We start from the raw sequence: 57671 nt of genomic DNA on the forward strand, positions 1-57671 counted from the left end.
GTACTGCAGGGGGGACCCTGTGGGAGAGTAGGACGCCGCCGAACAATTCTTCTGAAGAAGCCCCGCCCGGGTTCCGGGCGGGGCTTCTTTGCGTTCACGGGCAGTCGGCGGTCAGTGGAGCAGGGACCGGATGACGGCGATGCGCTCCAGCTGGTCGTACTGCTGCTTGAGTGTCAGGCCGCCGAGGCGGAGGACGAGGTGGCGGGCGCCGACGTCGAGGTACCGACGGAGTCCGGCGGCGACTTCAGGGGCCGGGCCGGTGAGGACGGCCTGGATCTGCCGGAGTTCGTCGAGCGGGAGGCCGTAGGTGGCGCGGGTGTAGGCGTCCATGCGGGCGCGGGCCTCCGCGGGGTCGTCGTCGACGAGGACCGATACGAAGAGTGCGGGTGTGATGGCCTCCGGGCCCCGGCCGGCCTCACCGGCCGCGGCGTGTGCTGCGGTGAGTCCGGTGCGGTAGTCGGCGGGGTCCGGCGGGTAGGGCAGCCAGCCGTCGTACAGGCGGCCGGTGCGGGCGAGGGCCGCGGGGGTGGCGCCGCCCAGCCAGACGGGTGGGCCGCCGGGGGTGTGCGGACGGATCGAGGGCGGTACGTCATCGAGGTGGAGCAGGTCGCCCCGGAAGGAGAAGGGCTCGTCGGCGGTCCACAGGCGGCGCCACAGGGCGACCGTCTCGTCCAGGCGCCGGAAGCGGTCGGCCCAGGGCAGCTCGGAGAGCTCGTAGAGGGGCCGCCCGAACCGGCCGGGGAAGCCGGCGCCGACGGCGACCAGCAGGCGGCCGCCGGAGAGCAGGTCGAGCGAGGCCAGCGCGTGGCCGGCCTGGACCGGGCGGCGGAGGAAGGGCAGCAGGGCCCCGGTGCCGAGGGCTGTCCGCCGGGTGACGGCCGCCAGCGCCGAGAGCATCGTGAGGGTCTCGATCCGCGGCGTGAGCAGCGAGTCGTTGGCGAAGAGCGAGTCGTAGCCCAGCTCTTCGGCGCGGAGCGCGAAGGGGATCAGCTCGCGGGGGTCGGTGCCCTCGCCCCACTGGGCCTGTCCGGTCGGGAGGAGCACGCCGAGCCTGATGTCGTTCTGCATGCGCCCAGGTTCGCCCGCGGCGCGGAATCGCCTCAATTCCCTGCGGGGAATGGCGCGGTCGGGGTGGGACTGCGGAGACTCGGTGCATGGACTTCCCGCAGGCACTGCGCGAGCGTCGGGCACACCGGCATCTGAGCCAGCTCGACCTGGCTCTTCGGGCGGGTACCACCCAACGGCATGTCAGCTTCATGGAGAGCGGGCGTTCGGCGCCGGGCCGCGGCATGGTGCTGCGGCTCGCCGAGTCCCTGGAGCTGACGCTGCGCGAGAGCAATGCGCTGCTGCTGACGGCGGGTTATGCGCCGGAGTTCGGGGAGAGTGCCTTGGCGGCGCCCGATCTGGCGCCGGTGCGGGAGGCGCTCGACCATGTGTTGGCCGGTCATCTCCCGTATCCCGCCGTCGTGGTGGACCGGCACGGGAGCCTGGTGGCGGTGAACGCGGCCTTCCCGGTGCTGACCGAGGGCGCGGCGCCGGAGCTGTGCGCGCCCGGTGCCAATGTGTACCGGCTGGCGCTGCACCCGCGGGGGATGGCGCCGCGGATCGTCAATCTCTCCGAGTGGTCGCGGCACGTCCTGCTGCGGTTGGAGCGGCGGGCCGAGCAGAGTGGGGACGGGACGCTGGCCGCGTTGCGGCGGGAGCTCGGCGGGTACGTCCCGGCCGGTGTGCAGGGGGCGGAGCCGCTGGGGTTCGCGGTGCCGCTGCGGATCCGCTCCGGGGACGCCGAGCTGCGGTTGATCACCACGGTGACGACCTTCGCGACCGCCGTCGACGTGACGCTCGCCGAGCTGATGCTGGAGGCCTTCCTGCCGGCCGACGAGGAGACCGCCCGTCGGCTGCGGGAGGCCGTCAGAGCCGGCCGGCGGCCTTGAGGGCGAGGTAGGTGTCGGCGAGGGCCGGGGGCAGCGCTGCGGGCGGCGCGTCCAGCACGGTGACACCGTGCCTCGTGAGGCGTTCGGCGGTGCGGCGGCGGTCGGCGCGGGTCTGCTCGGCGGCGGCCGCGCCGTAGACGGCGTCCACGGTGCCGCGGCCCGCGGCCAGCTCGTCCAGCCGCGGGTCGGCGACGGAGGCCAGCACGACCTCGTGGCGCTTGGTGAGCAGCGGCAGCTGGGGGAGCAGCCCGTCCTCGGCGGCGCCCGCGTCCAGGCCGGTGAGCAGCACGATCAGGGAGCGGTGCGGGGCCGTCCGCAGGGCGGAGGCGGTGAGCGCGCGCAGGTCGGTCTCGACGAGTGCGGGCGCCAGGGTGGTCATGGCCTCGGTGAAGGCCGGCAGGACGTCGGCGGCGGAGCGGCCGACGACGGCGGCCCGGCGGACCCGGTCGTGGGCGAGCAGGTCGACCCGGTCGCCGGCCTTGGTGGCGAGTGCGGTGAGCAGCAGGGCGGCGTCGAGGGCGGCGTCCAGGCGGGGGGCGTCGCCGACGCGTCCGGCGGAGCCGCGGCCGGTGTCGAGGACGATCAGGATGTGCCGGTCGCGCTCGGGACGCCAGGTGCGGACGGCGACGGTGTTGCGGCGGGCGCTGGCCCGCCAGTCGATGGAGCGGACGTCGTCGCCGGGCAGGTACTCGCGCAGCGAGTCGAACTCGGTGCCCTGGCCGCGGGTCAGCACCGAGGTGCGGCCGTCGAGTTCGCGCAGTCGGGCGAGCCGGGAGGGCAGGTGCTTGCGGCTGGCGAACGGCGGCAGGGCGCGGACCGTCCACGGCACGTGGTGCCCGCCCTGTCGGCCCGCGAGGCCGAGCGGGCCGAGTGAACGGACCGTCACCCGGAGGGCGTGGTGGTCGCCCCGCCGGGTGGGGCCGAGGACGGTGGTGAGTCGGCGGCGCTCGCCGGCCGGGACGGTGACGGAGTGTCGGGAGTTCTCGAAGGAACTGCCGGGATGCCAGGCGGACGGCGCCCAGGCGTCCCTGACGAGGGCCCGCAGCGGCCTGCCGGAAGGGTTGGTGACGGTCAGTTCGACCTCGGCGGTGTCGCCGAGCCGGACCCTGGTGTCGCCGCCGCGCTCCAGCCGCAGGGTGCGGACGGGCGCGGCGAGGACCAGGTCGGCGGCGACGGCCAGCAGGAGCAGCAGGGTGACGGTGCCGATCCCCGCCCAGGAGGGGGCGACCAGGCCGACGGCGAGCGCGCCGAGCGCGGCAAGCAGGGCGGTGCGGCCGGTCAGGGCCATGGGCGGGGCTCCTCGGGGTGTGCGGGGGTGCGGTCCGGCGCGGGCCGGGCGCGGGCGGCGGTCAGCGCGGGGCGGGCGTCTGGGACAGCACGGCCTGGATGACCGAGTCGGCGGTGGTGCCCTCCATCTCGGCCTCGGCGCGGAGCTGGATGCGGTGCCGCAGGGTGGGCAGGGCGAGCGCCTTGACGTCGTCGGGGGTGACGTAGTCGCGGCCGGCCAACCAGGCCCAGGCACGGGAGGTGCCCAGCAGCGCGGTGGCGCCGCGCGGGGAGACGCCGATCGACAGCGACGGCGACTGCCGGGTGGCCCGGCACAGGTCGACGATGTACGCGAGCACCTCGGGCGCGACGGTGACCTTGGCGATCTCCGCGCGGGCGGCGGCCAGGTGGGCCGGTCCGGCGACCGGGCGGACCCCGGCGGCGGCCAGGTCGCGCGGGTCGAAGCCGGCCGCGTGCCGGGCGAGCACCTGGTACTCGTGGTCGCGGCTCGGCAGCGGCAGGACCAGCTTGAGCAGGAACCGGTCGAGCTGGGCCTCGGGCAGGGGGTAGGTGCCCTCGTACTCGACCGGGTTCTGGGTGGCGGCGACCAGGAAGGGCTCGGGCAGCGGGCGGGGCTCGCCGTCGACGGTGACCTGGCGCTCCTCCATGGCCTCCAGCAGCGAGGCCTGGGTCTTCGGCGGGGTGCGGTTGATCTCGTCCGCGAGCAGCAGGTTGGTGAAGACCGGGCCGGGCTGGAAGGAGAACTCGGCGGTGCGGGCGTCGTAGACCAGGGAGCCGGTGACGTCGCCCGGCATCAGGTCGGGGGTGAACTGGATGCGCTTGGTCTCCAGGCTGAGCGCCATGGACAGGGTGCGGACCAGCAGGGTCTTGGCGACACCCGGGACGCCCTCCAGCAGGACGTGCCCGCCGCAGAGCAGGGCGACGACCAGACCGGTGACGGCGGCGTCCTGGCCGACGACGGCCTTGCCGATCTCGTCGCGCAGCGCGGTGAGCGCGGTGCGGGTGTCGACCGGGCCGGGGGTCGGTGCGGCGTCGGCGGCCCCGCCGGTCTTGGTGAGGGTCGTGCTGGCAGCGGGCTGCTCGGTCACGGCTGTCGTACCTGCCTTTCCAGGGCGTCGAGGTCGTCGGAGAGCCGCAGCAGCGCGGCGTCGTCGGTGGGCGGCCCGCCGTACAGCAGCGCGTCCAGGTCTGCGGACGGGCGGCCGAGGCGGCCCGCGGCGGCCGCGCAGAGGGCGGCCCGGTCGGGCTCGCCGGCTAGGGCCGGGACACCGAGCACGGGGGCGAGCCGGTGCCGGGCGGCACGGCGCAGGGCGTCCGCGGCGTGCCCGCGGGCGTTCGCCCTGCGGTAGAGGCGGGCGCGGCCCTCGGTGGTCTCGGCGGCGCGGACCACCACCGGCAGGTCCTCGGAGACCACCGGGCCGAGCCGGCGGGCCCGCCAGACGGCGGCGAGGGCGGCGGCGACCGCCAGCTGCAGGGTGGCCCAGCGCCAGCCGTCCGGGACGTGGTCGAGCAGGCTGCGGCGGTCGGCGGCGGCCGGGGCGCCGTCGCCCGTGTAGTCCGGCAGGTACCAGACCAGGTGCGGGCGGGAGCCGAGCAGACCGAGGGCGAGCGAGGCGTTGCCGTCCTTGGCGAGGCGCTCGTTGGTGAGCGGCCGGTCGGTGCCGAGGACGGTGGTCTGCCGGCCGGCGGCATCGGTGTGCAGGACCACGGTGGGCCGACCGTGCCGCGGGTAGCAGCCGGTGTCGCCGGGGGCCGGGAGGTAGAGCAGGCCGCCGAGTTCGGCGCTGCCCGCCCTGGTCGCCTCGGGCAGGTCGCAGGCGGACGCGGTGGACTGGTCGGCGGCGTAGTCGGGTAGGCCGTCGGCGGCGGTCGCGGTGTGCAGGCCCGCGGCGAGGGCGTCGAGCTGGGCGTCGTCCGGGGCGAGCAGAACGAGCCGGCTGTCGTCGCCGCGGCGGGCGGCCGCCAGCCGGTCCAGGGCGTCCGGGTCGAGCAGGTACGGGTCGGGCAGCACCACGGTGGTGTCGGAGGCGCCGAGCGCGGCCGCGAGTTCGGCTTCGCCGGCGGCGGTGCGCACGGTGACGCCCTGCCGCTCCAGCAGGCGGACGAGGGCGCGGGCGCCGTTCGGATCGGGCGAGCGCGGGTCGAGTGGCGGCCAGGTGCTGCTGCCGCCCAGGCCGCCGACGAGCAGGCCGACCAGCACGAGGACGGCGGCGGCCAGCAGATACCAGCGGGCGCGGCGCCAGCGGCGGCGCAGCGGCACGGCGAGGCTGGTCTTTGGGACGTCCACGGGCTCGGCCGCGGCCTGCGGCACGGTGACGGGGGCGGGCGCGGGTGGTGCGGTGGTCATGCGGCGGCTCCGCCGGTCGGGGCGGGCACGGGGCGGGTCGCGCCCGGGGTGCGGTCGAGGGCGAGCAGGCCCTCGTGGGCGACCCCGTCCCGTACAGGGGCGGCGGTGAGCCGGAATCGGCGGGCCGGTCGGCCGGAGCCGGGTGCGGGCGGTGGGGTCGTCATGCGGCGGCTCCGCCGGTCGGGACGAGCACGGGCCGGGTCGCGCCCAGGGTGCGGTCGAGGGCGAGCAGGCCCTCGTAGGCGGCCCGGTCGGCGGTGCGGTCGCCGTACGCGACGTCGTCGAAGGTGCGGGCGGCGGCGGTGAGGGCGGCGGCGTGGTCGGGCAGGGCGCGGCCGGCCTCCGCGGCGGCCTCGTCGGCGGTGCGGCCGGGGCGGACGTCGAGCACCGTCCGCTCCTCCAGGGCGCGGACCAGGGCGCGCATCTGCTCGCGGACGGCCTGCGGCCAGTCCCCGGCAGCGGCGCGGGCGGCGGCCTCGGCCCGGTGCTGCTCGGCGGTGCGCGGGCCGCGGTGCGCGAACAGCGCCGCGGTGGTGCGGGCCTCGCGGCGGGGCGCGCCGAGCCGCCACCAGACGGCGGCGACCACTACGACGGCCAGCAGCACGGCCAGTACCGCGCCGGTGCTGCCGCCCGCCATCGACTCGCCGACCTTGCCGAACAGCCGGCCGATCTGCTCGTCCAGCCAGCTCATGGCGCGCTGCACCAGGCTGGGGTCGTGCCGGTGGTAGGCCGGATTGAGCAGTTCGTCGCGGGCGGCGTCCCGGGCCGGCCCGCGCGGGACGGTGACCGGTGCGCCGTCCGCCAGGACGCGCGGCAGCGCGCCCCTCGCCCCCCAGTGCGGCATCGGCTCAGACCCCGGGGTGAGTCGGCTGCCCGGACCAGCCGGCGGAGCCGTACTCGGGCAGGCCCGCGGCGCGGGCGAGTTCGATGTCGAGGGCCTCGCGGCGGATCCGCTGGTCGATGTAGAGCAGCACGTTGACGGCCGCGCCGAGCGGGATGGTGAACGTGGCGACGATGGTGCCGCCGATCGCGACGATCAGCAGGCCGAGCGGCGGCAGGGTCGCCGCCACCGGGCTGTCGGCGCTGCCCGTGAAGTCGCCGGACACCGCCAGCGCGGCCAGCGTGAACGGCATCAGGACCATGCTGGAGGCGATGCCCATCAGGACCCGGGTCAGCAGGTTGATGCCGAACAGCCGCCACCACGAGCCGCGCACCAGCCGCCGGGAGCGGGCCATCGCGGCGAACACGCCCTGCCGCTCCAGGACGAGGGCGGGTGCGGCGAGGCTGAGCCCGATCGCCAGCCAGAGCGCCAGCGGCAGCGCCGCGAGTGCCAGGATCGCGCCGAGGCCGAGCATCGTCTCGTTCAGATCGTCGACCACTCCGGCCACCAGCAGCGCGATCCCGGGGACGAACGGCGCGGCGATGATCAGGCCGGTCAGCAGTGTCAGGCCGGTCAGCGCGGCGAGCCGCGGCCGGGCCGTCCGCCAGGCCTCCGACAGGGCCACCGGCTGTCCCAGGACGGCCTTGCTCACCACCATGGTCAGCATGCCGATCGCGACGACGCCGAGCAGGACCTCGAGCGGGAACGGCGCGAGCATCGCCACGATCTCCGTGACGTCGCCGGACCGCTCGTAGGCCCACCACTGGCCGAGGGCCTGCAGCAGCTGCTCCAGGGCGGCCAGGCCGAGCGACAGGCCGAGCGCGGTGCGCCAGTGCCTGCGCACGGTGGTGACCGCGCCGTCGAGGATCTCTCCGACGCCGAGCGGGCGCAGCGGGATGATGCCGGGCTTGGGGCTCATCGGCGCACCCCAACCGCCGTAGGAGCCGGGACCGGCACCGTACTGGCCGGTACCGCCGCCACTCTGGCCCTGGTGGGGAATGCTGCCGTACGCTCCGCCGTACGGACCGGGACCGCCCGCGGCGTCGCCGACGGCGCCGGACGGTGGTCCGGCCGGCGGCCGGACGTCGTCACGGGGCGGTTCGGGCGAACCGGGCGAGGCCCAGCCCGGGGTGTCGGTCATCAAGGCTCCTTGTCCTGTGCTCCGCGGGCTTCGTGGCCCCGGGCCCGGACGTCCGGGTCGGCCGGACCGGGTACGGCGTACGGCCGGAAGTCGCTGTTGCGCCGCCCATCGTGCCATGGTGGCGCCGACGGCCCCAGGGGTATCCCGTTGCTGATCGACAACGGACGGCGCGGGCGGCCCAGGTCGGCCGTCCTGCGGTGTTCCGCGCGGTCGCGCGGCATGCAGGCCGGCGCCCCGGGCCGGACTGTGGGGCAGGTCACAATCGGGTAATGAGAAGATGGAGTCATGAAGGGACGCGTTCTCGTCGTCGATGACGACACCGCACTGGCCGAGATGCTCGGCATCGTGCTGCGTGGTGAGGGTTTTGAACCGTTTTTCGTCGCCGACGGGGACAAGGCACTAGCCGCGTTCCGGGAGACCAAGCCCGACCTCGTGCTGCTCGATCTGATGCTGCCGGGCAGGGACGGCATCGACGTCTGCCGCCAGATCCGCGCCGAGTCCGGCATCCCGATCGTGATGCTGACCGCGAAGACGGACACGGTGGACATCGTGGTCGGCCTGGAGTCCGGGGCCGACGACTACGTCACCAAGCCGTTCAAGCCCAAGGAACTGGTGGCCCGGGTGCGCGCGCGGCTGCGCCGCGCCGAGGAGCCCACCCCCGAGCAGCTGACCATCGGCGATCTGGTGATCGACGTGGCCGGCCACTCGGTGAAGCGGGACGGCCGGGGCATCCCGCTGACCCCGCTGGAGTTCGACCTGCTGGTCGCGCTCGCCCGCAAGCCCTGGCAGGTCTTCACCCGCGAGGTCCTGCTGGAGCAGGTCTGGGGCTACCGGCACGCCGCCGACACCCGTCTGGTGAACGTGCACGTCCAGCGACTGCGCTCCAAGATCGAGAAGGACCCGGAGCGTCCGGAGATCGTGGTGACCGTGCGCGGCGTCGGCTACAAGGCGGGGCCCAGCTGACGTGGGGCGGTACGAGGCTGACGACTCCCCGTCGGGCACCGCTGCCGGCGGGGAGGCTGCTGTGCGCGGAGACGTGCTGAGTTCGACGACGGAGGGCCGGCGGCGCCGCCGCGGCCCGGCCGCCTTCTGCGCCCAGGTGATCCGTCAGCTCCGGCGGCCGGTGCGACGGCTGGTCGCGCTGTACCGCCGCTCCATCCAGCTGCGCGTGGTCGCCGCCACGCTGATGCTCTCCGTCGTCGTCGTGCTGGTGCTCGGCGTGGTCGTGGTCGCCCAGGTGCGCACCGGCCTGCTCGACACCAAGAAGCACGCGGCGCAGGGCCAGGCGCTGGGCGGCTTCCAGATCGAGCAGGACAAGATCAACGAGGCCATCAACCTGCAGGCCAAGGCCGGCAGCACCGGCAGCGACCCCTCACGGGACGAGGTCGGCACCTGGCTGATCAAGCAGGTCTCCGACCTCGCCAGCGGCGGCACCGGCGTCTACTCGGTGATCGCCCTGGTGCCCTCCACCGGCCAGCAGGAGAGCGCCCCCAGCGCCGCCCTGCGCGGCGCCTGGTACTCCGGCAACATCGTCCCGGACTCGATCAGCCAGGACCTCCGCGACGAGGTCGCCGCCGAGCCCGGCACCCCGCACCAGCAGACCACCGAGATCCAGCGCTCCACCGACGACGGCAGCCCCTCGTACAACGAGCCCGGCCTGGTCATCGGCAAGCAGTTCACCGGGCCGGACGGCACGCCGTACCAGCTCTACTACGTCTTCTCCTTCGGCCAGGAGACCAAGACCCTCGGCCTGGTCACCGGCACCCTGGCGACCGCGGGCGTCTTCGTGGTCATCCTGCTCGGCGGCATCGCCTGGCTGGTCGTCCGCCAGGTCGTGACGCCGGTGCGGATGGCCGCCGGGATCTCCGCGCGGCTCGCCGCCGGCCACCTCGAGGAGCGGATGAAGGTCACCGGCACCGACGACATCGCCCGCCTCGGAGAGTCGTTCAACCGGATGGCCAACGCCCTGCAGACGCAGATCCGGCAGCTCGAGGAGCTCTCCAGGGTCCAGCGCCGCTTCGTCTCCGACGTCTCGCACGAGCTGCGCACCCCGCTCACCACCGTGCGGATGGCCGCCGACCTCATCTACGACAGCCGCGACGACCTCGACCCGATGGCCGCGCGCTCCGCCGAACTGCTGCAGGACCAGCTGGACCGCTTCGAGTCGCTGCTCGCCGACCTGCTGGAGATCAGCCGGTTCGACGCCGGCGCCGCGATCCTCGACGCCGAGCCCGTCGACCTGCGCGACATCGTGACCAGGGTGGTCGAGGCCGCCGACCCGCTGGCCCGGGCCAAGGGCAGCGCGGTGATCGTCCGCGGTGCGGAGAAGCCGGTCGTCGCCGAGGTCGACTCCCGCCGGATCGAGCGCATCCTGCGCAACCTCGTGGTCAACGCGCTGGAGCACGGCGAGGGCCGCGACGTCGTCGTCCGGCTCGGCACCGGCGAGGGCGCGGTCGCGGTCGGCGTCCGCGACTACGGCATCGGCCTCAAGCCGGGCGAGGCCTCCCGGGTCTTCCACCGGTTCTGGCGCGCCGACCCGTCCCGGGTGCGCACCACCGGCGGTACCGGCCTCGGCCTGTCCATCGCCGTCGAGGACGCCCACCTGCACGGCGGCTGGCTCCAGGCCTGGGGCGAGCCCGGCGGCGGCTCGCACTTCCGGCTCACCCTGCCGCGCACCCGCGGCGGCGAGATCGCCCGGGCCCCGTTCCGGCTGGAGCCGGAGGACTCCCGGCACAACCGCGGCCTGGCCTCGCCCGGCGCCCCCTACCGGCGGGCCGTCCGCCCCGGCGGCGCGACCGCGCTGGCCGCGGCCGACCCCGCCGTGGAACAGGACAGCCCGGAGACGCCCGAGCCCACCCAGGCCGGCTTCGGCAGCGGCCTCGGCGGCGTCCTCTCGCTCGGCCCCGGTCTGGGCCGCCCGCAGGCCGCCCCGGTCGCCGACCCCTCGGACGTCCGAACCGTGGCCGCGGGGTACGGTGCCACCGGGGCCCAGGTCGTCGTCGACTGCGGGTCCGGACGGCCGACCCTCCCGCCGCAGGACAGCCCGGACAACGCCGACACCCGGAGGCCGCAGCGTGCGAAGGACGACCAGCGTGAGGGCTGACCTGCGCTCCGCCCGGGCGGTCTGCGCAGGCCTCGCCGTCCTGCTCGCCGCGGGCTGCGCCGCGATGCCCGCGGACGGCCCGCCCGAGCGGGTCGAGATCCCGCAGGGCTCCGGCGCGGAGAACCTGCAGGTCCGGGTCTTCCCGGTGCCCCCGCACAAGGGCGAGCAGCCGCAGGACCTGCTGGCCGGCTTCCTGGCCGCGTCCAACGCGGACGAGGCCAAGGACTACGAGACCGCGCTCAAGTACCTGACCGCCGCGGCCGGCAAACGCTGGAACCCGCAGGCCGGCGTCGCCGTGCTCACCGCCACCCCGCACCGCGACCAGACGGTGGCCTCCGCCGAGACCACCACGATCACGGTGAGCGGCAGCAAGGTCGCCGAGCTCGACGACGACCACTCGTACCGGGTCGTCTCCGACGACGGGTACCGGCAGCAGTTCACCTTCGTGAAGGAGGCCGAGGGCCCGGACAAGGGCGAGTGGCGGATCGACCGCCTCCCGGACGGCCTGATCGTCGACCAGACGAACTTCCGCAACTCCTACCGGGCCGTCCACCGCTACTTCTACGTCTCCTCCGACCCCTCGGCGGATGGCGCCTCGCCGCCGGTGATGGTGCCGGACCCGATCTTCCTGCGCCGCCGCACCGACCCGCTGACCGCCGCCGCCAAGGCGCTCGCCTCCGGCCCCTCGCCGTGGCTCGCCCCGGCCGTCTACTCGGCCTTCGCCGGCGTGCACATCCAGGGCGCGGTGACGGTCAACGACAGCCGGGCCGCCGAGGTGCGGGTCGACGTCGCCGACTTCGGCGGCCGGCAGAGCACCTGCAAGCAGATGGCCACCCAGCTCTTCCACACCCTGGCCGACCAGCAGGGCAAGGCCCAGCTGGACCGGGTCGACCTGTCCGGCGCCAAGGGCGGCTGCTCGGTGTCGGCCGCCGAGGCCGCCGACTCCGCGCCCGGCCGCCTGGCCGGATCCGCCGGGGCCGCGCAGTACTACCAGCTCGACACCGGCCAGCTGCTGCTCCTCCAGGGCGACGGGCCGGGCAAGCCGGTGGCCGGGCCGCTCGGCCAGGCCGCCCAGCCGAAGATCGGCGAGGTCGCCGTCCGCCGGGACGGCTCCGGTGCCGCCGCGATCGGCGCCGACGGGCACTCCCTCTACGTGACGGGCTTCGGCGAGGGCGACAAGCTCGGCGACCCGGTGGTCACCAGCCGCGCCCCGCAGTCCGGCCAGGGCCTCGCCTCGCCCAGCTGGGACGGCCGGCAGAACCTCTGGGTGGTCGACCGCGACCCGGCCGCGTCGCAGGTCTACATGGTGCGCGACCGCAAGGCCGTCGCCGCCCAGGTCGACGGCCTCGCCGACCGCACCGTCCAGGACGCGCGGATCTCCTCCGACGGCACCCGGATCGCCCTGGTGCTCAAGGACGGCTCGGGCCGGCGCTCGCTGCAGATCGGCCTGGTGGTGCACGACGGCACCGCCGACGCGCCGCGGGTCCGGGTCTCCGGGCTGCGGCCGGTCGCCCCGCTGCTGACCGACGTCGCCTCGGTCTCCTGGGCGGACACCGACCAGCTGCTGGTGCTCGGCAAGGAGCAGGGCAAGCTCCAGCTGCTGAACTACGTGGGCACCGACGGCTCGCAGTCCGTCGACTCCCCGCTGCAGGGCGGCGAGTCGATGACCACGGTGTCCTCCTCGGAGAGCCGGGCCGGGGAGAGCGTGCCACCCGTCCTCGCCTACTCCAGCGACCACCGGATCTTCCGGCTGCAGGGCAACCAGTGGCGGGAGATCGCGCTGCAGGGGCACCCGGCCGCCTCGTTCGGCTACCCGGGCTGACCGGCCCGCCGGGGCACCGCCGCCACCGTGGCCGCGGCGCACGGCGGGCAGCCGGCGGCCCGCAGGGCCCGCGCGGCCTCGGCGAGGCTCGCCCCGGTCGTCACCAGGTCGTCGACCAGCACCACCGCCCGGCCGCGCAGCGGCGCGGCCCGGCGCGGCGGCACCGCCAGCGCGCCGTGCAGATTGCGCCGCCGGTCGGCCGCCGACAGGCCCGCCTGGTCGGCCACCGGCCGGGCGTGCCGCAGGACCGGGGCGACCCGGGCCGCCCGCCCCGACCGGCGCAGCTCACGGGCCGCCGCCCGGGCCAGGCGCAGCATCGGATCGTGGCCGCGGGCCCGGACCGCCCGGCGCGCGGAGGGCACCGGCACCAGCAGGAGTGCGCCCGGTACGCCGGGGGCGCCCTGCGCGGAGGCGGAGCGCACGGCGGCGGCGAGCGCCCACCCGAGCGGCCGCGCGAGCCGCAGGGCGCCGCGCTCCTTGTGGGCGATCAGCAGACTCCGGACCCGCCCGCCGTAGGGCGCGGCCGCGTACAGCGACGGCAGGCCCTCCGCCGGTCGGCGCCCGCAGGGAGCGGCGGCGACCCGGGCCAACTCGGCCCGGCAGCCCGGGCACAGCTGGCCGCCGGCGCCGCCGCAGCCCGCGCAGCGGGTCGGCAGCAGGAGGTCGAGCAGGCCGGTGTCGAGGAGGCCTGCGGTGAACGGCGCGGTCACGGGCGCCTCCCGGGGCGCGCGGGGCACGAACGACGTGCACGAATGGGACATCCGGCCCGTAAGGGAGTGCCGTGCGGACTCTTGCCGGGCCGCGGACTGGGCCATACGGTGGGCGACCCGGCGCGTGTTGTCCAGCTGTTGGCCGATGTTTCACTCCATGGAAGGTAAACAGAGGGTGACAGCTGTACGGCCAGTCCGGTGTCGCCGCGATGTTCGACTGGGGAGGCGGAATCCCCGAGCGAGGTGTTCCATAAGGCACACAGGGGGTTTCAAGCGCTCCTGGTGGGGAGGAAGTGAGGTGAGGGCCAGTCGAGTTCGCCGCTCCCGGCGAAGGTGGGGTGCTGGTGGCGGATTGGCTGGTCCGGCTGGGTCTCAGTCCGGTCCGGGTGCGTTCCGGATCGGCAACAGCACAAGGGATCGGAGTTCTGCGTGGACATCGTCGTCAAGGGCCGCAAGACCGAGGTGCCCAAGAGGTTCCGCGAGCACGTGGCCGAGAAGCTGGAGAAGGTCCAGAAGTTCGACGGCAAGGTGATCAGCCTCGACGTCGAGGTGTCCAAGGAGCACAACCCGCGGCAGGCCGACCGGTCCGAGCGGGTGGAGATCACTCTCCGTACCCGCGGCCCGGTGATCCGGGCCGAGGCCGCCGCGAGCGACCCGTACGCGGCGCTCGACCTGGCCTCGGCGAAGCTCGACGCGCAGCTGCGCAAGTCCGCGGACCGGCGCCGGGTGCACAAGGGCGGCAACGGCCGCACCCCCGTGAGCGTCGCCGCCGCGACGGCCGCACTGGCCGCGCTGCCCCCGACGGAGCCGACGGAGGGGCCGGTCAACGGGACGGCCCGGAAGACCATGATGGGGTCGCTGGAGGTGGAGGGCGACGGACCGCTCGTCGTCCGGGAGAAGACGCACCCCGCGGCACCGATGTCGCTGGACCAGGCGCTGTACGAGATGGAACTCGTCGGCCACGACTTCTACCTCTTCGTGGAGAAGGACAGCGGCCTGCCGAGCGTGGTGTACCGCCGGCACGGCTACCACTACGGCGTCATCCACCTGAAGGAGGACGCGACGGCGGTCGGCGGCGGCGCCGGCGGCGCGATCAACGCGCCCGACGAGGACTGATCCCGTCCCGTCGGCCGTAACGACAGATCGATCGACCGGGTGACCCCGGCGGCACGGCCGCCGGGGTCACCCAGCTGGGCGGTCCGGTGTCGGAGGGTGATCAACGCCCCTGCGGTCATGGAATGATGGAGCCGACATCGACCGGCGACCGGGGGGAGAAGCGGATGGGCGAGCCCATCAGCCATGGTGCGCACGGCCTGGGCGCGGACGGCGGGTCCGGCGGCCCGTCGGGCTACGGAGGCCACCGGGCGGAGCCGATCCGGGTGTTGGTGGTGGACGACCACGCACTCTTCCGCCGAGGCCTGGAGATCGTGCTCGCCGAGGAGGAGGACATCCGGGTCATCGGCGAGGCGGGGGACGGCGCGGAGGCCGTGCTGAAGGCCGCCGACCTGCTGCCGGACATCATCCTCATGGACGTTCGGATGCCCCGGCGCAGCGGGATCGAGGCCTGCACCGCGATCAAGGACGTGGTGCCCAGCGCGAAGATCATCATGCTGACGATCAGCGACGAGGAGGCCGACCTCTACGAGGCGATCAAGGCGGGCGCCACCGGCTACCTGCTCAAGGAGATCTCCACCGACGAGGTGGCCACCGCGATCCGCGCGGTCGCCGACGGCCAGTCGCAGATCAGCCCCTCGATGGCGGCCAAGCTGCTCACCGAGTTCAAATCGATGATCCAACGCCGTTCCGACGACCGGGAGTTGGTGCCCGCTCCGCGGCTCACCGACCGGGAGCTGGAGGTGCTCAAGCTGGTGGCGACCGGAATGAACAACCGGGAGATCGCCAAGGAGCTCTTCATCAGCGAGAACACCGTGAAGAACCACGTCCGCAACATCCTGGAGAAGCTGCAGCTGCACTCCCGGATGGAGGCCGTGGTCTACGCGATGCGCGAGAAGATCCTCGAAATAGGGTGAGCGCCGGCCGCCGGCCTCACAGCAGCTTCTCCAGGGCCGGGCGCAGCCGCTCGTCCGCGAGCCGCTCCACCCGCACCGCGTCGCAGCCCACCCAGGACGCCGCCTCGCGCAGCGCCTCGGCGAGCTGCGGCACGTACTTTCCGTCCTCCAGGGAGATCTGACGGGCCACCAGGGTGCGGCCCTCGCGGGCCGGGTCCACCCGGCCGACCAGCCGGCCGCCGGCCAGCAGCGGCATCGCGAAGTAGCCGTGCACCCGCTTCTGCTTGGGCGTGTAGGCCTCCAGCCGGTGCGTCATGCCGAAGATCCGCTCGGTGCGGGCGCGGTCCCAGATCAGCGAGTCGAAGGGCGACAGCAGCGTGGTGCGGTGCCGGCCGCGCGGCTCGGTGGCCAGCGCCGCCGGATCGGCCCAGGCGGCTGCCGGCCAGCCCTCGACCTGCACCGGCACCAGCCCGGACGCCTCCAGCACCGCGTCGACCTGCGCGCCCTTGAGCCGGTGGTAGTCCATCAGATCGGCCCGGGTGGCCACCCCGAGTGCGGCGCCGGCCTGCGAGACCAGCCGCCGCAGGCACTCCTCGTCGGGCAGGTCCAGGTCGAACAGCTCCGCCGGGACGGCCTGCTCGGCCGCCTCGTAGACCCGCTTCCAGCTGCGCCGCTCGGTGCACACCACGTCGCCGAAGGCGAGCGCCCGCTCCACCGCGATCTTGGTGTCCGACCAGTCCCACCACTCCGCGGTGCGCTTGGCGCCGCCCAGCTCCGTCGAGGTCAGCGGCCCCTCGGCACGCAGCTTGTCCAGCACCGACCGGTACGTCTCCGGGGAGACCTGGTGGCCCCAGAGGTTGCCGCGCGCCCGGTAGGCGCGGCGGCGGAAGGCGAACAGCGGCCACTCCTCCATCGGCAGGATGCACGCCGCGTGCGACCAGTACTCGAAGCTCGTCTCCGAGCCCCAGTAGGCGCCCTCCACCGCGGCGCGCCCCACCGCGCCGAGCCGGGCGTAGGGGACGAGCTCGTGCGAGCGGGCCAGCACCGAGATGGTGTCCAGCTGGACGGCGCCCAGGTGCCGCAGCACCCCGCGCACCCCGCCCCGGCGGTCCGGGGCGCCGAGCAGCCCCTGGGCGCGGAGCGCGATCCGGCGGGCCTGGTCGGAGGAGAGCATGACGGTCATGCCGGGCAGCGTAGGCCCTGCCACCGACAGTCCGGCCGGCCGCCGGGAACCCCGCGGACCCGCCGGGGGTTGTCGGGAAGAGGAGGCGTGGTGACCGTTTTGCCCGGGGGCCGGTGCTTCTCAGCGCTTTGCCCCTGCGGGTGACACAGGAATACCGTGCTGACGGACCTCCCGGCGGCTTGTCCTCCTCGCATACGATGACCCGTACGGTGGGGTAGGTCTCGCCGACTGTCATCCAGAGCCGATCCCAGGCAAGGAGCCCGCTCACGTGTCCGTCTTCGACAAGATCCTGCGCGCAGGCGAGGGCAAGATCCTCCGCAAACTGCAGCGGATTGCCGCCCAGGTCAACTCGATCGAAGAGGACTTTGTCAACCTCACCGACGACGAGCTGCGCGCACTGACCGACGAGTACAAGGCCCGCATCGAAGAGGGCGAGAGCCTCGACGACATCATGCCGGAGGCCTTCGCGACCGTTCGCGAGGCTGCCAAGCGCGTGCTGGGCCAGCGCCACTACGACGTGCAGATCATGGGCGGCGCCGCCCTGCACTACGGCTACGTCGCGGAGATGCGCACCGGCGAGGGCAAGACCCTGGTCGGCACCCTGCCCGCGTACCTCAACGCGCTCACCGGCAAGGGCGTGCACCTGATCACCGTCAACGACTACCTCGCCGAGCGCGACTCGGAGTGGATGGGCCGGGTGCACCGCTTCCTCGGCCTCGAGGTCGGCGTGATCCTCGGGAACATGTCGCCGGCCGAGCGCAAGCGCCAGTACGGGATGGACATCACGTACGGCACGAACAACGAGTTCGGCTTCGACTACCTGCGCGACAACATGGCCTGGGCGCAGGACGAGCTCGTCCAGCGCGGCCACAACTTCGCGATCGTCGACGAGGTCGACTCGATCCTGATCGACGAGGCCCGCACCCCGCTGATCATCTCCGGCCCGGCGGACCAGGCCACCAAGTGGTACAACGACTTCGCCAAGCTGGTGCAGCGCCTCAAGCGCGACCGCGACTACGAGGTCGACGAGAAGAAGCGCACCGTCGGCATCCTGGAGGACGGCGTCGGCCGGGTCGAGGACTACCTCGGCATCGACAACCTCTACGAGTCGGTGAACACCCCGCTGGTCGGCTTCCTCAACAACGCCATCAAGGCCAAGGAGCTCTACAAGGCGGACAAGGACTACGTCGTCATCAACGGCGAGGTCATGATCGTCGACGAGCACACCGGGCGCATCCTCGCCGGCCGCCGCTACAACGAGGGCATGCACCAGGCGATCGAGGCCAAGGAGGGGGTGGAGGTCCAGAACGAGAACCAGACGCTGGCCACCATCACCCTGCAGAACTTCTTCCGCCTCTACGACAAGCTCTCCGGCATGACCGGTACCGGCACCACCGAGGCCGCCGAGTTCCACCAGATCTACAAGCTCGGCGTGGTGCCGATCCCCACCAACAAGACGCCGCGCCGCATCGACCAGCCCGACCTGATCTACAAGTCGGAGCCGGCCAAGTTCGCCGCCGTCGTCGAGGACATCGCCGAGAAGCACGAGAAGGGCCAGCCCGTCCTGGTCGGCACCGTGTCGGTCGAGAAGTCCGAGTACCTCTCCCAGGAGCTGCGCAAGCGCGGCATCCCGCACGAGGTGCTCAACGCCAAGCACCACGAGCGCGAGGCGCAGATCGTCGCGCAGGCCGGCCGCAAGGGCGCCGTCACCGTGGCCACCAACATGGCCGGCCGCGGCACCGACATCATGCTCGGCGGCAACCCCGACCACCTCGCCGCCGCCGACCTCGCCCAGCGCGGCATCACCCCGGAGGACACCCCGGAGGAGTACGAGGCCGCCTTCCCGAGCGCCCTGGACAAGGCCAAGGAGGCCGTCAAGGCCGAGCAGGAGGAGGTCCAGGAGCTCGGCGGCCTGTACGTGCTGGGCACCGAGCGCCACGAGTCCCGCCGGATCGACAACCAGCTGCGCGGCCGCTCCGGCCGCCAGGGCGACCCGGGCGAGTCCCGCTTCTACCTGTCGCTCGGCGACGACCTGATGCGCCTGTTCAAGGCCGGCATGGTCGAGCGCGTCCTGTCGATGGCGAACGTGCCCGAGGACGTGCCGATCGAGTCGAAGATGGTCACCCGCGCCATCGCCTCCGCGCAGACCCAGGTCGAGCAGCAGAACTTCGAGATCCGCAAGAACGTCCTCAAGTACGACGAGGTCCTCAACCGCCAGCGCGAGGTCATCTACGGCGAGCGCCGCCGCGTCCTGGAGGGCGAGGACCTGCAGGAGCAGGTCGGCCACTTCATGGACGACACCGTGGAGGCGTACGTCACCGCCGCCACCGGCGAGGGCTTCGAGGACGACTGGGACCTCGAGAAGCTCTGGACGGCCCTCAAGCAGCTCTACCCGGTCGGCGTCGAGCTGGACGACCTGGAGGAGGAGGCCGGCGGCACCGCCGGGCTCACCCCCGAGTTCCTCACCCAGACGATCCAGGAGGACATCCAGGCCAGCTACGGCCGCCGCGAGGACCAGCTCGGCGAGCAGATCATGCGCGAGCTGGAGCGCCGCGTGGTGCTCTCGGTGCTGGACCGCCGCTGGCGCGAGCACCTCTACGAGATGGACTACCTCCAGGAGGGCATCGCGCTGCGCGCCTACGCCCAGCGCGACCCGCTGGTCGAGTACCAGCGCGAGGGCTACGACATGTTCGCGGCCATGATGGAGGGCATCAAGGAGGAGTCCGTCGGCTACCTGTTCAACCTGGAGGTCCAGGTCGAGCAGCAGGTCGAGGAGGTCCCGGTCGCCGAGGACGCCGTCGTCCTGGAGAAGAACGACGCCCGCCCGGAGATCAAGGCCAAGGGCCTGGAGGCCCCGGCCCGCCAGCGCCTGCACTACACGGCGCCGACCGTCGACGGCGACGACACCGTCATCGAGGGCGACTTCGACGACGCCGCGGGCGAGGAGGGCGACGGGCTGACCCGCGCCGAGCGCCGCCGCGCCGCCAAGGCCGCCGGCCGCGGCCGCCGCCGCAAGGGCTGACCGCAGCGAGTCCGTCCGCAGGGCGCCGCACCCCGAGCCGGGGGCGGCGCCCTGCGGCGTTCCCCGGCGCCCGGCCCGGGGAGGCGCTCAGCGGGCCTCCACCGCCGCGCACTGCCACTGCTCGGTGCGCCGGTGCCGCTCCAGCCGGAAGGCCACCATGTGGTGGCGCAGGTGGTGGCGCGGGCCGAACTCCACCCGGACGCACACCTCCAGTGCGTCCGGCGCCGGCGCCGAGTCGTACACCCGACCCAGCCGGGTCTGCGGGGCGCGCCCGCGCGGCCGCAGCGGCCCCGTCCGGGCGAGCGCGGTGAGCTGCTGGTAGCCCTGCAGCGTGGTGTGCCGCTGCAGCTGGCCCACCGGCCGGACCCCGGTCAGCACCTCGACCAGCCGGTGCGCGAAGCGGGCCGCCAGATCGCCCTGTCCGGCGCCCCGCGAGGGCGCGCAGCCCGTCGGCGGGCGGCGCGGCGGCCGCGGCCCGCCGTCCGCCGCGGGCCCGTGCGCGGCGGCGGCGTGCCGGCCCGGGTGCGGGTGGCGGACGGGCCGGCGCGGCTGCGGCCGTCCGGGCGCGTGCACCAGCGGCCGGACCAGGAGCGGCGCGGCGCCGGCGGCGGGGTGCGCGGCGGGGACGGGGGCGGTGCTGCAGTGCTCGGCCATCGGCCGACCTCCTGTCGGGGCTGGTCCGGCGGGGTGTCGCTGCTGTTGCTATCGGCCGGCCGCGGCGCCGCTCAAGAACCGCCGGGCCGGTGCCGGCGGACCGCCGCGGTGTCACCTATCCGGGTGAGGCGGGCCGCGGCGCCGGGCCGGCCCGGCGGGCCCGCGGTGCAGCCGGTTGACGTGCGGGAAGCTCCGACGGTGCACGAAGGAGTACGGCCGCGTCGCATGGAATCCCCGGCGCGTGGCGGCCCCGCAACCGGATCTACCGCCGGGTAGGGCGGAGGATCAGGCGGACGAGCCCAGGGAGGCGGCATGGCGACCGAGGTGACCACCGGCGACGGCCCGGTGGCGGCCCGCGGGGCGGGCGGGCCGCGGCGCGGGCTGGTGCTCGGCGGCGGGGGCATGCTCGGCGCCGCCTGGACGGTCGGGGCACTGTGCGCGGTCGAGGAGGCCACCGGCTGGCGGCCCGGCTCGGCCGAGGTGGTCCTCGGGACCTCCGCCGGGGCGATCCTCGGCGCGCTGCTAGCGGCCGGCGTCGAACCGGGTCAGCTCCGCGACCACCAGCACGGGCTGCCGGTCACCAGCGGCCCGCTGGCCGGGGTCGAGTTCGACTACGACACGGCGGCCGGCGGCGCGCTGCCGCCGCGGCCCGCGCCCGGCATCGGCTCGCCCGGCCTGCTGCGGGACGCCGTCCGGCACCCGCGCGACTACCCGTTCCTCACCATGGTCTCCGCCGTCGTCCCGCCCGGCCGCGGCTCGGTGGCACCGGTCGGCGAACTCGTCCGGTCGCTGCCCGGTGGGGACGGCTGGCCCGCCGGCTCGCCGCTGCGGGTGGTCGCGGTGGACTACCGCAGCGGCCGCCGGGTGGTCTTCGGCGACGCCGGGGCGCCGCCCGCCCCGATGGCCGACGCGGTGATGGCCTCCTGCGCGATCCCCGGCTGGTTCGCGCCGGTCGACGTGGCCGGCGCCCCCTACGTGGACGGCGGCTGCTGGTCGGCGACCAACGCGGACCTGATGGCCGGCCGCGGCCTGGACGAGGTCTACGTGCTCGCGCCGATGGCGCTGCGGCTGCACCCCGAGGGGCGGGCCGAGCCGGGCCGCGGCGCGGTCGCCGCCCTGCGCGAGTGGCGGGCCCGGGACCGGCCGCGCGGCATGCTGGCCCAGCTGGTCAGCCGCTACCGGCGCACCGTCACCCGGCAGATGATGCGCGAGGCGCGGGAGCTGCGGGCCTCCGGCGTCCGGGTGCAGCTGCTCGCCCCGACCCTGGCCGACCTGGCCGTGATGGGCCCCAACATGATGGACCCGGCCCGCCGGCCCGAGGTGCTGGAGTCGGCCGTGCGCACCACCCTCGCGGCGCTCGGCACGCCGCACTGACCGGTAGGTGCGGCGTTGCTTCGCGGACCGGGCCGTACGGTGATCACCGGCCCCGTATCCTTGGGGGCGCGGCGGGCGCGGCCCGGCCCGCAGGACCCAGGAGCGGAGTGCCAGCGATGCGCGTGTACGTGCCCACCACGTTGACCGACCTGGCGGCGGCGCACCCCGGCGGCGTCCTGGAGCAGGTGGCGGCGTACGCCGTCACGCCCGCGCTGCGCGAGTGGTACGTCAGCGACGACATCGAGGAACTGGAGTACGCGGCGCTGAACCGCGCCGCGCAGGCCTCGCTGCGGCTGCTGGCGGCCGACCCGGCGGCGCCGCGCCGACGGGTCGTCGTGGCGGTCGAGGTCGGGGACTCCGCGGTCGGGGCGTTCGCCGGCGACGAGTACCAGGACCAGGCCTCGCTCGGCCGGGTGGTGCTGCACGGCCCGGTGCCGCTGGCCAAGGCCGCCGCGGTGCACGCCGACGTCGCGGACGGCGACGTGGTCGCCGACGTCGCGGCCGCGGTCGACGCCATCCGCGCGGCCGACAAGGGCGACGAGGACGCGCAGTTCACCGTCGACGGCGCCGAGGACCACGAGTTGCTCTGGTTCGCCACCCAGGAGATCCCCGGGCTGCTGGCCTGAGTGTCGGCGGCGGCAGGTAGCGTTCCGGGGATGCGCACGCACATCGTCTGGGACTGGAACGGCACGCTCTTCCACGACATGGAGGCCGTGCTGGGCGCCAGCAACGCCGCCTTCGAGACCGTCGGGCTGCCGCCGCTCAGCCTGCAGCAGTACCGCGAGCTGTACGAGATCCCGATCCCGCGCTTCTACCAGCGGATGCTCGGCCGGGTGCCCAGCCAGTCCGAGTGGGAGGCGCTGGACGACGCCTTCCACGACCGCTACCACCAGCTCAGCACCGGCTGCGGCCTCACCGACGGCGTCCCCGCGCTGCTGAGCGGCTGGCTGGCCCGGCCCGGCCGCAGCCAGTCCCTGCTGTCGATGTACGAGCACGAGCGGCTGGTGCCGGTGGTGGACGGCTTCGGCCTGACCGGGCGGTTCCAGCGGGTGGACGGCCGCACCGGTGCCTCCGGCGGCCGCAAGGCGGGCTTCCTGGCCGCCCACCTCACCGCGCTCGGCCCGGGCCTGGAGCCCGCCCGCACCGTCCTGATCGGCGACGCCGTGGACGACGCCGAGGCCGCCCTGGAGTCCGGCATCCACGCCGTGCTGTACACCGGCGGCTCGCACACCCGGCAGAAGCTGCAGGCCGTCGGCGTGCCGGTGGTGGACACCCTCGCCGAGGCCGTCGCGGTGGCCGAGGAGCTGACCGGCTGACCGGCTGACCGGCTGACCGGTCTCCGGGCACCCGCCGGCAGGCGTGTCGGCGGGCCGGGAAGCCGCCGTCGGCGGTCAACCTGGTGGGGCAGCCGTCACCGGACCGAGTGGAGCCCCGCATGTCCATGGACGCCGTCACCCGGGTCCCCGTCCCCGCCGGCGAGCCGGTGCGCGGCCACGCCCCCGGCAGCCCCGAGCGGGAGCGGCTGGAACGCCGGATGGAGGAGCTCGCCGCCGAACCCGTCCCGCTGCCGATGACCATCGCCGGCGAGCAGCGGTTCGGCGGCGGCGAACGGATCGAGGTCGTCCAGCCGCACCACCACGCCGCCCGGCTCGGCGTGCTCGGCAACGCCACCCACGAGGACGCCGCGCTCGCGGTGGACGCCGCGCTCGCCGCCGCCCCGGACTGGCGGGCGCTCTCCTTCGACGACCGGGCCGCGGTCTTCCTGCGCGCCGCCGAACTGGCCGCCGGCCCCTGGCGGGAGACCCTCACCGCGGCCACCGTGCTCGGCCAGTCCACGGCCGCCGGGCAGGCCGAGGCCGACGCGCCCTGCGGACTCGCCGACTCCTGGCGGTCCGCCGTGCACGCCGCCCGGCGGATCCTCGCCGGGCAGCCGCCGTCCCCGCCCGGGCGGTGGCACCGGACGGACCACCGGCCGCTGCCGGGCTTCGTCCACGCCGTCACCCCGTTCGACTCCACCGCCGTCGCCGGCCGCCTGCCCACCGCCCCCGCGCTCATGGGCAACACCGTGGTGTGGCAGCCCGCGCCCGCCCAGACCCTCGCCGCCCACCACACGATGCGGCTGCTGGAGGCCGCCGGCCTGCCGCCCGGCGTGGTCAACCTGGTCACCGGTGACGGCCGGGCGCCCACCAAGGTCGCCCTCGCCAGCCCCGCCCTCGCCGGGCTGCACTTCGCCGGCCCCACCGCGGCCTTCCACACCCTGTGGACGGAGATCGCCGCCCACCTCGGCGGCTACCGGGCCCACCCGCGGATCGTCGGCGAGACCGGCGAGCGGGGCTTCCTGGTCGCCCACCCCTCGGCCGACCCGGACGTGCTGCGCACCGCGCTCGTCCGCGGCGCCTTCGCCCACCAGGGCCAGCGGCGCACGGCGATCGGCCGGGCCCACCTGCCGCGCACCCTCTGGCGGCGGATCCGTGCGGACTTCCTCGCCGAGGTCGACGCGCTGGCCGTCGGCGACGTCACCGACCTGAGCAACGCCATGGGTGCGCTGATCGACCGCCGGGCCTACGAGCGGAACCGCGCCGCGATCGAGCGGGCCGTGCACGACCCCGGGGTGGAGGTCGCGGCCGGCGGCCAGTACGACGACGCGATCGGCTGGTTCGTCCGCCCGACCGTCCTGGAGCACGGCGACGGCCGCGGCGACGTCCTGCCCGCCGACCACAGCGGCCCGATCCTGGCCGTCCGGGTGTACGAGGACGGCGAATGGGAAAGCGCCCTGGACCGGGCGGCCGCCGGCGGGCCGTACACGCCCGCCGCCCGCGTGGTCGCCGAGGACCGGTACGCGATCGCACTGGCCGTCGAACGGCTGCGGTTCGCCGCCGGCACCCTCGGCGTCAACGAGTGGACGGCGGGCGCGGGCGACCGGGCCGACGCCGCGCGGACCCTGCCGAGCTGGACCTCGGCCCGCGCCGTCGAGGAGACCTTCACCCGGCCCGCGGATCACGGTCACCCGTCCGGTGGGTGACAGGAGCGAAACACCTGACAGGCGCTGACACGATCATGGCCCGCGGTTTGGACAACGTGTCCAGTAGGGCCGAAGCATCCTGCGGGATTGCTCCTCCGTGTCCCCTGACACCTTCGTTTCCTCAGGTTAGGCTGACTGGCGTCGCCGGGGCGTTTCCCGCTGGCCAAACGACCTGTCGTACCCAGGTGCAGAGCTCCTCATGCGTGGCACGAGCGCTTTTCGCCCCCGGGATACGGGAGAATTGCGGACAGACCCGGCGGTGTACACCCAGCCATCACCGAGTCACGCAACGGCGCGCGACAGGAGCCAAACAGTCATGCAGACCAAGCTGGACGCAGCCAAGGCCGAACTGCTCACGAAGGCAGCAGCAGCCGCTGAGAACAGCCAGGTGGGGGGAGCGGCGCCAGGGGAGGGGCTGAGCAACGGCGCTCTGGCCGCGTACCTGCACCACTACTACCTCCACACCGCGCCCGAGGACCTGGTCGACCGCGACCCGGTCGACGTGTACGGCGCGGCCGCCTCCCACTACCGGCTGGGGCTCAAGCGGCCCCAGGGCACCGCAGAGGTCCGGGTGCACACCCCGACCGTCGAGGAGAACGGCTGGAGCTGCGGCCACACCGTGGTCGAGGTCGTCACCGACGACATGCCCTTCCTCGTGGACTCGGTCACCAACGAGCTGACCCGCCTCGACCGCGGCATCCACCTGGTCGTCCACCCCCAGCTGGCCGTCCGCCGCGACATCACCGGCAAGCTGCTGGAGATCCTCGACATCGACGCCTGCTCGCGCAGCCAGGCCGCCGGCGCCGAGTGGCCCGCCGACGCCGTCGTCGAGTCCTGGATGCACGTCGAGATCGACCGCGAGACCGACCGCGCCGACCTCCGCTCCATCGAGACCAACCTGCGCCGCATCCTCGGCGACGTCCGCGAGGTCGTCGAGGACTGGTCCAAGATGCGCGACTCCGCGCTGCGCCTCGCCGACGAGCTCGCCGAGCAGCCCCCGGCCCACCTGCCCGAGCAGGAGGTCGGCGAGGCCTGGGAGCTCATGCGCTGGCTGGCCGACGACCACTTCACCTTCCTCGGCTACCGCGAGTACGACCTCGTCGAGCACAAGGGCGAGGAGGTCCTCAAGGCCGTCGCCGGCACCGGCCTGGGCATCCTGCGCGCCGACCCGCTCAGCCACGACAGCGACCACCACCCGGTCAGCGAGGCCTTCGGCCGGCTCTCCGCCCCCGTCCGCGCCAAGGCGCACGAGAAGAAGCTCCTCGTGCTCACCAAGGCCAACAGCCGGGCCACCGTGCACCGCCCCGCCTACCTCGACTACGTCGGCGTGAAGAAGTTCGACGCCAACGGCGAGGTCGTCGGCGAGCGCCGCTTCCTCGGCCTGTTCTCCTCCGCCGCGTACACCGAGTCGGTCACCCGCATCCCGGTCGTCCGCCGCAAGGTCCAGGAGGTCGTCTCCGGCTCCGGCTTCTCCGGCGACAGCCACGACGGCCGCGACATGCTGCAGATCCTGGAGACCTTCCCCCGGGACGAGATGTTCCAGACCCCGGCCGCGGAGCTCCAGGCCATCGCCACCAACGTGCTCTACCTGCAGGAGCGCCGCCGGCTGCGGCTGTTCCTGCGCCAGGACGAGTACGGGCGCTACTTCTCCGCGCTGGTCTACCTCCCGCGCGACCGCTACACCACCCGCATCCGGCTGCGCCTGACCGAGATCCTCAAGGAGGAGCTCAGCGGCGACGCGATCGACTACACGGTGTACGCCACCGAGTCGGTCCTCACCCGCCTGCACTTCGTCATCCGGGTCGCCCCCGGCGCCGAGCTGCCCCAGCTCACCGACGCCGAGGTCGAGCGGATCGAGGCCAAGCTCGCCGAGGCCGCCCGGTTCTGGATGGACGGCTTCAACGACCAGCTGCACATCGAGCTGGGCGAGGAGCGGGCCGCCGAGCTCGCCCACAAGTACGCCAACGCCTTCCCCGACGGCTACCGGGCCGACTTCACCGCCCGCACCGCCGTCGCCGACCTCAAGCAGATCGAGGCGCTGCACGGCGAGGGCGACTTCCGGCTCAACCTCTACCAGCCGGTCGGCGCCGGCGACGACGAGCGCCGCTTCAAGATCTACCGGGTCGGCGGGCCGATCTCGCTCACCGAGGTCCTGCCCGTGCTGCAGCGCCTGGGCGTCGAGGTCCTCGACGAGCACCCCTACGCGCTGCGCCGCTCCGACGGCACCACCGCGTGGGTGTACGACTTCGGCCTGCGGCTGCGCGAGTCCACCGAGCTCACCGACGAGGCCCGCGAGCGCTTCCAGGAGGCCTTCTCGGCGACCTGGACCGGCCGGGCCGAGAACGACGGCTTCAACGGCCTCGTCCTCACCGCCGGGCTCACCTGGCGCCAGGCCACGATGCTGCGCGCCTACGCCAAGTACCTCCGCCAGGCCGGGAGCACCTTCTCCCAGGACTACATGGAGGACGCGCTCCGCAACAACGCCCACACCACCCGCCTGCTGGTCAACCTGTTCGAGGCCCGGCTCAGCCCCAGCCACCGGCTGGGCGCCGACGAGCTCACCGAGGGCCTCATGGAGGAGCTGGACGGCGCGCTCGACGAGGTCGTCTCGCTCGACGAGGACCGCATCCTGCGCTCCTTCCTGCACCTCATCAAGGCCACCCTGCGGACGAACTTCTTCCAGCACGCCGAGGACGGCGACTGGCACTCCTACGTGTCGATGAAGTTCGACCCCAAGGCCATCCCGGACCTGCCGGCACCCCGCCCGGCCTTCGAGATCTGGGTGTACTCGCCGCGCGTCGAGGGCGTCCACCTGCGCTTCGGCAAGGTCGCCCGAGGCGGCCTGCGCTGGTCCGACCGCCGCGAGGACTTCCGCACCGAGATCCTCGGCCTGGTCAAGGCCCAGATGGTCAAGAACACCGTCATCGTGCCGGTCGGCGCCAAGGGCGGCTTCGTCGCCAAGCAGCTGCCCGACCCGTCGGTCGACCGCGACGCCTGGCTGGCCGAGGGCATCGCCTCGTACAAGACCTTCATCTCGGCGCTGCTCGACATCACCGACAACCTCAGGGGCGGCGAGGTCGTCCACCCGGTCGACGTGGTCCGCCACGACGAGGACGACACCTACCTGGTCGTCGCCGCCGACAAGGGCACCGCGACCTTCTCGGACATCGCCAACGGCGTCGCCGAGGCGTACGGCTTCTGGCTGGGCGACGCCTTCGCCTCCGGCGGCTCGGCCGGCTACGACCACAAGGGCATGGGCATCACCGCCCGCGGCGCCTGGGAGTCCGTCAAGCGGAACTTCCGCGAGCTCGGCGTCGACACCCAGGGCGAGGACTTCAGCGTCGTCGGCATCGGCGACATGTCCGGCGACGTCTTCGGCAACGGCATGCTGCTCAGCGAGCACATCCGCCTGGTCGCCGCCTTCGACCACCGGCACATCTTCCTCGACCCGAACCCGGACGCCGCGGTCTCCTACGCCGAGCGCCGCCGGCTGTTCGACCTGCCCCGCAGCTCCTGGGACGACTACGACAAGTCGCTGATCTCCGCCGGCGGCGGCGTCTTCCCGCGCACCGCCAAGGCGATCCAGCTCTCCCCGCAGGTCCGCGAGCGGCTCGGCATCGACGCGGCCAAGATCACCCCGGCCGAGCTGATGAAGGCCATCCTGCAGGCGCCCGTCGACCTGTTCTGGAACGGCGGCATCGGCACCTACATCAAGGCCTCCACCGAGACCAACGCCGAGGTCGGCGACAAGGCCAACGACGCCATCCGGGTCAACGGCGCACAGGTCCGTGCCCGGGTCATCGGCGAGGGCGGCAACCTCGGCTGCACCCAGCTCGGCCGCATCGAGTTCGCCGCGACCGGCGGCCCCGAGGGCACCGGCGGCTGGATCAACACCGACGCCATCGACAACTCGGCCGGCGTCGACACCTCGGACCACGAGGTGAACATCAAGATCCTTCTCAACCAGGTCGTCGCCGACGGCGACATGACGGTCAAGCAGCGCAACGCCCTGCTCGCCGAGATGACCGACGAGGTCGGCCGCCTGGTGCTGCGCAACAACTACGCGCAGAACGTCGTGCTCGCCAACGCCGTCGCCCAGGCCGTCAGCATGGTCAACGTGCACGCCCGCATGATCAACCGGCTGGAGGCCGGCGGGCAGCTCGACCGCGGGCTGGAGTTCCTGCCCACGGAGAAGCAGATCCGCGAGCGCCAGCAGGCCGGCCGCGGGCTCTCCCAGCCCGAGCTGTCCGTGCTGCTCGCCTACACCAAGATCACGCTGGCCGACGAGCTGCTCGCCACCGAGCTGCCCGACGACCCGTACTTCCGCGACGCGCTGCAGCAGTACTTCCCCAGCGCGCTGCGCGCCAGGTTCGCCGACGCGATCGACAACCACCCGCTGCGCCGCGAGATCATCACCACCCTGATCGTCAACGACACGATCAACCGCGGCGGCTGCACCTTCGCGTTCCGGCTCCGCGAGGAGACCGGCGCGACCATGGAGGAGATCGCCCGCACCCACGCGGCGGCCCGCGCCGTCTTCGGCCTGGAGCAGCTCTGGGACGAGGTCGAGGGCCTGGACAACAAGGTCGCGGCCCGGGTGCAGATCAAGATGCGCCTGCACGTCCGCCGGCTCGTCGAGCGCGCCACCCGCTGGATGCTCAACAACCGGCGCCAGCCGCTGGACATCGCCGGCACCATCGAGTTCTTCCACGACCGGGTCAACCAGGTCTGGGAGAGCCTGCCCAAGCCGCTCCGCGGCGAGGACCTGACCTGGTTCGAGGCGGTGTACGAGGAGCTCTCCGGCGCCGGCGTGCCGGACGAGCTGGCCAACCGGATCGCCGGCCTCTCCTCGGCCTTCCCGACGCTCGACATCGTCGGCGTCGCGGACCGCTCCGAGGCCGACGTGATGGAGGTCGCCGAGCTCTACTACGACCTCGCCGACCGCCTGCAGATCACCCACCTGCTGGACCGCATCATCGAGCTCCCGCGGACCGACCGCTGGTCCTCGATGGCCCGCGCCGCCATCCGCGAGGACCTCTTCGCGGCGCACTCCGCGCTCACCGCGGACGTGCTGGCCTGCGGCCCCGCCGGCTCCTCGCCGGAGGACCGCTACAAGGCCTGGGCCGAACTCAACGGCACCCTGCTGAGCCGGGCGAAGACCACCCTCGACGACATAAGGGGTTCGGACAACTACGAGCTGTCCAGCCTCTCGGTCGCCATGCGGGTGATCCGCACCCTGCTGCGCACCGGCCGCTGACCCCGGCAGCTCCCCGCGGGGGCGGCCCGTCCGGACGGACGGACCGCCCCCGCGGCGTTTGCCCGTCCGGATTCCGGTCCCGGGCAGGGCGAGGGCACGCGGACGGCCCCGCCGCGCCGCGCGGCGGGGGGCCGTAGGAGCCGGACGGGGCGTCAGCCCTGGGCGGCGGCCCGCTGGAGGGCGCTCGCCAGCAGGGCGAGGTCGGTGGGGCCGTTGCCCAGTTCGCGGACCGGGCGGCGGGTCGGCGGCAGGCCGAGCTGCAGCGGGTCCACCGCCACCACCGTCGGCCGCAGTGTGGAGGTCCGCGGGATCCGGCCGCTGACCCGCGCGGTCTGGAAGGCCGCCACCCCGCCGTCCGGGCGGCGCAGGTAGCCGCGGCCCGGCGTCTCCTCCGGCAGCGCCGCGGCGTCCGGCAGATGGATCAGCTGGTCGGACTCGGCCGGGTGGTCGGTGCGCAGTGCGATCCGCAGCCCCGCGGCCTCGTCGATCTCGGTGCCCGCCGTCCGCTCCGGCGCGCCGGTGGCGGCGACCAGGTGGACGCCGAGCCGGCCGCCGCGCTCGGCGACCGCGGCCAGCGCCCGGGCGAGGGGCCGGCCGGCCGGCGAGGTCGGCGCGTACAGCGCGTCGAGGTCGTCGACGACCACCACCATCCGGGCCGGCACCTGCTGCGGCGCGGCCGCCGCGTCCGGTGCGGTGCGCTGCTCGACCACCCGCGCGGCCGCCGCCGCGGGCCCGGCCGCGGTGGGCCCGCCCGCGGTGACCAGGGCCGGTGCCTTGCGGAGTATCCGGGCGGTGTGCCAGTCGGTGAAGTCCCGCCCGCCGAGCAGCGATTCGCGGCGCGCCAGCTCGTCCAGCAGCGCCTCGGCGGTGAGCAGCGCCTGCCGCGGGTCGGTGGCGGCGTCCAGGTGGGCGGTGACGTGCGGCAGGTCGGTGCAGGCCCGCAGCCCGGCGGCCTGGTCCCGGTCCGCGGGGGAGCGGGACTCCACGACGGTGATCTCCAGCCGCTCCGGCCGCTCGGCGACCGCCAGCGAGGCGACCAGGGTGCGCAGCAGCTCGGTCTTCCCCGAGCCGGCCGCGCCGCCGATCAGCAGGTGCGGGCCGCCCTCGTGGCCGTCGAGCGCGTCGGTGTCGGCGAGGTCGACCGTGCACACGCCGTCCCGGGCGGTGCCGAGCAGGGCGGTGGCCGTGCCGGGGCCGTCCGGCAGCCCGGCCCAGCGGTCGGAGAGCTTGGCCGGGGTGACGGCCTCCAGCCGCAGCAGGTCGAGCAGCCGCAGGGCGTCCGGCAGCGGGCCGCGGGCGGCCGGCGCGGCCTCCCGCAGCGGCGCGAGGGCCCGGGCGAGGCGCTCGGCCCAGGCGGCCGGGACGGCGTCCAGGGCGACCTCCTCGATCCGCTCCCGGGAGCCGCCCGCGGGCAGGTCGACGGCGAGCCGGGTGGCGACCTCGCCGGTGACCTGCGCCCGGGCGCCGACACCGGCCGGGAGCTCCTCGACGGACTCCGCCAGGCAGATCGGGAAGACCCCCACCGCCGGGCCCTGCCGCAGCAGCAGGTCGAGACCCTCGCGGGCGGCCGGGGTGCCCGGGTCGCCGTCGACCAGCAGGACGGTGGCCTCCGGGCCGCCCGGGGCGGCGGCGAGCTCGGCGAGCCTGGCCTCGGCCTGCTCGGGGCCGAAGCCGACCAGCAGGCGGCAGTCCTGCCCCTGGCCGGGGCGCAGGTGGGGCAGCCACATCGTCCAGTGCCAGTCGGCGGCGCGCTGCTCGTCGGCGGCGACCACCACCAGGGCGAGGCCGCTCGGCGGGTGCAGCACGGCGAGCTGGGCGAGCACGGCGCGGGCGAGCCCGGTCAGCCGCGGCCGGGGCCCGGACAGACCGAGGCTGCCGGCGGTCTGCAGGTCCACGGTGACGGGCACGGCGGGCAGCAGGGTGCCCGGGACGGTGCCGGGGCCGCCCGGCCGGTCGGCGGTGCCGAGCCGGACGGCGAGCGCGTCCGGGTGGGCCGGGGTGCGCTCCCACAGCCGGGAGCCGTGGCCGAGCGCGGCGAGCAGCAGCGCGGCAGGGTCGGGCCAGCGCTCGCGCCGGGCGGCGGCCTGGCGGGTCCGGGCGGCGGCGTGCTGGGCGGCCGCCTCGGGGGCGGGCCGGGGCACGGGCCGGGGGCGGCGCAGCGAGAGCAGGCCACGGCTGCGGCCGCCGGGGACGTGCGGGGCCTCGGCGGGCGGCGGGGGCACCGCGGCGGCCGAGCGGGCGCCGGGCCGGTCGGGGAGCTGGAGGTGGCCGTCGCCGTCCGGCACGGCCGGGCGCGACCCGGAATTCCCCCCGATCTCCGGGCGGGCGACCTGCAGGGTCGACTCGCCGAGCCGCACCAGCCCGCCGTCGGGGAGTTCCGCGCCGTCGCCGCGCAGCCAGCGGCCGTCCGGCAGCAGGGTGCCGTTGGTGGAGTCGAGGTCGCGGACGGAGACCCTGCCGTCGGCCAGGTGCAGCGCGAGGTGCAGCCGGGAGACGTCCGGGTCGTCGAGCGGCACGTCGGCGTCGCTGGACCGGCCGACGCGGATCTCCTCGCCGTGCAGCCGGTGCACGCCGCCCGCGTCCGGGCCGCCGACGACCCGCAGCTCGGCGGCGGCGGGCAGCTCGTCCGGGGCGGTGTCCGGGTCTGGCTCGCCGAGCGAGAGCACGGCGCCGTCGACCAGCGGGGGCCGGCCGAGCAGCGCCTGGTCGTCGACCCGGTCAGCCCCGGCGTACAGCTGCACATGCGTGGCGGAGCGCGGGCCACGCACGCCCGCCGCGCCCGCGAGCGCGCCGGCGACCGCGCCGAGCGCCGTGCCGGAGGGTGCCGTGACCAGCACGTCCGTGGACGATCCGGCGCCGGCCGGGCCGCTGCGCGGTCGAAGGACGGTGAGCCGGATCTGCATCTCGCCCGGGTCCCTTCTGCACACGTGTGGTGCCTGCCATCCTGCCACCCTGGAGCGACAGTCCGGGCACGGTACCGGATTTGACGATCTTGCGATCACCGCCCGGCCCGGGCCGACGGTGCGTCGGCCCGGGTGTCCCCTAGGGGATGCCCCGGAGACTTCCTCCCAGCTCGCGGTGCGCTCGCCTCGGCAAGCCGCCCGGGCACCGTTAGAGTTTGCGAAAACTGCGAAAGCGTTGCCACCCTGTCCGACCGCCGGACAGCGGGGCGAGCGACCACAGGAGTCACAGGTGCGGCCGGTCGGCAGCAAGTATCTGATCGAGGAGAGCCTCGGGCGCGGGGCCACCGGTACGGTCTTCCGCGGCCGGGTCCGCGACGACGCGGCCGTGCCGGGCCTGGAGCCGGGCCGCTCGGTCGCCGTCAAGGTGCTGCGCGAGGAGCTCGCCACCGACCCCGACGTGGTGATGCGCTTCCTGCGGGAGCGGTCGGTGCTGCTGCGCCTGAGCCACCCGAACATCGTCCGGGTCCGCGACCTGGTGGTGGAGGGCGAGCTGCTCGCCCTGGTGATGGACCTCGTCGAGGGTCCCGACCTGTTCCGCTACCTGCGGTCCAACGGCCCGCTCAGCCCGATCGCCGGGGCGCTGCTGATGGCGCAGATCGCCGACGCGCTGGCTGTCAGCCACGCCGACGGCGTCGTGCACCGCGACCTGAAGCCGGCCAACGTGCTGCTGGCGACCACGGTCGGCTCGGACGGCTCCGAGCAGATGCACCCGATGCTCACCGACTTCGGCATCGCCCGCCTCGCCGACTCCCCGGGCATCACCCGCACCCACGAGTTCGTCGGCACCCCGGCGTACGTCGCCCCGGAGTCCGCGGAGGGCCGCCCGCAGACCGCCGCGGTCGACGTGTACGGCGCCGGCATCATGCTGTACGAGCTGGTCACCGGCCGTCCGCCGTTCCAGGGCGACGGCCCGATCGCGGTGCTGCAGGCGCACCTCGCCCAGGAGCCGGAGCGCCCGCGCTCACTGCCCGAGCCACTGTGGACGGTCATCGAGCGGTGCCTGCGCAAGAGCCCGGCCGAGCGGCCGACCTCGGTCGCGCTGGCCGAGGCGCTGCGGGTGGTCGCCGCCGGGATCGGCGTGCACTCCTCGCCCGCCGCGGTCGAGGCCGCGCTGGCCGTCGGCGCGCTGCTGGTGACCGACCCCGCGCTGGCCGCCCCGGCGCCCACCGCGGTGAACCACGTGCCGGCCGGCTCCGCCGACGCCACCCAGGTGCTGCCCGCCCGCGGATTCGACCCGGCCGCCGCCACCCAGGCGGTCGCCGCGCCCGGCGCCGAGGACCGCACGCAGGTGATGGCCACGCCGCCCGGCGGCGCCGGGGACCGCACCCGGGTGATGCCGCCGATCCCCCCGTCCGGGCCCGCCGCCGAGCCCGAGGCGCCGCACCCCTGGCAGACCCAGCTGCGCGCCGCCCGCGACCGCAACCAGCAGACCCAGATCGGCTACTTCGACCCGGAGGAGCTGGACCGCCCGCAGGTCGCGCCGCAGCCGTACCAGGCCCCGCCGCCCTACCAGGCCCCGCCGCCGTACCAGGCGCCCCAGGGCCGGCCGCCGCAGGCTCCGCAGGGCCGCGGGCAGGGCGGGTACACCCAGCGCCCGCCGGTGGCCCCGCCGCCGTACCAGGCCCGGCAGAACCCGCCGCAGCCCCCGCAGGGCTACCGGCAGCCGCCACAGGCCCAGCCGCAGCCGTACCAGGCCGCGCCCGCCCCGCAGGCGTACCCGCCGCCGCAGCCGCCCGCGCCCGCTCCGCAGCGCCGTGCGGAGCCGGCCGCGCCGCCGCGCCGCGAGCCCGCCCCGCGCCGGGAGCCGCGGCCGCGCAGCCGCAACCGGATGTACATCCCGGGCCTCGGCTGCCTGAAGGGCTGTCTGATGGTGCTGCTGATCCTCGCCATCGCCGCGGTGGCGCTGTGGAACTTCACCGACCTGCCGGTGTACTGGGAGAACGTCAAGACCTGGTTCGGCAGCGTGAGCGACTGGATCAGCGGACTGAACAGCAGTCAGTGAGTCGACGGGCCGTCAGAACGGCGATTTTGGCGGTTTGTCGACAATTCACGAATTTTCCGTGAATCGACCCTCTCCGAGAGCCCTCCGACGGCCCCCGGAGGGCGCCCGGGCGCGTAGGTTGGTCGTCGAGCACCGACCTACCGAGCCCACGGAGCAGCATTGGCACGCAAGATCGGCAGCCGCTACACCGTCCACCAGGTGATCGGCCGGGGTTCCGCCGGCACCGTCTGGCTGGGCGAGGGCCCGGACGGGCCGGTGGCCGTCAAGTTGCTGCGCGAGGACCTGGCCTCCGACCAGGTCCTGGTCGGCCGCTTCGTCCAGGAGCGCGCCGCCCTCACCAGCCTCGACCACCCCCGGGTGGTCGGCGTGCACGACATGGTGGTGGACGGCAGCGACCTCGCCCTGGTCATGGACCTCGTCCAGGGCACCGACCTGCGCACCCGGCTGGAGCGCGAGGGCGTGCTCAGCCCGCTCGCCGCCGCCTCGGTGATCGCCGACGTCGCCGACGGCCTGGCCGCCGCCCACGCCGCCGGCATCGTCCACCGCGACGTCAAGCCGGAGAACGTGCTGCTCGACCTCGCCGCCCCGCCCGGCCCCGGCGGCGCCCCCCGCGCCAAGCTCACCGACTTCGGCATCGCCCGCCTCGTCGACGCCCCCCGCCGCACCCGGGCCACCCGGATCATCGGCACCCCCGACTACCTCGCCCCCGAGATCATCGAGGGCCTGGAGCCGCGCGCCGCCGTCGACATCTACGCCCTCGCCACCGTGCTCTACGAGCTGCTGGCCGGCTTCACGCCGTTCGGCGGCGGCCACACCGGCGCCGTGCTGCGCCGCCACGTCACCGAGAGCGTCCCGCCCGTCCCCGGCATGCCGGACGGCCTGTGGCGGATCATCTCCGAGTGCCTGGCCAAGGCCCCCGCCTCCCGGCTGCGCGCCGCCGAGCTGGCCTCCCGGCTGCGCGAGCAGCTGCCCGTGCTGGCCGGCCTGCCGCCGCTCGCCGTCCCGGCGCAGCGCGGCCCGGTCGAGGACGTTCCCACCCCGGGCGAGGCCGTGTACGCCGAGATCGACGCCGGGACGGGCACCCACCGCCGCCGGCGCGGCCCTGCGGTGCCGCTGGTGCCCGCCCCCTCGCCGGACTCCACCCGCGACACCCACACCAGCCTGCGCCGCCCGTCCCCGCAGGAGCTGGCCTCCTACGCCGCCGAGTCCCGGGCCCAGCGCTCCGCAGCCCCCGTCACCAGCCACCGCCGCCGCCGGCTGGTGCGCCGCCGCCGGATGCTCGCGGTGCTGATCGCCACCGTGCTGCTGCTGGCCGGAGCCGCCGCCGCGTACAGCGCGTTCGCCGCCGAACCGCCCGCCGCGGGCCCCGGCCGAGCGGCCGTCCACGGCCCGGTGGCGAGCCTCGGCCCCCCGGTGTAGCCGAACGGTCTCCGCGAACCATTACGCTTGAGGCGTGGCAGCCGTCGATCCTTCCGAAGAGCTCAAGAACCTCGAGACGACCATGGGGTCGATCGAGGCCGTCCTCGACCTGGACAAGATCCGGGCCGACATCGCGACCCTGGAGGAGGAGGCAGCCGTCCCGACCCTCTGGGACGACGTCGCCAACGCACAGAAGGTCACCAGCCGGCTCTCCTTCCTCCAGGGCGAGCTGCGAAAGTTCGAGACCCTGCGCGGCCGGGTCGACGACGTCGCCGTCCTGTTCGAGCTGGCCGAGGCCGAGGACGACGCGGACACCCGCGTCGAGGCCGAGGCCGAGCTGGAGTCGGTCAAGAAGGCCGTCGAGGAGCTGGAGGTCCGTACCCTCCTGTCCGGCGAGTACGACGCCCGCGAGGCCCTGGTCAACATCCGCGCCGAGGCCGGCGGCGTCGACGCCGCCGACTTCGCCGAGCAGCTGATGCGCATGTACCTGCGCTGGGCCGAGCGGCACGGGTACTCGACCGAGGTCTACGACACCTCGTACGCCGAAGAGGCCGGCATCAAGTCCGCGACCTTCACCGTCAAGGCCCCCTATGCCTACGGCACCCTCTCCGTCGAGCAGGGCACCCACCGCCTGGTGCGCATCTCCCCGTTCGACAACCAGGGCCGCCGGCAGACCTCCTTCGCCGGCGTCGAGGTCCTCCCCGTCGTCGAGCAGTCCGACCACGTCGACATCGACGAGGGCGACCTGCGCATCGACGTGTACCGCGCCTCCGGCCCCGGCGGCCAGGGCGTCAACACCACCGACTCCGCGGTGCGCATCACCCACCTGCCGACCGGCGTGGTGGTCTCCTGCCAGAACGAGCGCTCGCAGATCCAGAACAAGGCGTCCGCGATGAACGTCCTCCAGGCCAAGCTGCTGGAGCGGCGCCGCCAGGAGGAGCGCGCGGCGATGGACGCGCTCAAGGACAGCGGCAGCTCCTGGGGCAACCAGATGCGTTCGTATGTCCTGCACCCGTACCAGATGGTCAAGGACCTGCGCACCGAGCACGAGGTCGGCAACCCGCAGGCCGTCCTGGACGGCGACATCGACGGCTTCATCGAGGCCGGGATCCGGTGGCGCAAGCAGCGCGAGACGGCGAGCTGATCGGGAGGATCGCGGCCTCGGTGAACGTTCGGCGCAGCATCGAGGCCGGGATCCGCTGGTGCAAGCAGCGCGAGACGGCGAGCTGATCGGGAGGATCGCGGCCTCGGTGAACGTTCGGCGCAGCATCGAGGCCGGGATCCGCTGGCGCAAGCAGCGGGAGACCGCGAGCTGATCGCCGCAGACAACGAAGAAGGCCCCCGGAGCTTCCGCTCCGGGGGCCTTCGGATGTTCCGGGTCAGGCCAGCGCCTGCCGGGCGATCATGGCCACCGCGAACAGCGCCGCGATCAGCGCCAGCAGTGTCGCCGGGGACATGGCGGCGAAGGGGCCCCGCTGCTCCTGCAGCCGGGCACGATTGGCGCGGCACACCGGGCACCGGCCCTCACTCACGCGGCCGTTGCAGTTGGCGCACACCAGATGGTCGCAGGTCATGCGATCTCCTCCTTGCTGTCACTGCAAACGCACGGGACGGGCCGATGGTTCCGTCCGTCTCTCCACTGTGCCAGGTTCGCGGGCGCTCGGCCCCCGCAGCGGCGGGCTCTCCGGTGCGATTGTGAGATAGCGCGCACAAATCCCGCTTTCCAATTCGGGACAGACAGGAACAATCTCTGACGAATCAGCGGTCAGTACCCGACCCGGGACTGCGGGTCGACCCGAGGTTCGCGTATGGTCCCAGACCTGGAGCGGTCGGGGAGGATGCCGCTCCGCCCGCCGCACTCGGCCCGAGGCGCGGACGGACCCACCTAGGATGGCCTCCGTGATGCAGCCGTGATCAGATTCGACAACGTCTCCAAGACCTATCCCAAGCAGAACCGTCCTGCCCTGGACAACGTCTCGCTGGAGATCGAGAAGGGCGAGTTCGTCTTCCTGGTCGGCTCCTCCGGCTCCGGGAAGTCCACCTTCCTCAGGCTCTGCCTGCGCGAGGAGCGCCCCAGCACCGGTGCCGTGCACGTGCTGGGCAAGGACCTCGGCAAGCTGTCCAACTGGAAGGTGCCGCACATGCGCCGCCAGCTGGGCACGATCTTCCAGGACTTCCGCCTGCTGCCGAACAAGACGGTCGCGCAGAACGTCGGCTTCGCCCTGGAGGTCATCGGCAAGCCGCGCAGCGCCATCGCCAAGGTGGTGCCGGAGGTGCTCGACCTGGTCGGCCTCGGCGGCAAGGAGGACCGGATGCCCGGCGAGCTCTCCGGTGGTGAGCAGCAGCGCGTGGCGATCGCCCGGGCCTTCGTCAACCGCCCGATGCTGCTGATCGCGGACGAGCCCACCGGAAACCTCGACCCGCAGAACTCGGTCGGCATCATGAAGCTCCTCGACCGGATCAACCGCACGGGCACCACGGTGCTGATGGCCACCCACGACCAGGCCATCGTGGACCAGATGCGCAAGCGCGTGATCGAACTCGACAAGGGCCTGCTGGTCCGCGACCAGGCCCGCGGCGTGTACGGCTACCAGAACTAGCCGCCGCCGTCCCGCCTGACCGCCCGCCTGCATTGACCCTGGATTGAGAGAAGCATGCGCCTCCAGTTCGTCCTGTCGGAGATCGGCATCGGCCTCCGCCGCAACCTGACGATGACCATCGCGGTCATCGTCAGTGTCGCGCTCTCCCTCGCCCTCGCCGGTGGCAGCCTCCTGGTCCGCGACCAGGTCAACTCGATGAAGGGCTACTGGTACGACAAGGTCGAGGTCAGCGTCTCGTTCTGCACCAAGTTCGACATGGCCGCCTCGGCGCAGTGCGCCAGCGGCGCGGCCACCGACGAGCAGGTGAACGCCGTCAAGGCGCAGCTCGACAAGATGACGCCGCTGGTGCAGAAGGCCACGTTGGAGTCCTCCACCGAGGCCTACAAGCACTGGAAGGAGTCGAACCCGGACAACCCGCTGCTCGCGGCGGTCGGTCCGGAGGCGATGCCGCAGTCCTGGCGGGTCAAGCTCAGCGACCCGACCAAGTACGACGTCATCCAGAGCGCCTTCGCCGGCAAGCCCGGCGTGAAGTCGGTGGACGACCAGCGCCGGATCCTGGAGAACCTCTTCGGCCTGCTGAACGGCCTGCAGACCGCCGCCTTCGTGATCATGGTGCTGATGCTCTTCGTGGCCCTGCTGCTGATCGTCAACACCGTCCGGGTGTCGGCCTTCAGCCGACGGCGCGAGACCGGCATCATGCGCCTCGTCGGTGCCTCGAACTTCTACGTGCAGATGCCCTTCATCGCCGAGGCCGCCGTGTCCGCCCTGCTGGGCGCGGTGATGGCCTCCGGCCTGCTGCTGCTCGGTCACTTCTTCGTCCAGCACTGGCTGGCCAAGCGGGTGCTGTTCATCCAGTTCATCGGCCTCTCCTCGGTGCTGACGGTGATTCCGCTGCTGGTCGTGGTCGGCATGGTGATGGCCGGCATCGCGGCCTTCTTCACCCTGCGCAAGTACCTCAAGGTCTGATCCGCGAGGTCCCGGGCGGCCCCGGACGGCACTGCGCCGTCCGGGGCCGCCCGCGTCCTACCCGGGCGTTCCGTCGCCCGGGCGGGGCGGCGCGGCCTAGACTCCGTCGCATGTCGGGAATTCCGCGTCGGGTACGCCAGGGAGCCACGCTCACCCTGGTGTTCGGCGTCGTCCTGATGGCCGGTGCCGCGAGCGGCGCCTGGGGCGAGCCGCTGACCGTGCCGCTGCCGCCCTCGATGGACGCCGCCGCACAGCTCGCCGCCGGACGGGACGTCACCGGCGCGGACCTGAGCCCGCAGCAGGCCGAGGCCCTGGTCGACGCCAGCGGCGACCGCTGGGCCGCCTATCTCAGCCCGCAGGAGTACGCGGACCTGGTCCGCGGCCGCTACCTCGGAGTCGGGCTCTCGGTGGACCGCGGCAAGGACGGCTCGACCGCCGTCTCGGCCGTGCAGGCCGGCGGCCCGGCCGCCCGGGCCGGCATCGCGGCCGGTGACCGGCTGGTCGCGGTGGACGGTGCCGAGGCCGACGGCCTGCCCGTGACGGAGGTCGTGGCCCGGCTGCGCGGCAGCGCCCACGCCGCCGTGGCGGCCCGCACGGTGGCGGTCACCGTCTCGCGCGGCTCCTCCGCCCCGCGCGAGGTCGTGCTCGGGAGGGCCTTACTGGCCGCCCAGGAGGTCGGCGTCGAGCGGCTGCCGGACGGCGTCGTGCGGATCGCCGTACGGGCCTTCACCAGCGGGGTCGCCGAGCAGGTCAGAACCGCGTCGCAGGGCGCCGAGGCGGTCGTGCTGGACCTGCGCGGCAGCTCCGGCGGCCTGGTCGAGGAGGCGGTCGCCACCGCCTCGGTCTTCCTGGACGGCGGCCCGGTCGCCTCCTACGAGTCCCGCGGGGTGCGGCGCGAGCTGACGGCCGCCCGCGGCGGCGACACCGCCACCCCGCTGGTGGTGCTGGTGGACGGCGGGACGATGAGCGCCGCCGAACTGCTCGCCGGCGCGCTGCAGGACCGCTGCCGGGCCGTCCTGGTGGGCGCCAGGACCTTCGGCAAGGGCACCGTGCAGCAGCCCAGCCGGCTCGCCGACGGCGGCGTGGTGGAGCTCACCGTGGGCCGCTACTACACTCCCGAAGGGCGCTCGCCGGACGGCTCCGGCCTGCAGCCCGACGTCGCGGCCGTCCCGGAGGGCGCCGGGGACCTCGCCCTGCACGTCCTCGCCGGCCTGGGCGCGCGCCGCTGACCGCCGCGGGGGCGGCATCCGCGCCACCCCGCGCAAAAGGGCTGCCCCTGACCGCGCCGAGGTGCGAGAATGTCGGCGCTATGGCAAAGGAAAAGGGCAACAAGCTCATCGCGCAGAACAAGAAGGCGCGGCACGAGTACACCATCCTCGACACCTACGAGTGCGGCATGGTGCTGACCGGTACCGAGGTGAAGTCCCTCCGCGAGGGCCGGGCCAACATCGTCGACGGGTACGCGTACATCCAGGGCCACGAGGCCTGGGTCGACAACCTGTTCATCCCGGAGTACGTCCAGGGCACCTGGACGAACCACTCGGCGAAGCGCAAGCGCAAGCTCCTGCTGCACAAGCTGGAGATCCGCAAGCTGGAGTCGAAGGTGAAGGAGACCGGCCACACCCTGGTGCCGCTCTCCCTGTACTTCAAGGACGGCCGGGTCAAGCTGGAGCTGGCCCTCGCGGTCGGCAAGAAGCTGTACGACAAGCGGCAGACCCTGCGCGAGCAGCAGGACCGCCGCGAGTCGGACCGTGCCATCGCCGCGGCCCGCCGCAAGCAGCGGGCCGTCTGAGGGGCCCCGCCCCGCCGCCGGGTAATGCGCTGGACCCTTCCGGGCCCGACCGCGTACCATGGCACTCGCACCACCGGAGGGCCCCGCCCGCCGGAGCTGCTTGTCAAATCAACATGGGGATGATCGGTTTCGACGGTGGTAGTCGAAACAGGAGAAGCGAGCCGAGGAACGCGGCAATGATCTCGTTAACCACGTGTCGCAAAAAAATAATCGCCAACACCAAGCGCGATACCCCGCAGTTCGCTCTCGCTGCCTGATCAGCGAGCGAATAGGGTGTCAGACCGGGGCGTTCCCGACCCGGACCCTGGCATAATCTAGGGAACTCAACCGTCCGCCCCGGCTGCGGGGGCGGAAGGGAAATCAAACAGTAGCTGGGCCCGTCGGCGGCTTGTCCGCGTGACTGCCGGGGCCGAGAAAAGCACAGCGGACTGCGCTCGGAGAAGTCCTGAATCCACTCCATCGGACCCGGGTTCGATTCCCGGCATCTCCACCATCCCATGTGCACCCAGGCCGTCCTCCGCTCCGGAGGGCGGCCTTCGTGTGTCTCCGGCGCCTCACACCGGCCCCGCCCGGCGGGTGAGAGGTCGGTTCCGCAGGCTTCACAGAGCACAACGAAACCCGAAACCACGGGCTCCTAGCGTCGTTCACGACAGCACGGGCAGGGCAGGCACCGGCACGCAAGGGGAGACCGATGAGCGACACAGCCCAGCGCAGAACAGGTGGCCGCTGGATTCAGGAATGGCGGCCCGAGGACACCGAATTCTGGGAGAGCACCGGCCGCCGGACGGCCAACCGCAACCTGATCTTCTCCGTGTTCTCCGAGCACATCGGCTTCTCGATCTGGAGCCTGTGGTCGGTCATGGTCCTCTTCATGGGCAAGCCCTACGGCATCGACCCGGCCGGCAAGTTCTTCCTGGTGGCCATGCCCACCCTGGTCGGCTCGTTCGTCCGCATCCCCTACACCTTCGCGGTGGCCCGTTTCGGCGGCCGGAACTGGACGATCGTCTCCGCGCTGCTGCTCCTCGTCCCGAGCCTCGCGGCCGCGTACGTGATGCACCCCGGAACCTCGTACACCACGTTCATGGTGGTCGCGGCGCTCACCGGCGTCGGCGGCGGCAACTTCGCCTCCTCCATGACCAACATCAACGCCTTCTTCCCGCTCCGGAAGAAGGGCTGGGCACTCGGCCTCAACGCCGGCGGCGGCAACATCGGCGTCCCCGTCATCCAGCTGATCGGCCTCGGCGTGATCACCTGGGCCGGCGCCACCTCGCCGCGCCTGGTGCTCGGCATCTACATCCCGCTGATCGCCGTCTCGGCGCTCTGCTCGGCCCTGTTCATGGACAACCTGGCCCAGCTCAGCAACGACACCGGCACCTTCAAGGCCATCGTCAAGGAGAAGCACACCTGGCTGATGTCGGTGCTCTACATCGGCACCTTCGGTTCCTTCATCGGCTTCTCCTTCGCCTTCGGCCTCGTCCTGCAGAACCAGTTCGGCCGGACCCCGCTGCAGGCCGCCCAGCTCACCTTCATCGGCCCGCTGCTCGGCTCGCTCATCCGCCCGGTCGGCGGCTGGCTGGCGGACCGCTGGGGCGGCTCCCGGATCACCTTCTGGAACTTCGTCGCGATGGCCGCCTCCGCCGGCGTGGTGACCTACGCCTCGTCCATCAAGTCGCTGCCCGTCTTCCTGGTCGGCTTCATCGCGCTCTTCGTCTTCGCCGGTGTCGGCAACGGCTCGACCTACAAGATGATCCCCGGCATCTTCGAGGCCAAGGCCCAGGACCGGATCGCCGCCGGCGACACCCCTGAGGACGCCGCCGCCTGGTCCCGCCGGATGTCCGGCGCGGCGATCGGCGTGATCGGCGCCGTCGGCGCCCTCGGCGGACTCTTCATCAACCTCGCCTTCCGCCAGTCCTTCCTCACCACCAAGAGCGGCACCCCCGCCTTCGTCTCCTTCCTCGCCGCCTACGCGGTCTGCTTCGCCCTCACCTGGGCGGTGTACCTCCGGCGTCCGGCCGCGGCCCCGGCCGGCGCCCAGGCTCCGGCACTCGCCCGGGTCTGATCCCCCACGAGGGCCGGTCCGCACCCGCGGACCGGCCCTCACCTGCGAAACAAGCCGGAAATCGGACCGACCCGGAGGTGACACCCCGGCACGGGACGATGGCCGTCCACCCACCCACCCGCCGCCTGCCACCGCCCCGCCAGGGCCGAGGCGAGCGGCACCGCCCCCCAAGGCCCGCCGACAGCCTCGGGGCGCTCCACGAAGGACGTCAGCCCATGGCCGACCGCACAGCCAGCGCGACCGCCCCCCTCGTGCCGTCGCAGGACACCGCCCCGCCCCTGGCCGGCTACACCATCGGCATCACCGCCGCCCGCCGCGCCGACGAACTCGCCGCCCTCCTCCAGCGCCGCGGCGCCACCGTCCTGCGCGCCCCCGCCCTGCGGATCGTCCCGCTCGCGGACGACACCGAACTCCTCGCCGCCACCCGCGCCCTGATCGCCGACCCCCCGGACATCGCCGTCGCCACCACCGGCATCGGCTTCCGCGGCTGGATCGAGGCCGCCGAGGGCTGGAACCTGTTCGACGACCTCGTCCACAGCCTCGGCAAGACCACCGTGCTCGCCCGCGGCCCCAAGGCCAAGGGCGCCATCCGCGCCGCCGGACTGCGCGAGGCCTGGTCCGCCGAGTCCGAGTCCTCCGTCGAGGTCCTGGAGCGGCTCCTCGACGAGGGCGTCGACGGCCGCCGGATCGCCGTCCAACTGCACGGCGCCCCACTGCGCGACTTCGTCGACTCGCTCACCGCGGCCGGCGCCGAGGTCGTCGAGGTCCCCGTCTACCGCTGGCTGCCGCCGCTCGACCTCGCCCCCGTCGACCGCCTCCTCGACGCCACCTGCAACGGCTCCCTGGACGCCGTCACCTTCACCTCCGCACCCGCCGCCCTCGGCCTGCTCGACCGCGCCGCGGAACGCGGCCAGACCGCCGAGCTGCTGCACGCCCTGCGGCGGGACGTCCTGCCGGTCTGCGTCGGCCCCGTCACCGCCGCCCCGCTGGAGGAACTCGACATCGCCACCGTCTGGCCCGAACGGATGCGGCTCGGCGCCATGGTCCAGACCCTCACCGCCCGGCTCCCCGACCGTGCCCGCCGACTCTCCGTCGCCGGACACACCCTGGAACTGCGCGGCCAGGCCGCCCTCGTCGACGGCGACCTGCGGCCGGTGCCGCCGGCCGGGATGGCCCTGCTGCGGAGCCTCGCGCGGCGGCCGGGGTGGGTGGTCCCGCGGAGCGAACTGCTGCGGGCACTGCCCGGCAGCGGCGACGACGAGCACGCCGTGGAGACCGCGATGGCGCGCCTGCGCGCGGCCCTCGGCACCCCCCGCCTCATCGCCACCGTCGTCAAACGCGGCTACCGCCTCGCCGTCGACCCCGTCGCCGACCCCGGCACCAAGTACGGCGACGGATAGGCGGGGCACACCCACAGGGGCGCGTGGGGGCACCCCCCACGTGCCCCTGGGGTGATCTTCGCAGTCCGGGCCCCGGGGTGGCTGCCTTGATCCGGGTCAGGGAGTAGGATCTTCCGTCCGCCGCTCCCGCCCGCGCCGTACCCCCCGAGGCCCATGCACACCACACCAGAGACCACCGACTCCGTCCGCGACCGTGAGATCGCCGAGGAGCAGCGCCACCTCGACACCGTCTACCGGCGTCTGGAGGAGAAGCTCGCCGAGGCCGAGTACATCCTCGAGGACGCCGCCAAGCGCGTGCAGGTCGGCACCCCCGGCGCGCTCGCCGAGCGCGACGCCCAGGTCTACCGGGCCGGTGCGCACCTGCAGCGACTCAACAGCGAGTTCGAGGACTTCCTCTTCGGCCGGATCGACCTCCAGCAGGCCGACGCCCCCGAGGAGCACGGCATCCCCTCGCAGACCCCGCTGGACCCGGCCGACCCGGCCGTCGCGGAGACCCTGCACATCGGCCGGCTCGGCGTCCTCGACGCCGAGTTCGGCCCGCTGGTGATCGACTGGCGGGCCCCCGCGGCCGCGCCGTTCTACCGGTCGACCCCGCTGGAGCCGGGCCGGGTGATCCGCCGCCGGGTGATCCGTTCGCGCGGCCGCCGGGTGATCGGCGTCGAGGACGACCTGCTCCGCCCCGAACTGGCCCCCACCCTGGACGGCCGCGAGCTCGCGGTGGTCGGCGACGGCGCCCTGATGGCCTCGCTGGGCCGGGCCCGCAGCCACTCGATGCGCGACATCGTCTCGTCGATCCAGAAGGAGCAGGACGAGGTCATCCGGGCCGCCGCGGCCGGCGCCACCCTGGTGACCGGCGGCCCCGGCACCGGCAAGACCGCCGTCGCGCTGCACCGGGCCGCGTTCCTGCTGTACCAGGACCGCCGCCGCTACGCGGGCGGCATCCTGGTGGTCAGCCCCACCCCGCTGCTGGTCTCGTACACCGAGGGCGTGCTGCCCTCGCTGGGCGAGGAGGGGCAGGTGGCGATCCGGGCGGTCGGCAGTCTGGTCGACGGCATCGAGGCGGCCCGCTACGACACCCCGGAGACGGCGCGGATCAAGGGCTCGGCCCGGATGGTCCAGCTGCTGCGCCGGGCCGCCAGGGCCGCGCTGGAGACCGGCGCCCCGACCGAGCTGCGGGTGTTCGCCCGCGGCGAGGCCCTGCGGCTGGACGCGGGCCGTCTGAAGGCGCTGCGCGCCGCGGTCGTCGGCGGCGGCACCCCGCTCAACCTGCTGCGCCCGCGGGCCCGCAGGCTGCTGCTGGACGCGCTGTGGCAGGACGTCACCCGACACCTGCCGAAGCCCGCGAACCACTTCGAGCGCGAGCAGCGCCAGGACGAGCGGGAGGCCTTCGACGAGTACGTCTCGGACGAGGCCGCCTTCCTGGACTTCCTGGACGCCTGGTGGGCGCCGGTGACCCCGCGCCGGGTGCTGGCCACCCTGCGGCACCCGCGGCACACCAACCGGATCGCCCGGCGCGCGGTGACCCCGGAGGAGGCCCGGCGGCTGGCGGCGTCCTGGCGCCACCTGGACGAGCGCGGCGCGGGCGGGCTGTCGGCGCACGACGTGGCGCTGGTGGACGAGCTGCAGGTGCTGCTCGGCGAGCCGGCCCGACCCAGGACGCGCGAGGTGGACGCCGTCGACCTGCTGTCCGGGCTGGACGAGGTCACCACCTACGCGGACCGCGCGGGCGGTCGGCGCGAGCGCGTCCCGGTGGAGCGCACCGAGTACGCGCACGTGATCGTGGACGAGGCGCAGGACCTCACGCCGATGCAGTGGCGGATGATCGGCCGCCGGGCCCGGATGGCGACCTGGACGATCGTCGGCGACCCGGCGCAGTCCTCCTGGCCGTTCCCGGAGGAGGCGCAGGCGGCGCTGGACGAGGTGCTGTCGGGCAAGCCGCGCCGCCGCCACACGCTGACCGTGAACTACCGCAACCCGGCGGAGATCGCCGAGGTGGCGGCGAAGGTGCTGGCGCTGGCCGCGCCGGGCACGCCGTCGCCGAGCGCGGTGCGGTCGACCGGGGTCGAGCCGCGTTTCGCGGCCGTCCGGGAGGCCGGCGCGGAGGCCTTCGGCCGGGCCGCCCGGGCCGAGCTGGAGCGCCTGCTGGGCGAGGTGGACGGCACGGTGGCGGTCGTGGTGCCGATGGACCGCCGCGGGGAGGCGGCCCGCTGGGCCGAGGGCCTGGGCGACCGCGTGGTGGCCCTGGGCAGCCTGGAGGCCAAGGGCCTGGAGTACGACGCGACGGTGGTCGCCGACCCGACCGGCATCGCGGGGGAGTCGGAGGCGGGCCTGCGGGTGCTGTACGTGGCGCTCACCCGGGCCACCCAGCGGCTCACCGTGCTCTCCGGCCCGGACGACCTGCCGGACGCGGCGGGCGTGCCCGCCCTGCTGCGTGGCTGAGGCCCGCGGAGACGACGAAGGCCCCCACCGTGAGGTGGGGGCCTTCCATGTCAATGACACCGACCCGCCATGCTCGCCTCGCGGCAAGTGGTCGCTCGAAGCGACGAAGGTTGGGCCCGGGGGCTTGGATCGAGCCGGTGTCCCGTCCAATGTAACGCATCGGCGCGGAACGCCAAGGCCGCGGCCGGAGTTTTTCGGTGGTGCACACGAGCGGCCCAGTGCGGCGGGCCGCGCCGTTTGTGGGTTCTGCACACTCAATGAACTTTATTTCTGGCTACCGACCGGTAAGTGCGACGATCGAGAGCGGAAAACCCTCAAGAGCAGACGGAAGAAGGACGTCGATGGCGACGGTGCCCAGTGTCTCCAACTCGATCACTGTGCGGCTGGAGGTCCCGGCCCGGGGCAACGCCGTCAGCGCGATCACCACGGCCGTCGAGTCCTCGGGGGGTTCGGTCACCGGCCTCGACGTCACCGCCTCCGGCCTGGAGTCGCTGCGGATCGACGTGACCGTCGCCGCCGCCTCGGTGGCCCACGGCGAGGAGATCGTCGAGAAGCTCCGCACGATCGACGGCGTCAGCATCGGCAAGGTCTCCGACCGCACCTTCCTGATGCACCTCGGCGGCAAGATCGAGATGTCCTCGAAGCTGCCGATCCGCAACCGCGACGACCTCTCGATGATCTACACCCCGGGCGTCGCCCGGGTCTGCATGGCGATCGCCGAGAACCCGGAGGACGCCCGCCGGCTGACGATCAAGCGCAACAGCGTCGCCGTGGTCACCGACGGCTCCGCGGTGCTGGGCCTGGGCAACATCGGCCCGAAGGCCGCGCTGCCGGTCATGGAGGGCAAGGCGGCCCTCTTCAAGCGCTTCGCCGGCATCGACGCCTGGCCGATCTGCCTGGACACCCAGGACGCCGACGAGATCGTCGCCATCGTGAAGGCGATCGCCCCCGGCTTCGCCGGCATCAACCTGGAGGACATCTCCGCGCCGCGCTGCTTCGAGATCGAGGCCCGGCTGCGCGAGGCCCTGGACATCCCGGTCTTCCACGACGACCAGCACGGCACCGCCATCGTCGTCCTCGCGGCGCTGACCAACGCGCTGAAGGTGGTCGGCAAGGACATCGCGGACATCCGCGTGGTGATGTCCGGCGCCGGCGCGGCGGGCACCGCGATCCTGAAGCTGCTGCTGGCCGCGGGCGTGGAGCACGCCACGGTGGCCGATGTGCACGGTGTCGTGCACGGCGGCCGCGAGGACCTCAACGACAGCCTCCGCTGGATCGCCGACCACACCAACCGCTCCGGCCGCACCGGAAGTCTCAAGGAGGCGGTGGCGGACGCCGACGTGTTCATCGGCGTCTCCGCGCCGAACGTGCTGGACGGCGACGACCTGGCCACCATGGCGAAGGACGCGATCGTCTTCGCGCTGGCCAACCCGGACCCGGAGGTCGACCCGGCGATCGCCCGGCAGACCGCCGCGGTGGTCGCCACCGGCCGCAGCGACTTCCCGAACCAGATCAACAACGTGCTGGTCTTCCCCGGCGTGTTCCGCGGCCTGCTGGACGCGCAGAGCCGCACCGTCGACACCGGCATGATGATCGCCGCGGCCCGGGCGCTGGCCACCACCGTCGCGGACGACCAGCTCAACGCCAACTACATCATCCCGAGCGTCTTCCACCCGGACGTGGCGAAGACCGTCGCGGCGGCCGTGCGCGAGGTCGCGCTGGCCGCGCGGGAGGGCCAGGAGGCCGTTCCGGTGCGCCCGACGGCGGGCATCGTGGGCACGCTCGACACCTCCTCGTTCCCGGTTGTCGGCATCTGACCGGAGTGTCGTTCTTGACCGCTCAGGTGTGCGAACGACGCACCGGCGGCCCGACCGCCCCCTTCCCCTTGCGACACAAGGGGAAGGGGCGTGTTTGGGCTTGTCGGTGCCAGGGCGTACGGTAGCCCTGCACGGGGGTGGCGTGTCCGACAAGTACGGAACGTCCCTCCCGGGTTTCCGGCGTGTCGTCCCGACCGCCGCCCGTTCCGGTCCGCCGGAGCCGACGGAGCGTCACACCTCCGCCGGGAGGGCCCGGTTCGGGTCAACAACGCCGGTGGCCGATTGGCTTTCTCAGTGCCGGTCGGGGCAGGATTCGTACCCGGGCGGGCGGTTTGCGGCGCTTCGGGGCCGGAGCCAGGCCCCTGACCACCCCTCGCCTGAACGAGCACCAGTGTGCGGACCAGCGGCCCATCCGGGTTCCCCCGGAGGGGGTGACCGATGGGGCCCCCGCACACCGCAAGCAACAGACCACAGGAGTACACATGAACCGCAGTGAGCTGGTGGCCGCGCTGGCCGAGCGCGCCGAGGTGACCCGTAAGGACGCCGACGCCGTGCTGGCCGCCTTCGCCGAGGTCGTCGGCGAGGTCGTCGCCAAGGGTGACGAGAAGGTCACCATCCCCGGCTTCCTGACCTTCGAGCGGACCCACCGCGCCGCGCGCACCGCCCGCAACCCGCAGACCGGTGACCCGATCCAGATCCCGGCGGGCTACAGCGCCAAGGTCAGCGCCGGTTCCAAGCTGAAGGAAGCCGCCAAGGGCGCCTGAGCCCCCGGCAGCAGCCTGGACAACGCAATGGCCGGCCTCCCCTCGGGGAGGCCGGCCATCGGCGTTCTGCGGCCCGTCAGACGGTCACGGGCTGCTCGGCGGGCAGCTCGACGTGCGCGCCCAGGTCCCGCAGCTTGGTCATGAAGTTCTCGTAGCCGCGGTTGATCAGGTCGATCCCGTGCACGGTCGAGGTGCCCTCGGCCGCCAGCGCCGCGATCAGGTACGAGAAGCCGCCGCGCAGGTCCGGGATGATCAGCTCGGAGCCGATCAGCTTGGACGGGCCGGAGACCACCGCGGAGTGCTTGAAGTTGCGGGCGCCGAAGCGGCAGGGGGTGCCGCCCAGGCACTCGCGGTACAGCTGGATGTGCGCGCCCATCTGGTTCAGCGCGCCGGTGAAGCCGAGCCGCGACTCGTACACCGTCTCGTGCACGATGGACAGGCCGTTGGCCTGGGTCAGGGCGACGACCAGCGGCTGCTGCCAGTCGGTCTGGAAGCCCGGGTGCACGTCGGTCTCCAGGGCGATCGCCTGCAGCTCGCCGCCCGGGTGCCAGAAGCGGATGCCCTCGTCGTCCACCTCGAAGGCGCCGCCGACCTTCCGGAAGGTGTTCAGGAAGGTCATCATCTCGATCTGGCGGGCGCCGCGGATGTAGATGTCGCCCTTGGTGGCCAGCGCGGCGCACGCCCAGGACGCCGCCTCCAGGCGGTCCGGCAGCGCCTTGTGGTTGTAGCCGCCCAGCTCGTCCACACCGGTGATCAGGATGGTGCGGTCGGTGCCCATCGAGATGATCGCGCCCATCTTCTGCAGGACGCAGATCAGGTCGACGATCTCCGGCTCGACGGCCGCGTTGCGCAGCTCGGTGACGCCCTCGGCGAGCACCGCCGTCAGCAGCACCTGCTCGGTCGCGCCGACCGAAGGGTAGGGCAGCTCGATCTTGGTGCCGTGCAGGCGCTGCGGGGCGACCAGGTAGGTGCCCTGCGGGTGCTTCTCGATGGTGGCGCCGAACTGGCGCAGCACCTCGAAGTGGAAGTCGACCGGCCGGCCGCCGATGTCGCAGCCGCCGAGGCCCGGGATGAACGCGTGGCCGAGGCGGTGCAGAAGCGGACCGCAGAACAGGATCGGGATGCGCGAGGAGCCGGCGTGCGCGTCGATGTCCGCCACGTTGGCGCTCTCGACGTGCGACGGGTCGAGGATCAGCTCGCCGTCCTCGTCGCCGGTGCGCACGGTGACACCGTGCAGCTGCAGCAGGCCGCGTACGACCTTGACGTCACGGATGTCCGGGACGTTGCGCAGCCGGCTCGGACCCTGCCCGAGCAGCGCGGCGACCATGGCCTTGGGCACCAGGTTCTTGGCACCGCGGATCTGGATCTCGCCTTCGAGCGGGTTACCGCCGTGAACCAGCAGGACGTCGTCGGTCATCGTTCTCGCAATCCGGGGGGTGCGCAGGGGGTCTTCGGCTGCGGGGCATGGGGAAACGCGAGTGGAAGGGACCGTCCGCCACCGGCGAAAGCCCTTCCACCATCCATAGATGGTAGAGGGTGGGCGATTGGTTCCCGTGTGCCCCTTTGGTGATCATGCTCCGGAGGGGTGGCAGAGGCCCCCCGGCGACTCGCGGGTACGGCCGTCCGGGTGGTGCCGATGCGCCCTGCGGGCCCGCGGGGGCGGGGCGGGGAGGTTTCGTGTTGGACGCCCGTCCCGGGCCGTCCTGCGGGATCATGTGGACATGACCGCGGCCCTCTCCCACACCGGCCGACTGCTCGTCGCGACGCCCGTGCTCACCGACCCGAACTTCGCGCGAGCGGTGGTACTGCTGCTCGACCACGACGACCAGGGGGCGCTCGGCGTGGTGCTGAACCGGCCCACCCCGGTGGAGGTGGCGGCCGTCCTGGACGGCTGGGCGGATCTCACCGGCCAGCCCGCCGTCGTCTTCCAAGGGGGGCCGGTGGCGCTGGACTCTGCGCTCGCCATCGCGGTGGTGCCCGGCGAGCCCGGCCACGGCGACCCGATCGGCTGGCGCCGGGTGCACGGCGCCATCGGCCTGGTCGACCTGGAGGCGCCCCCCGAGGTGCTGGTCGGCGAGCTCGGCGCGCTGCGGGTGTTCGCCGGCTACTCCGGCTGGTCGCCCGGGCAGCTGGAGGCGGAGATCGCCGAGGGCGCCTGGTACGTGGTCGACTGCGAGCCGGGCGACGTCTCCAGCCCGGAGCCGGAGCGGCTGTGGCGCTCGGTGCTGCGCCGCCAGCGCGGCCCGCTGGCGATGCTCGCCACCTACCCGGACGACCCGACGCTGAACTAGGACCGACCGCGCGGGGCGGTCGTTGCGGTACTGGCCCGCTTCGGAGCGGCCCCCATAGACTTGGCACCCATGAGCACTCTTGAGCCCGAGCGCGGACTCGGCACCGGCACCCTGGTCGAGCCCGTTCCCCAGGTGTCCCACGGGGACGGCGACCACGAGCGCTTCGCGCACTACGTCCAGAAGGACAAGATCATGGAGAGCGCCCTCTCCGGGTCCCCCGTGGTGGCGCTCTGCGGCAAGGTCTGGGTCCCCGGCCGCGACCCGAAGAAGTACCCGGTCTGCCCGATGTGCAAGGAGATCTTCGAGGGTCTCGGCCAGGGCGGCGACGGCGGCGGCGACGACAAGTAACGGGCGGCCGGACCGGCAGTGGTCTGTACCACTGCCGGTCGACGGGGCAGGATGGCCCGCATGGATCTCATCCCCGCCCCCCGGCGCCTGAAGGTCGACGACGGGGCGCTCGGCCCCTGGAGCTTCCGGCTGCGCCCGGAGACCCGGATCGCCGCCGACGAGCCGGCGGCGCAGGCCGTCGCCCGGTGGCTGCGCGCCGAGTTCTCCGCCGCGACCGGCTTCGCCTTCGACGCGTGCACCCTGGAGCAGGGCCGCCTCAGCACGCAGACGATCAGCCTGCAGACCGACCCGGAGCTGCTCGCCGCGGGCGGCCCCGAGGCGTACGCGCTGTCGGTCACCGACTACGGCGCCTTCCTGCGCGGCGGCGCCGGCCCCGGCCTGTTCCGCGCGGCGCAGACCCTGCGCCAGATGTTCGACCCGCGGATCCACCGCCGCGCCCCGTTGCCCGGCGCCGACTGGACGCTGCCCTCCGTGCAGGTCGAGGACGCCCCCCGGTTCGGCTGGCGCGGCGTGCTGCTGGACGTCGCGAGGCACTTCCTGCCCAAGGCCGACGTGCTGCGCTTCCTCGACCTGATGGCCGTGCACAAGCTGAACGTCCTGCACCTGCACCTCACCGACGACCAGGGCTGGCGGATCGAGATCCGGCGCCACCCCCGGCTCACCGGGGCCGGCGCCTGGCGGGAGCGGTCCATGGTCGGCTACCGCTCCGCCGACCGCCGCGACGACCGCCCGCACGGCGGCTACTACACCCAGGACGACCTGCGCGAGATCGTCGCGTACGCCGCCGAGCGGCACATCACCGTGGTGCCCGAGATCGACCTGCCCGGCCACTCGCAGGCCGCGATCGCCGCCTACCCGGAGCTCGGCAACACCGACGTGGTCGACACCGCGGCGCTCGGCGTGTGGACGGACTGGGGGGTCAACCCCAACGTGCTCAACGTCTCCGACCCCACCCTGCGGTTCTTCGAGGGTGTGCTGGAGGAGGTCCTGGAGATCTTCCCGTCCGAGTTCGTCCACCTCGGCGGCGACGAGTGCCCCAAGGACCAGTGGCGGGCGAGCCCCGCCGCACAGGCCCGGATGCGCGAGCTCGGCCTCGCCGACGAGGACGCCCTGCAGAGCTGGTTCATCCGCCACTTCGACCGCTGGCTGGCCGACCGCGGCCGCCGGCTGATCGGCTGGGACGAGATCCTGGAGGGCGGCCTCGCGCCCGGCGCCGCGGTCTCCTCCTGGCGGGGCTACGAGGGCGGCATCGCGGCGGCCCGGGCCGGCCACGACGTGGTGATGTGCCCCGAGCAGCACGTCTACCTGGACCACCGGCAGGCCCCCGGCAAGGACGAGCCGATCCCGGTCGGCTACGTCCGCACCCCGGAGGACGTCTACCGCTTCGAGCCCGTCCCGCCGGAGCTGGACGGCGCGGCGGCCGCCCGGGTGATCGGCACCCAGGCCAACCTGTGGACCGAGTTCATGACGAGCGCCCGGGACGTCGACTACCGGGCCTTCCCCCGTCTCGCCGCCTTCGCCGAGGTCGCCTGGTCCGACCTGCCGCGTGACCCGGCCGCGCGGGACTGGGCCGGCTTCGAGCGCCGGATGGCCGCCCACTACCCGCGGCTGGACGCCCTCGGCGTCGAGTACCGGCCGCCCGGTGGGCCGCACCCCTGGCAGCGCCGCCCCGGGGTCGCCGGGCGCCCCGCCGAGGGGCCCTGAGGCCCGCCCGCCGGCTCCGCCCCCGCGTGCGTCAACCACGTGCGCGGGGGTGTCCGCACCACGCCGACCCCGGCGGACCTGCGGCAGCGTCAGGTCAATATCCGATGAACATCCGGCCTGAGGGGTTCCGGTTCGCTTCGTTTTGTGGCCTGATTCGTCCGGTATTGCCCTCGCAGTCCCGCAACCCGGCAAGTGATCACCGAGCATTGTGTGCCAGAGTTGCCCAACCCGGCCCGATCGCCCGTACCCTACGGGCCAGGCCGCACTGCCGGTGGGGAGGGCAGGGCAGTTGATGAGCAAGTGGAGCACGGTGGAATCCTGGTGAACCGGACGATCATGCTGCCGGCCTCGGTCGACGAGGCCGTCGACGCGCTGGCCGCGACCCCGGGAGCCGTCCCGGTGGCCGGCGCGACCGACCTCATGGAGGCGGTCAACGCGGGCCGGCTGCGCCCCGCCGCACTGATCGGCCTCGGCCGGATCACCGAACTGCGCGGCTGGCGCTACGAGGACGGCGGCACCGCCGTGCTCGGCGCCGCACTCACCCACGCCCGGATGGACCGCCCCGACTTCGCCGCGCTCATCCCCGCCCTCGCCGACGCCGCCCGCACCGCCGGACCGCCGCAGATCCGCAACGTCGGCACCCTCGGCGGCAACATCGCCGCCGCCGGGGCGGCCGGCGACACCCTCCCCGTGCTCGCCGCCCTGGAGGCCACCGCCACCCTCGCCCGCTCCGGCGCCGTCCGCGAGGTCCCGGTCACCCACCTGCTCACCGGCCTCGACCCGCTGCGCCCCGGCGAACTCCTCACCTGGGTGCGCGTTCCGCTGCTGCACGCCCCCCAGGTCTTCCTCAAGGCCGGCGGCCGCAGCGGCCCCGCCCGCGCCACCGCCTCCGTCGCCGTCGTCCTCGACCCCGCCCGGCGCGCCGTGCGCTGCGCCGTCGGCGCCGTCGCCCCCGTGCCGCTGCGCCCGCACGAGGCCGAGGCCTGGGTGGCCGGCTGCATCGACTGGGACGTCCGCGGCGAGGACGGCGCCCAGCCCATCGACCCCGCCGCGCTCGCCGCCTTCGGCGAGTACGTCGCCGCCGCCTGCATCCCCGACGCCGCCCTGGAGGGCGTCGACGAGGGGGTGGCGGCCGAACTCGTCCGCCGGCGGCGTACCGTGGCTGTGCTGGCCCGCCGGGCACTGGGAAGGGCGCTGAAGTGACGGACGAACTCAACGGCCTCGGCGACGTACGGCCCTGCGCCTCGTACACGCTCCGGGTCAACGGCTTCGAACGGCCGGTCAACGACGCCTGGATCGGCGAGAGCCTGCTCTACGTGCTCCGCGAGCGGCTCGGCCTGGCCGGCGCCAAGGACGGCTGCGAGCAGGGCGAGTGCGGCGCCTGCACCGTCCAGGTCGACGGCCAGCTCGTCGCCGGCTGCCTGGTGCCCGCCGCGCTCGCCGCCGACAGCGAGATCGCCACCGTCGAGGGCCTCTCCGGCGCCGGCACCGCCAGCGACGTCCAGCAGGCCCTCGCCGAGTCCGGCGCCGTCCAGTGCGGCTACTGCACCCCCGGCCTCGCCATGGCCGTCCACGACCTGCTGCAGCGCAACCACCGCCCCACCGACGTGGAGGCCCGCCAGGCCCTGTGCGGCAACCTCTGCCGCTGCACCGGCTACCGCGGCGTGCTCGCCGCCGTGCAGACCGTCGCCCAGGCCCGCGAGGCCGAGCTCGAGGCCGAGCTCGCCGCCGCCGAGGCCGCCGCCGAGCAGGCCGCCGGGGCGGACCCCGTCGGACCGGCCGGCCAGGAGACCGCCGAGCAGACCGCCACCGGCCGGCAGTCCGCCGCCGACCTCCAGCTCGCCGGCGAGCTCCCGCTCTACGCCGACTCCGAGCTCTGGGTCGAGGCCGATCAGTACGCCGCCGCCCACCAGCCCCCGGCCCCGGCCGCCGAGGGCTACGACACCGGCTACTTCCAGCCGCCGCAGCCCGCCGAGGGCTACCTCGGCTACGTCCCCGCCCCGGCCCCCGCGCCCGGCCACGGGCCCGCCCCGTACGACACCGGGCGCTACGAGGCCACCCCCGCGCACGGCACCGCGCACGACGGCCCGGCCCACGACACCACGCCCGCGCACGGCACCCCGTACATCCCCACGCCCGCGCACGGCACCTCCTACGAGGCCGTCCCCTTCGGCGCCACCCCGGCCCACGGCACCCCGCTGCCGGACCCGGCCCACTACGACGGCGCCCCCGTCTACGAGGGCGGCTACGACACCGGCCACGTCTACGTCGGCCCCACCGGCTACGACACCCCGGTCTACGAACCCGCCGGCTACGACACCACCGGCGGCCACCCCGGCCTGGCCGGCTACGACGGCACCACCCCCGCCCACGGCATCAGGCTCCCCGAGGACGAGAACGCATGACCGCGCCCACCGAGCAGGACACCCAGGCGCCCGAACCGTTCGGCCTCGGCAGCTCCCCGCTGCGCACCGACGCCCTCCCCAAGGCGCTCGGCATCTACCCCTACGCCGCCGACCTGTGGGCCGAGGGCCTGCTCTGGGGCGCCGTGCTGCGCTCCCCGCACGCCCACGCCCGGATCGTCTCCGTCGACACCTCCGCCGCGCTCGCCCTGCCCGGCGTGCACGCCGTCGTCACCGCCACCGACCTGGCCTCCTGCCCCGTCCCCGGCGACCGCCCGATCCTCGCCTCCGAGGTCGTCCGCCACCACGGCGAGCCGATCGCCGCCATCGCCGCCGAGACCCCCGACACCGCCCGGCTCGCCGCGTCCCTCATCACCGTCGAGTACGAGCCGCTGGAGGCCGTCACCGACCCCGAGGCCGCCTTCAACGCCCCGCCGCTGCACCCCGACGGCAACCTCTTCCGCCACCTCCCGCTGCGCACCGGCGACCCGGAGGCGGTCGGCGAGATCGTCGTCGAGGGCCTCTACCAGGTCGGCCGCCAGGACCCGGCCCCGATCGGCGCCGAGGCCGGCCTCGCCGTGCCCCGCCCCGACGGCGGCGTCGAACTCCACCTCTCCACCACCGACCCGCACGGCGACCGCGACCGCACCGCCGCCTGCCTCGGCCTCGACCCCGACCGGGTGCGCACCGTCGTCACCGGCGTCCCCGGCGCCGCCACCGACCGCGAGGCGCTCTCCTTCCAGGTCGTGCTCGCCCTGCTGGCGCTGCGCACCGGCCGCCCGGTGAAGATGACCCTCACCCGCGAGGAGTCCTTCCACACCCACACCTCCCGGCACCCCGCCCTGCTGCGCTACCGCCACCACGCGGACGCCGAGGGCAAGCTGGTCAAGGTCGAGGCGCAGATCCTGCTGGACGGCGGCGCCTACGCCGACGTCTCCGCCGAGGCGCTCGCCGCCGCCA

General features: G+C 73.9%; 42 protein-coding genes, 1 other RNA gene and 1 pseudogene (1 of these 44 running past the window's edge). 31 read left to right on the top strand and 13 right to left on the bottom strand.

What is annotated here, in order from left to right; translation table 11 throughout:
- Positions 1-111: 111 nt before the first annotated feature.
- Positions 112-1068, bottom strand: coding sequence for an LLM class flavin-dependent oxidoreductase (locus AB0P35_RS21010; protein WP_363512605.1), 957 nt, complete (start codon positions 1066-1068; stop codon positions 112-114).
- Positions 1069-1154: 86 nt separating this feature from the next.
- On the opposite strand from AB0P35_RS21010, the gene AB0P35_RS21015 reads away from it, so the two are divergent.
- Positions 1155-1934: a helix-turn-helix transcriptional regulator gene (locus AB0P35_RS21015; protein WP_363512607.1), complete on the top strand. Its 780-nt coding sequence runs from the start codon at positions 1155-1157 to the stop codon at positions 1932-1934.
- On the opposite strand, the gene AB0P35_RS21020 is transcribed toward AB0P35_RS21015, so the two are convergent.
- The 6 genes from AB0P35_RS21020 to AB0P35_RS21045 form a co-directional block, all read right to left on the bottom strand.
- The gene (locus tag AB0P35_RS21020; protein ID WP_363512609.1) at positions 1912-3222 is read right to left on the bottom strand and encodes a DUF58 domain-containing protein; all 1311 of its coding nucleotides are present in this window, start codon (positions 3220-3222) and stop codon (positions 1912-1914) included. The genes AB0P35_RS21015 and AB0P35_RS21020 overlap by 23 nt on opposite strands.
- Positions 3223-3283: 61 nt before the next feature.
- Positions 3284-4204, bottom strand: coding sequence for a MoxR family ATPase (locus tag AB0P35_RS21025; protein WP_363512749.1), 921 nt, complete (start codon positions 4202-4204; stop codon positions 3284-3286).
- A 101-nt stretch (positions 4205-4305) separates the two neighbouring features.
- Positions 4306-5568 (bottom strand): DUF4350 domain-containing protein, encoded by a 1263-nt coding sequence (locus tag AB0P35_RS21030; protein ID WP_363512611.1) that lies wholly within the window; start codon positions 5566-5568, stop codon positions 4306-4308.
- Entirely contained in the window at positions 5565-5732 is a 168-nt protein-coding gene (locus tag AB0P35_RS21035) for a hypothetical protein (protein ID WP_363512613.1), read from the bottom strand. Before AB0P35_RS21035 ends, AB0P35_RS21030 begins: the two co-directional genes overlap by 4 nt.
- Positions 5729-6412, bottom strand: a complete 684-nt coding sequence (locus tag AB0P35_RS21040; RefSeq protein ID WP_363512615.1) for a DUF4129 domain-containing protein — start codon at positions 6410-6412, stop codon at positions 5729-5731. Before AB0P35_RS21040 ends, AB0P35_RS21035 begins: the two co-directional genes overlap by 4 nt.
- Before the next feature lie 4 nt (positions 6413-6416).
- A complete protein-coding gene (locus AB0P35_RS21045; protein ID WP_363512617.1) occupies positions 6417-7589 on the bottom strand; it encodes a hypothetical protein in 1173 nt (390 codons plus the stop codon).
- 285 nt (positions 7590-7874) lie between these two features.
- Between AB0P35_RS21045 and mtrA the strand changes: the two genes are divergently transcribed.
- The 3 genes from mtrA (at position 7875) to AB0P35_RS21060 (ending at position 12514) form a co-directional block, all read left to right on the top strand.
- Positions 7875-8552, top strand: coding sequence for an MtrAB system response regulator MtrA (gene mtrA, locus AB0P35_RS21050; protein WP_033821070.1), 678 nt, complete (start codon positions 7875-7877; stop codon positions 8550-8552).
- Between the two features lie 136 nt (positions 8553-8688).
- Entirely contained in the window at positions 8689-10692 is a 2004-nt protein-coding gene (mtrB, locus tag AB0P35_RS21055; RefSeq protein ID WP_363512752.1) for an MtrAB system histidine kinase MtrB, read from the top strand.
- Positions 10682-12514 (top strand): LpqB family beta-propeller domain-containing protein, encoded by a 1833-nt coding sequence (locus AB0P35_RS21060; RefSeq protein ID WP_363512619.1) that lies wholly within the window; start codon positions 10682-10684, stop codon positions 12512-12514. The genes mtrB and AB0P35_RS21060 overlap by 11 nt, the downstream gene beginning before the upstream one ends.
- Here AB0P35_RS21060 and AB0P35_RS21065 read toward each other — a convergent pair.
- Positions 12502-13224 carry a phosphoribosyltransferase family protein gene (locus tag AB0P35_RS21065; protein WP_363512621.1) on the bottom strand — a complete coding sequence of 241 codons (723 nt, stop codon included), beginning with the start codon at positions 13222-13224 and terminating at the stop codon, positions 12502-12504. The genes AB0P35_RS21060 and AB0P35_RS21065 overlap by 13 nt on opposite strands.
- 429 nt (positions 13225-13653) lie before the next feature.
- Here AB0P35_RS21065 and raiA point away from each other — a divergent pair, with 429 nt between their 5' ends.
- The gene (gene raiA / locus AB0P35_RS21070; RefSeq protein WP_095874637.1) at positions 13654-14340 is read left to right on the top strand and encodes a ribosome-associated translation inhibitor RaiA; all 687 of its coding nucleotides are present in this window, start codon (positions 13654-13656) and stop codon (positions 14338-14340) included.
- 197 nt (positions 14341-14537) lie between these two features.
- Entirely contained in the window at positions 14538-15254 is a 717-nt protein-coding gene (locus tag AB0P35_RS21075) for a response regulator transcription factor (RefSeq protein ID WP_179419565.1), read from the top strand.
- Positions 15255-15270: 16 nt separating this feature from the next.
- On the opposite strand, the gene AB0P35_RS21080 is transcribed toward AB0P35_RS21075, so the two are convergent.
- Positions 15271-16416, bottom strand: a complete 1146-nt coding sequence (locus AB0P35_RS21080; protein ID WP_363512623.1) for a crosslink repair DNA glycosylase YcaQ family protein — start codon at positions 16414-16416, stop codon at positions 15271-15273.
- Between the two features lie 268 nt (positions 16417-16684).
- On the opposite strand from AB0P35_RS21080, the gene secA reads away from it, so the two are divergent.
- Complete coding sequence (gene secA / locus AB0P35_RS21085) at positions 16685-19438, top strand: preprotein translocase subunit SecA (RefSeq protein ID WP_095874640.1); 2754 nt, start codon at positions 16685-16687, stop codon at positions 19436-19438.
- 87 nt (positions 19439-19525) lie between these two features.
- Here the strand turns inward: secA and AB0P35_RS21090 are convergent, their stop codons facing one another.
- A complete protein-coding gene (locus AB0P35_RS21090) occupies positions 19526-20092 on the bottom strand; it encodes an Rv3235 family protein (protein WP_363512625.1) in 567 nt (188 codons plus the stop codon).
- A 312-nt stretch (positions 20093-20404) separates the two neighbouring features.
- Here AB0P35_RS21090 and AB0P35_RS21095 point away from each other — a divergent pair, with 312 nt between their 5' ends.
- From AB0P35_RS21095 to AB0P35_RS21115, 5 genes are all read left to right on the top strand, one after another.
- A complete protein-coding gene (locus tag AB0P35_RS21095; RefSeq protein ID WP_095874642.1) occupies positions 20405-21466 on the top strand; it encodes a patatin-like phospholipase family protein in 1062 nt (353 codons plus the stop codon).
- Between the two features lie 116 nt (positions 21467-21582).
- Complete coding sequence (locus tag AB0P35_RS21100) at positions 21583-22092, top strand: hypothetical protein (RefSeq protein WP_095874643.1); 510 nt, start codon at positions 21583-21585, stop codon at positions 22090-22092.
- Positions 22093-22122: 30 nt separating this feature from the next.
- On the top strand, positions 22123-22782 hold the full coding sequence (locus tag AB0P35_RS21105; protein ID WP_363512628.1) for an HAD family hydrolase: 660 nt from the start codon (positions 22123-22125) through the stop codon (positions 22780-22782).
- Positions 22783-22907: 125 nt separating this feature from the next.
- Positions 22908-24488, top strand: coding sequence for an aldehyde dehydrogenase family protein (locus AB0P35_RS21110; RefSeq protein WP_363512756.1), 1581 nt, complete (start codon positions 22908-22910; stop codon positions 24486-24488).
- Between the two features lie 316 nt (positions 24489-24804).
- Positions 24805-29745, top strand: a complete 4941-nt coding sequence (locus AB0P35_RS21115; protein ID WP_363512630.1) for an NAD-glutamate dehydrogenase — start codon at positions 24805-24807, stop codon at positions 29743-29745.
- Between the two features lie 152 nt (positions 29746-29897).
- On the opposite strand, the gene AB0P35_RS21120 is transcribed toward AB0P35_RS21115, so the two are convergent.
- Positions 29898-32648 carry an FtsK/SpoIIIE domain-containing protein gene (locus tag AB0P35_RS21120; protein ID WP_363512632.1) on the bottom strand — a complete coding sequence of 917 codons (2751 nt, stop codon included), beginning with the start codon at positions 32646-32648 and terminating at the stop codon, positions 29898-29900.
- Between the two features lie 289 nt (positions 32649-32937).
- Here AB0P35_RS21120 and AB0P35_RS21125 point away from each other — a divergent pair, with 289 nt between their 5' ends.
- From AB0P35_RS21125 to prfB, 3 genes are all read left to right on the top strand, one after another.
- Complete coding sequence (locus AB0P35_RS21125) at positions 32938-34710, top strand: protein kinase (RefSeq protein WP_363512634.1); 1773 nt, start codon at positions 32938-32940, stop codon at positions 34708-34710.
- Between the two features lie 159 nt (positions 34711-34869).
- Positions 34870-36129, top strand: coding sequence for a serine/threonine-protein kinase (locus AB0P35_RS21130; protein ID WP_363512636.1), 1260 nt, complete (start codon positions 34870-34872; stop codon positions 36127-36129).
- Positions 36130-36163: 34 nt separating this feature from the next.
- Positions 36164-37273 carry a peptide chain release factor 2 gene (gene prfB, locus AB0P35_RS21135; protein ID WP_095874648.1) on the top strand — a complete coding sequence of 370 codons (1110 nt, stop codon included), beginning with the start codon at positions 36164-36166 and terminating at the stop codon, positions 37271-37273.
- A 235-nt stretch (positions 37274-37508) separates the two neighbouring features.
- Here prfB and AB0P35_RS21140 read toward each other — a convergent pair whose 3' ends face one another.
- Positions 37509-37703: a hypothetical protein gene (locus AB0P35_RS21140; RefSeq protein WP_095874649.1), complete on the bottom strand. Its 195-nt coding sequence runs from the start codon at positions 37701-37703 to the stop codon at positions 37509-37511.
- 336 nt (positions 37704-38039) lie between these two features.
- Between AB0P35_RS21140 and ftsE the strand changes: the two genes are divergently transcribed.
- The 10 genes from ftsE to AB0P35_RS21190 all read left to right on the top strand — a co-directional run bounded on the left by ftsE (position 38040) and on the right by AB0P35_RS21190 (position 49966).
- On the top strand, positions 38040-38729 hold the full coding sequence (gene ftsE / locus AB0P35_RS21145) for a cell division ATP-binding protein FtsE (protein ID WP_095874650.1): 690 nt from the start codon (positions 38040-38042) through the stop codon (positions 38727-38729).
- 54 nt (positions 38730-38783) lie between these two features.
- Entirely contained in the window at positions 38784-39695 is a 912-nt protein-coding gene (ftsX, locus tag AB0P35_RS21150) for a permease-like cell division protein FtsX (protein WP_095874651.1), read from the top strand.
- Between the two features lie 110 nt (positions 39696-39805).
- Positions 39806-40924, top strand: coding sequence for a S41 family peptidase (locus AB0P35_RS21155; protein ID WP_363512639.1), 1119 nt, complete (start codon positions 39806-39808; stop codon positions 40922-40924).
- An 80-nt stretch (positions 40925-41004) separates the two neighbouring features.
- A complete protein-coding gene (smpB, locus tag AB0P35_RS21160; RefSeq protein ID WP_095874653.1) occupies positions 41005-41487 on the top strand; it encodes an SsrA-binding protein SmpB in 483 nt (160 codons plus the stop codon).
- 115 nt (positions 41488-41602) lie between these two features.
- Positions 41603-41980: a transfer-messenger RNA gene (ssrA, locus tag AB0P35_RS21165) on the top strand.
- A 198-nt stretch (positions 41981-42178) separates the two neighbouring features.
- Positions 42179-43546, top strand: coding sequence for a nitrate/nitrite transporter (locus AB0P35_RS21170; protein ID WP_363512642.1), 1368 nt, complete (start codon positions 42179-42181; stop codon positions 43544-43546).
- Between the two features lie 215 nt (positions 43547-43761).
- Entirely contained in the window at positions 43762-44946 is a 1185-nt protein-coding gene (locus AB0P35_RS21175; RefSeq protein WP_363512644.1) for a uroporphyrinogen-III synthase, read from the top strand.
- Between the two features lie 153 nt (positions 44947-45099).
- On the top strand, positions 45100-47385 hold the full coding sequence (locus AB0P35_RS21180; RefSeq protein WP_363512646.1) for a UvrD-helicase domain-containing protein: 2286 nt from the start codon (positions 45100-45102) through the stop codon (positions 47383-47385).
- Between the two features lie 341 nt (positions 47386-47726).
- Positions 47727-49202 (top strand): NAD-dependent malic enzyme, encoded by a 1476-nt coding sequence (locus tag AB0P35_RS21185; protein ID WP_095874657.1) that lies wholly within the window; start codon positions 47727-47729, stop codon positions 49200-49202.
- A 482-nt stretch (positions 49203-49684) separates the two neighbouring features.
- A complete protein-coding gene (locus AB0P35_RS21190; protein ID WP_030271959.1) occupies positions 49685-49966 on the top strand; it encodes an HU family DNA-binding protein in 282 nt (93 codons plus the stop codon).
- 76 nt (positions 49967-50042) lie between these two features.
- Here AB0P35_RS21190 and murA read toward each other — a convergent pair whose 3' ends face one another.
- Positions 50043-51383 carry a UDP-N-acetylglucosamine 1-carboxyvinyltransferase gene (gene murA, locus AB0P35_RS21195; RefSeq protein WP_095874658.1) on the bottom strand — a complete coding sequence of 447 codons (1341 nt, stop codon included), beginning with the start codon at positions 51381-51383 and terminating at the stop codon, positions 50043-50045.
- Positions 51384-51687: 304 nt separating this feature from the next.
- On the opposite strand from murA, the gene AB0P35_RS21200 reads away from it, so the two are divergent.
- The 6 genes and pseudogenes from AB0P35_RS21200 to AB0P35_RS21225 all read left to right on the top strand — a co-directional run.
- A complete protein-coding gene (locus AB0P35_RS21200; RefSeq protein ID WP_095874659.1) occupies positions 51688-52257 on the top strand; it encodes a YqgE/AlgH family protein in 570 nt (189 codons plus the stop codon).
- A gap of 69 nt (positions 52258-52326) precedes the next feature.
- Positions 52327-52605: a DUF3039 domain-containing protein gene (locus AB0P35_RS21205; RefSeq protein WP_030271953.1), complete on the top strand. Its 279-nt coding sequence runs from the start codon at positions 52327-52329 to the stop codon at positions 52603-52605.
- 60 nt (positions 52606-52665) lie between these two features.
- Positions 52666-54309 (top strand): beta-N-acetylhexosaminidase, encoded by a 1644-nt coding sequence (locus AB0P35_RS21210; RefSeq protein WP_363512649.1) that lies wholly within the window; start codon positions 52666-52668, stop codon positions 54307-54309.
- Between the two features lie 336 nt (positions 54310-54645).
- Positions 54646-55512, top strand: a complete 867-nt coding sequence (locus tag AB0P35_RS21215) for an FAD binding domain-containing protein (protein WP_363512759.1) — start codon at positions 54646-54648, stop codon at positions 55510-55512.
- Positions 55513-55550: 38 nt separating this feature from the next.
- Positions 55551-56015, top strand: a pseudogene (locus AB0P35_RS21220) ((2Fe-2S)-binding protein); the annotation flags it as partial.
- Positions 56016-56710: 695 nt separating this feature from the next.
- Positions 56711-57671, top strand: partial view of a xanthine dehydrogenase family protein molybdopterin-binding subunit gene (locus AB0P35_RS21225; RefSeq protein WP_363512651.1) — the 5' portion only. The gene runs 1310 nt beyond the window's last position; the window shows 961 of its 2271 coding nt (coding positions 1-961); the start codon lies at positions 56711-56713; its stop codon lies off the right edge, out of view.

The sequence above is a fragment of the Kitasatospora sp. NPDC085879 genome (genome assembly GCF_040686255.1).
Taxonomy (GTDB): domain Bacteria; phylum Actinomycetota; class Actinomycetes; order Streptomycetales; family Streptomycetaceae; genus Kitasatospora.

Coding starts and splice junctions, on each gene's coding strand:
- AB0P35_RS21010 (WP_363512605.1), bottom strand. CDS start 1,068: ATGCAGAACGACATCAGGCTCGGCGTGCTCCTCCCGACCGGACAGGCC.
- AB0P35_RS21015 (WP_363512607.1), top strand. CDS start 1,155: ATGGACTTCCCGCAGGCACTGCGCGAGCGTCGGGCACACCGGCATCTG.
- AB0P35_RS21020 (WP_363512609.1), bottom strand. CDS start 3,222: ATGGCCCTGACCGGCCGCACCGCCCTGCTTGCCGCGCTCGGCGCGCTC.
- AB0P35_RS21030 (WP_363512611.1), bottom strand. CDS start 5,568: ATGACCACCGCACCACCCGCGCCCGCCCCCGTCACCGTGCCGCAGGCC.
- AB0P35_RS21035 (WP_363512613.1), bottom strand. CDS start 5,732: ATGACGACCCCACCGCCCGCACCCGGCTCCGGCCGACCGGCCCGCCGA.
- AB0P35_RS21040 (WP_363512615.1), bottom strand. CDS start 6,412: ATGCCGCACTGGGGGGCGAGGGGCGCGCTGCCGCGCGTCCTGGCGGAC.
- AB0P35_RS21045 (WP_363512617.1), bottom strand. CDS start 7,589: ATGACCGACACCCCGGGCTGGGCCTCGCCCGGTTCGCCCGAACCGCCC.
- mtrA (WP_033821070.1), top strand. CDS start 7,875: ATGAAGGGACGCGTTCTCGTCGTCGATGACGACACCGCACTGGCCGAG.
- AB0P35_RS21080 (WP_363512623.1), bottom strand. CDS start 16,416: ATGACCGTCATGCTCTCCTCCGACCAGGCCCGCCGGATCGCGCTCCGC.
- AB0P35_RS21090 (WP_363512625.1), bottom strand. CDS start 20,092: ATGGCCGAGCACTGCAGCACCGCCCCCGTCCCCGCCGCGCACCCCGCC.
- AB0P35_RS21095 (WP_095874642.1), top strand. CDS start 20,405: ATGGCGACCGAGGTGACCACCGGCGACGGCCCGGTGGCGGCCCGCGGG.
- AB0P35_RS21100 (WP_095874643.1), top strand. CDS start 21,583: ATGCGCGTGTACGTGCCCACCACGTTGACCGACCTGGCGGCGGCGCAC.
- AB0P35_RS21105 (WP_363512628.1), top strand. CDS start 22,123: ATGCGCACGCACATCGTCTGGGACTGGAACGGCACGCTCTTCCACGAC.
- AB0P35_RS21110 (WP_363512756.1), top strand. CDS start 22,908: ATGGACGCCGTCACCCGGGTCCCCGTCCCCGCCGGCGAGCCGGTGCGC.
- AB0P35_RS21115 (WP_363512630.1), top strand. CDS start 24,805: ATGCAGACCAAGCTGGACGCAGCCAAGGCCGAACTGCTCACGAAGGCA.
- AB0P35_RS21120 (WP_363512632.1), bottom strand. CDS start 32,648: ATGCAGATCCGGCTCACCGTCCTTCGACCGCGCAGCGGCCCGGCCGGC.
- AB0P35_RS21140 (WP_095874649.1), bottom strand. CDS start 37,703: ATGACCTGCGACCATCTGGTGTGCGCCAACTGCAACGGCCGCGTGAGT.
- ftsX (WP_095874651.1), top strand. CDS start 38,784: ATGCGCCTCCAGTTCGTCCTGTCGGAGATCGGCATCGGCCTCCGCCGC.
- AB0P35_RS21155 (WP_363512639.1), top strand. CDS start 39,806: ATGTCGGGAATTCCGCGTCGGGTACGCCAGGGAGCCACGCTCACCCTG.
- smpB (WP_095874653.1), top strand. CDS start 41,005: ATGGCAAAGGAAAAGGGCAACAAGCTCATCGCGCAGAACAAGAAGGCG.
- AB0P35_RS21170 (WP_363512642.1), top strand. CDS start 42,179: ATGAGCGACACAGCCCAGCGCAGAACAGGTGGCCGCTGGATTCAGGAA.
- AB0P35_RS21175 (WP_363512644.1), top strand. CDS start 43,762: ATGGCCGACCGCACAGCCAGCGCGACCGCCCCCCTCGTGCCGTCGCAG.
- AB0P35_RS21180 (WP_363512646.1), top strand. CDS start 45,100: ATGCACACCACACCAGAGACCACCGACTCCGTCCGCGACCGTGAGATC.
- AB0P35_RS21185 (WP_095874657.1), top strand. CDS start 47,727: ATGGCGACGGTGCCCAGTGTCTCCAACTCGATCACTGTGCGGCTGGAG.
- AB0P35_RS21190 (WP_030271959.1), top strand. CDS start 49,685: ATGAACCGCAGTGAGCTGGTGGCCGCGCTGGCCGAGCGCGCCGAGGTG.
- murA (WP_095874658.1), bottom strand. CDS start 51,383: ATGACCGACGACGTCCTGCTGGTTCACGGCGGTAACCCGCTCGAAGGC.
- AB0P35_RS21200 (WP_095874659.1), top strand. CDS start 51,688: ATGACCGCGGCCCTCTCCCACACCGGCCGACTGCTCGTCGCGACGCCC.
- AB0P35_RS21205 (WP_030271953.1), top strand. CDS start 52,327: ATGAGCACTCTTGAGCCCGAGCGCGGACTCGGCACCGGCACCCTGGTC.
- AB0P35_RS21210 (WP_363512649.1), top strand. CDS start 52,666: ATGGATCTCATCCCCGCCCCCCGGCGCCTGAAGGTCGACGACGGGGCG.
- AB0P35_RS21215 (WP_363512759.1), top strand. CDS start 54,646: ATGCTGCCGGCCTCGGTCGACGAGGCCGTCGACGCGCTGGCCGCGACC.